Origin of the sequence: Streptomyces sp. NPDC088116 (genome assembly GCF_044741745.1) — a bacterium.
In the GTDB taxonomy this organism is placed as follows: domain Bacteria; phylum Actinomycetota; class Actinomycetes; order Streptomycetales; family Streptomycetaceae; genus Streptomyces.
Window position 1 is genome coordinate 268,438 of sequence record NZ_JBIUTF010000001.1, and the last position, 57,671, is coordinate 326,108.

Below are 57,671 nucleotides of genomic sequence, written 5' to 3' on the forward strand. Positions count from 1 at the left end.
GGGGGGCGGCGGGGGGGGGGGGGGGGGGGGGGGGGGGGGGGGGGGGGGGGGGGGGGGGGGGGGGGCCCCCCCCCCCGGCCGGCGGGGCCCCCACACCGGTGACCTTTACGCCTTGCTGTTGTAGTACGTGACGTCCCAGTGGCTGCCCTCACGGGCGTAGACGTTCCCCGCCGGGGACTTGTACATCTTGGCTCCGTCGCCCTTGCGCTTGCCGGCGTACGTGAACTTGCCGGCCTTACCGGTGATGTACTTGTTGAGGCAGGTGGTCACACTCATGTCGACCTTGTAGCCGTTCCGGTGGCTGTACGTCCCCGCCGCGTGTCCCCTTTCGGTACCGCCGGTGATGACGACCTTGCAGCGGCTCACCTTCTTGAACGCGATCGCGCCGGAGACCGTCGCCTTGTTGATGTTCGTGAACGACGTACAGGTCTTCTTGTTCCAGTCGGAACAGCCTCCGCTGGAGGAGGACGTGATGCCCGCCTTCCTGAACTGAGCCGCCGCTTGATCGTGCTTGGCCCACTTCGCCGGTGCCGCGTCCGCCGTGCCCGCGGTGAGCAGTACGGAGCCGATCGCCACGATCACGCCGAGGGTGGACAGCCGTCCGGTCTTCTTCAATGCGCGCTCCTGAGTCTCGTCGACCACGGTCCGGGAGACAGGAAGGAACGCACACACGCAGGCCCCGCAGCGACACGGCCGCACGACCGTACGGACGCACGGTCTCCGCGATCTCGGCGTTCGGCTTCCCCCCGACCCGCTGAAAATTGTGGCAACGCCCCGGGCCGACCGCCCATCCCCCGGAAGAGCGACAGAAATCCGGCCCTTCGCGGCGCGCTGTTGACGGACGTACGGACGTACGGACGTACGGGTCCCGGCCTGGGCCACCCCGCCCGAACGACAGGGCCTAGCTGAGTCCCGCGTTCCTCGCGCGGTCCACCGCGGGACCGATGACCTTGGCGACCGCCTCGACATCCGCCCTGGTGGTGGTGTGGCCGAGGGAGAAGCGCAGGGTGCCCCTGGCCAGGTCGGGGTCGCTGCCGGTGGCCAGGAGGACGTGGCTGGGCTGGGCTACCCCCGCCGTACAGGCCGATCCCGTCGAGCACTCGATGCCCTGGGCGTCCAGCAGCAGGAGCAGGGAGTCGCCCTCGCAGCCCGGGAAGCTGAAGTGCGCGTTGGCGGGGAGGCGGTTGTCCGGGTCGCCGCCGAGGACCGCGTCGGGGACCGCCGCGCGTACGGCATCGATCAGTTCGTCCCGCAGGGCGCCGATCTCGCGGGCGAACTCCTCGCGCCGTCGCGCGGCGAGCCGGCCCGCGACGGCGAAGGCTGCGATGGCGGGGACGTCGAGGGTGCCGGAGCGCACATGGCGCTCCTGGCCGCCGCCGTGCAGTACGGGTACGGGGGTGTACTCCCGGCCGAGCAGCAGTGCGCCGATACCGTACGGGCCTCCGATCTTATGGCTGGAAACGGTCATCGCGGCGAGCTGCGAGGTGCCGAAGTCCAGCTCCGTCTGGCCGAAGGCCTGGACGGCGTCGGAGTGCAGCGGGATGCCGAATTCCGCTGCTACGTCGGCCAGTTCACGGACCGGCAGGATCGTGCCGATCTCGTTGTTGGCCCACATGACGGTGGCGAGGGCGACATCGTCCGGGTTGCGCTCGACGGCCTCGCGCAGCGTCCCGGGAAGGACCCGGCCGTAGGCGTCGACCGGCAGATACTCGACGGTCGCGCCCTCGTGTTCGCCGAGCCACTCCACGGCGTCGAGGACGGCGTGGTGCTCCACGGGGCTGGCCAGCACCCTGGTCCTGGCCGGGTCGGCGTCGCGGCGGGACCAGTACAGGCCCTTCACGGCGAGGTTGTCGGCTTCCGTGCCGCCCGAGGTGAAGACCACCTCACTGGGCCGGGCGCCGAGGGCCTCGGCGAGCGTTTCGCGGGCCTCCTCGACGGTACGGCGGGCCCGGCGCCCGGCGGCATGGAGCGAGGAGGCATTGCCGGCGAGGGCGAACTGGGCGGTCATCGCCTCGATCGCCTCCGGCAGCATCGGAGTGGTCGCGGCGTGGTCGAGGTAAGCCATGGTGCGGTCGATTCTACGAGCCGGACGCGGGCTCCGGTTAGCCGGTGCACAGCCGGTTCGCGATCGCGGGGCATTCGGTACGGATTCGGGCCGGATTCGGGCCGTACCGGGTCGGACACCCCGCATCCTTTCCTGGCGGCGACAGGAGCGTATAGCCTTATGGTCATGACAGACTGGCTTCTCGATCGTACATTCACCAGCTCCTCCGGCGAGGTGCGGTGGGCCACGCTCGGTTCACCCGGCCTGCCACCGGTCGTGCTGCTGCACGGGACGCCCTTCTCCTCGTATGTCTGGCGCGCCGTCGCACGGGCCCTCGCGCAGGACCACCAGGTCTTCGTCTGGGACATGCCCGGCTATGGCGCCTCGCAGAAGAGCGCGGGGCAGGATGTGTCTCTGGCCGCGCAGGCGCGGGTCTTCACGGAGTTGCTCGCCCACTGGGACCTGGGCGCTGACCAGGACGGGGGCGGGGGCCGGGATCCGAAGGGGCCCGCCGTCGTCGCCCATGACTTCGGCGGCTGTGTCGCGCTCCGCGCCCACCTCCTGCACGGCGCCCGCTACGAACGTCTCGCGCTCGTCGACCCGGTGGCGCTGGCGCCCTGGGGTTCGCCGGCCTACCGGCTGCTCGGCGGCCACCGCGAGGTCTTCGAGCGACTGCCGCCCGCTCTGCACCGGGCGCTGGTACGGGAGTACGTCTCCTCCGCGAGCCACCAGGGCCTGCGGCCGGACGTCCTGGACCGGCTGGTCGAGCCGTGGTGCGGAGAGGACGGACAGCCCGCCTTCTTCCGGCAGATCGAGCAGAACGACCAGCGGTTCACGGACGAGATCCAGGACCGTTACGCAGAGTTGGACCTGCCGGTGCTGATCTGCTGGGGCGCCGAGGACAGTTGGATCCCGCCGGACAAGGGCCGGGAACTCGCCGGGCTGGTTCCGGGCGCCGAACTGCGGCTGTTGGCGAGTGCCGGCCATCTCGTCCAGGAGGACGCCCCGGCGGAACTCACCGTGGCCGTCAGCCGTTTCCTGGGCGTCGACCGCCCGCGGGCGACGCCCCCGAATCCGCTCCCGCCCGCTCCGCTCCCACCCGCGACTCCGTCCCCGGCTGCCCCGCCCCGTACATCTCCATGACGGCGGCCGCCGCCCGGGTCATCTCCTGCCGGGCCTCCGGTGGCGACAGCACCTCCACGTTCTCGCCGAAGGCGAGAAGTGAACGCACGGCGCCCAGAAGGGGATAGGCGAGCCGCACCCGTGCCCATTCCCCGTCCGCCTCGGTCACGGGTTCCTCGGTGAGCTGCACGCCCTGGATCCGCAGGAACATGTCCAGGCGCGAGATCCGCACCCGGGCCCGGACGAACACATCCGTGGGCCGCACCTCCACCTCCCGGCGCAGCAGCGCCCAGACGTCCGCCAGTTCCACCCCCTCCCGGCGCCGCACGGGCGACTTGGACGCGACTGCCCTCTGGACTCGGTCCGCGCGAAAGAGACGCGGCGCGCCCCGGTGGTCGGCGACGAGGTACCAGACGCCCGCCTTGACGACGAGACCGTACGGATCGACGGTGTAGGCGCGCTGCTCGGTCGTGCCACTGTGCCGGTAGCGCAATCGCAGCCGCCGGTCGGCGAAGACCGCCGTGCTCAACTGGTCCAGGTCGACGGGCGGCCTCGGCGCGCGCATCCAGCGCTCCGGGTCGACCAGGATCCGCCGACTGGTCAACTCGGCGGCGGGGCGGTGCGGTTCCGGCAGCGCGGCCATCACCTTGCGCAGGGCGGAGCCGAGGGCCTGGTCGAGCCCGAGCGCTGAGTGGGCGCCCTGGGCTGCGAGGACGAACAGGGCACGGGACTCGTCGGCGGTCAGGCCCGTGACATCGGTACGGTAGCCGGGCAGCAGCGCGATCCCGCCGTGCCGGCCGCGCTCCGCGTAGACGGGGACACCGGAGGCGGAGAGCGACTCGACATCGCGGTAGACGGTCCGTACGGACACTTCGAGACGCTCGGCGAGCTCCGTGGCCGGGACGAGGCCACGGGTCTGGAGCAGCAGCAGGATCGACAGAAGGCGGTCGGACTTCACCCGCCCCAGGATTCCGTACGGGCAGGCCCGGAAGCCCCGGGGGCGCGCTCCCCGCATCGGCGCACCCGCGCCAACGGCTACGGCTGCCCCGCGAGCCGCTCCCCCCGCTCAGCCGCGTGGGGCGCGGGCCAGCTGACGGGACTGGGCCACCAGCCGGTCCGCGCTGTCCCAGATCTCCGCGTCCTCCTCCAGGAAGCCGCCCGCGAGGTTACGGGTGGTGATGGCCACCCGGAGCGGGCCCGGCGCCGGGCGACAGCGGACGTGGGCGGTCAGTTCGACGGTCGGGGTCCAGCCCTGGAGACCGAGATCGAACGATGTCGGCGGCAGCGCGTCCACCGCGAGCAGCAGCGAGAGAGGATCGGCGTCACGGCCGTCCGCGAAATCGAACCAGCCGCGCATCTCGCCCCGGCCTGAGGGCGCGCCGATGGCCCAGCCGACCGTGGCCGGGTCGAGCTTCAGGGCGAGCCGGTCGGTCAGCGCGAAGTCGCCCGGGGGGCGGGGTGCTTCGGCGGTGTTGACGCAGCGCTCCAGGGGCGGGATCTCCGGTGGCTTCGCCGCCGTCCGTACGTCATCGGACAGCGCGTCCAGATCGCCGTACGAGGCGACGACCCGGATCCGCTCGACCTCGCCGCCGTCCATCCCCGCCTGGTACAGGGAGGCCTGGCCGGTGGAGAGCGTACGGCCGGTCCGCACGGTCTCCGTACGCACCACGGCGGGGCCGGGCGCCGACGGCGCGAGATAGTGCGCCGAGACCGCGAACGGGTCGGGGTGCGGCAGCGCGTCACCGAGCGCGCGGGCGATCACCGCCAGCAGATAGCCCCCGTTGACCACATTCATGACCGTCCAGCCGGGGGCCAGCAGCGCGTCGTAGGCGCCCTCTTCACGACCACGGCGGATGACGGCGGTGCCCCGGTCGAACTCGCTGTTCCCGATGGACACTTGCGCGTTTCCGGTGGACACATGCGTGCTGGTTGCCTCTGCTGCCATGCGGCCCAACCGTACAACAAGGCTCTACTGAGCGGTAGCTTAGTAACATGTCCGTAACGTCCCTTCCTCTCTCCGAGGCCCCGCCCTCAAACGGACGGACTCAAACAGACAGACTCAAACGGACGTCCTCAAGCGGACGGACTCTCCTCGGCCGCGTCCGAGCGCCGGTTCCAGGCGCGCGGTGCCCGCCAGTGGAAGCGCATCGCGAACAGCCGTAGGACAAAGGCGGCCAGTACGGCAATTCCGCTGGTCAGCCCGTTGAGCGCGTCGAAGCGGATACAGAGCGCCACCATCGTGGCGCCGACGATCGCCGGGACGGCGTACAGATCCCGGTCCCAACGCAGCAGCGAGGGAACCTCGTTGGCGAGCACATCACGCAGCACACCGCCGCCGACCGCCGTGGTCAGACCGAGCACCGCCGAGGAGGTGAGGCCGAGGCCGTACTCGTACGCCTTGGTGGTGCCGGTCACGCAGAACAGCCCGAGCCCCGCCGCGTCGAAGACGTTGACCGCGCCCTGGATACGTTCCACCTGCGGATGCAGGAAGAACACCAGAGCGGTCGCCACCAGCGGCATGGAGAAGTAGCCGAGGTCGGTGAAGGCGGCCGGCGGGACGGCTCCGATGATCAGGTCACGGATCAGCCCTCCGCCCAGCGCGGTGCTCTCGGCCACCACCGCCATGCCGAAGACGTCGAAGTTCTTGCGTACGGCGAGCAGGGCGCCGGAGATCGCGAAGACGAAGATTCCGGCGAGGTCGAGCGCGTGCTGGACGGAGGGCGTGAAAAAGTCGTGGAACACCCCGACATTGTGCCGCCCGCCCGGAACGGGTCCCGGGCGGGCGGTGAACCGACGGGAACGGGCCCCGTCTACTCCTTGGTGACGGCTCCCTGGTCCTTCGAGCCGGAAGCCTCCGCCGACAGCGTCTTCGCCGTCTTCGCCGTCTTCGCCGGCGCCTCCGCCAGCTCGACCGTCTCCCGGTCCGCCACCGACACCGTGTCCTGCGGACGCTGGTCCGGGGCGTTCTCCGGGTGGTGGCACGCCGCCTGGTGGCCCGGCGCCAGCTCGATCAGCGGCGGCTCGGTCGTCTTGCAGACCTCCGTCGCCTTCCAGCACCGGGTGTGGAACCGGCAGCCGCTCGGCGGCGAGATCGGCGACGGCACATCGCCCTTGAGCAGGATCCGGTCGCTCTTCCCGCCGCGCCTGCTCGGGTCCGGCACCGGCACGGCCGACAGCAGCGCCTTGGTGTACGGGTGCATCGGCGACTCGTACAGCGACTTGCGGTCCGCCAGCTCGACCATCTTGCCCAGATACATCACCGCGATCCGGTCCGAGACATGGCGGATGACCGAGAGGTCGTGCGCGATGATCACGTACGTCAGACCCAGTTCGTCCTGGAGGTCGTCCAGCAGGTTCACCACCTGCGCCTGGATCGACACGTCCAGCGCCGAGACCGGCTCGTCGGCGACGACCAGCTTCGGGTTGAGCGCCAGCGCGCGGGCGATACCGATGCGCTGCCGCTGGCCACCGGAGAACTCGTGCGGGTAGCGGTTGTAGTGCTCGGGGCTCAGACCCACCAGCTCCAGCAGCCGCTGGACCTCCTTCTTCAGGCCGCCCTCGGGCTTGATGCCCTGGAGCTTGAAGGGGGTGCTGATGATCCCGCCGACGGTGTGGCGCGGGTTCAGCGAACCGAACGGGTCCTGGAAGATCATCTGTACGTCGCGGCGCATGGGCCGCATGGCGCCGGCGGACAGATGCGTGATGTCCCGGCCCTCGAACTCGACCTTTCCACCGGTCGGTTCGAGCAGCCGTGTGATCAGCCGGCCCATGGTCGACTTGCCGCAGCCGGATTCGCCGACGACACCCAGGGTCTCGCCGGGGCGCACGTCGAAGGTGAGTCCGTCGACCGCCTGGACCGCGCCGACCTTGCGTTTCAGTACGCCTTTGGTGATCGGGAAGTGTTTGACCAGGCCGGTGACCTTGAGGAGCGGTTCGGGTGCCCCCTGCTCCGACCCCTGCTGGGGAATCTTCGTGTTCGGCTCAGTCACAGCTTCGGCGCAATCTCTTCGGTCCAGATCTTTTCCCGCTCCGCGGGCGACATGTGGCAGGCGGAGAAGTGCCCGTCGGTGATCTGCCGCAGTTCCGGACGCTCAGTGCGGGTGATGTTGTCCTTGGGCACGTCCGCGTACGGGCAGCGCGGGTGGAAGGCGCAGCCGGAGGGGACGTTGATGAGGCTGGGCGGTGTTCCCCTGACCGGCACGAGCCGGTCGGTCTGGTCCCGGTCGATGCGGGGCATCGAGCCCAGCAGGCCCCAGGTGTACGGGTGCTGGGGCTGGTAGAAGACCTTCTCGGAGGTTCCGCGCTCGATGCAACGCCCCGCGTACATCACCAGCAGTTCGTCGGCGATCTCGGCGACGACGCCCAGGTCGTGGGTGATGATGACGACCGCCGAGTGGAACTCCTTCTGGAGGTCCCGGATGAGGTCGAGGATCTGCGCCTGGACGGTCACGTCCAGCGCCGTCGTCGGCTCGTCCGCGATCAGCAGCTCGGGGTTGTTGACCAGGGCCATCGCGATCATCGCGCGCTGGCGCATACCGCCGGAGAACTGGTGCGGATAGTCGTTGTAGCGCCGGGCCGGCTCGGGGATCCCGACCCGGTCGAGCATGTCGACGGCCCGCTTCTTGGCGGTCTTCTTGTCGACGGAGTTGTGGACGCGGTAGGCCTCCACGATCTGCGAGCCGATGCTGTAGTACGGGTGCAGCGCGGAGAGCGGGTCCTGGAAGATCATCGCCATCTTCTGGCCGCGCAGCCTGCGCACTCGCTCCGGTCCGGCGCCGATCAGCTCCTCGCCGTCCAGCCAGATCTCGCCCGAGATACGGGCCCGCTCGGAGCTGTGCAGCCCCATGATGCCCAGCGAGGTCACGGACTTCCCGGAGCCGGACTCACCGACGATGCCCAGGGTCTGGCCGGCCTTGAGGTCGAAGCTGACCCCGTCGACGGACTTGACCAGGCCGTCGTCGGTGTCGAAGTGGATGCGGAGGTCCCGTACGGACAGGAACTTCTCGGCGGAGGCGGAGGCCGTGGTGGCCGTCGTGGCCGCCGCCTCGGCGGCCACGCCCTCGCTCGCGTCCGTCTTGCGCACGTCGCTCATGAGAGCCTCACCCGGGGGTCGATCGCGGCGTACACGAGGTCCACCAGCAGATTGCAGAGAACGATGAAGAAGGCGGCGACCAGTGTCACACCCATCACGATGGGCAGGTCACTTCGGGTCACGCCCTGGATGGCGTACGCGCCCATTCCCTGGAAGGAGAAGACGCGCTCCGTGATGACGGCGCCTCCCAGGAGAAGCGCGAAGTCCATCCCGAAGATGGTGATGAGCGGGGTGAGCGCGGCGCGCAGGCCGTGCTTGACGACCACCTTGCGCTCCTTGAGGCCCTTCGCCCGCGCGGTTCTGATGTAGTCCTCGCCCATGGTCTCCAGCATGCCCGCACGGGTGAGGCGCGCGTAGAGAGCCGAGTAGAGGAAGGCCAGCGTGCACCAGGGCAGGACCAGGTTCCAGGCCCATTCGGCGGGGTTCTCCTCGAACGGTACGAACTGGAGGTTCTCCCAGATCGGCCAGTTGAAGCTGAACAGCGCGAGGGACGCCAGACCGGTGAAGAACATCGGCAGCGAGACACCGGCCAGGGCGATGCCCATGGTCAGCCGGTCGAAGATCGATCCCCGCTTGAGCGCGGAGAGCACACCGATGGCGACACCGGTGACGACCCAGATGACGGCCGCGCCGATGGCGAGCGAGAAGGTCACCGGAATGCGCTGGACGATCTCGGGCCAGACCTCGACGTGCGTCTTGAACGAGTAGCCGAAGCACGGGGCGTTGCACACCGAGGGGTTGGGGCCGAAGTTGTATTCGGCGCCGACCACGATGGCCTTGATGAAGTTCCAGTACTGGAGATAGAGGGGCTGATCGAGCCCCAGGTTCTTCTTGACGGCGGCGATGACGTCAGGGTCCGGGCTCTTGCCGACGTACTGGGCGGCAATCGAGTCGGTCGTCTGCCCGCCGAGGCGGGGCACCAGGAAGAAGATCGCGAACGTGACTGCGCTGACCACCAGCAGCAGCAACACCGCGGCGAAGACGCGTCGGATGATGTACGCAGCCACAGCCGTGCGGTGCCGGGCCGTGCGGACGGGATGCGCCCGGCCGGCCTGACACCTTCACCTGCCTTTCGAGGGGGGTGCTTGTTGATGTACAGGTGTGAGGGTCCTTACTGGCCCCGGCCGCGTCCGCGCGGTGAACGCGGCGGACGCGACCAGGTCGGACCAGGTGGTGCTTCGTACGACGTGCTCGTACTGCTCACGCGTACGACCTGCTTACTCGTACGACGTGCTCGTACTACCTGCTCGTACTACCTGCTACTTGCTCGAACCCATGAGCACGTAGTCGTACATGCCCAGGTAGGACTCGGCGACCGTGACGTTCGTCGCGGACTCGGGCCGGTAGAGCAGGTTCTTCTTGTAGAAGAGCGGGACGACCGAGGCGTTCTCCAGGACGAGCTTGTCGACCTCGCCCCACTTCGCCTGGCGGGCCGCGTCGTCGACGATACCGATGCCGTCGGTCAGCGCCTTGTTGATCTTCGGGTCGTCCAGCTCCATCAGGTTCTGACCACCGGACGGCTTGATCGCCGAACCGTTGACGATCTGGTCGAGGAAGCCGAAGCCGGTGGGCCAGTCAGCACCCCACGCCATCATCATCATTCCGGCCTTGTTCTTGTGAACCCAGTCCGGAACGCCCACGAAGTCGGTGAAGTACTTGTCCGCCGGGAAGGTCTTGATCTCGGCGGTGATGCCGACCTTCTTCAGGCTCTCCTGGAGCTGCGTGGCGGCCTGGACCTCGTCGGGACGGTCGGCGCGCGCGGTCAGCGTGGTCTTGAAGCCGTTCGGCTTACCGCACTTGGTGAGGAGTTCCTTGGCCTTGGCCGCGTCGCCCTTGTTGCCCGCCGACGGGTACAGGTCGAACTTCTTGTAACCGCTCACCGACGGCGGGAGCAGCGTGGTGGCCGGGTCGCCCTTGACGGAGCCGCCGATGGAGTTGACCATGCCGACCTTGTCGACCGCGTACTGCACGGCCTTGCGGCAGTCGGGCTTGTTGAACGGCTCGACGTTGACGTTCATCGCCAGGTACTGGGTGGCGCCCGCGTACGGGTTGTCCGTCTTGGCCTTCTCCGCCGGCTTGGGGAGGACCTTCGGCTGCGTCTTGGACTGAAGACCGGTACCGGCGATGTCCGCGGTGATCGCGTCGGTCAGCAGGTGCTCGTCAATGGTCTGGGCGTTGACGTTGAGCTTCAGCTCGATCTTGTCGGGCAGCGCCTTGCGGATCGGGTCCGTCTTCGAGTCCCACTGGGGGTTGCGGGAGAGCGTCGCGCCGCTGCTCTCGCTGTACGAGTCGAACTTGTACGGCCCCGAGGAGACCATCTTCTTGACGTACTCGGCGCCCTTGTCTGCCTTCTGCGGCACCGGAGCGGTCTGCGAGAAGGCAGCCAGGTAGTCCATGTCCGCGAACGGCTTGTTGAGCTTGAAGACGATCGTGTATTTGTCCGGCGTCTCGATGGACTTGAGTCCCTCGGCGGACTTGTCCTTGTACGGACCCTTGTACTTGTCGCCGCCGTCGAGGTACGCCTTGAAGTACGTCGGACCGTTGGACAGGGCCTCGGGCGCGAAGTTGCTGCGCTCGACGGCGTACTTGACGTCCTGGGCGGTGATCTCGGTGCCGTCCTCGTACTTCACGCCCTTGCGGAGCGTGTAGGTCCAGGTCTTGGCGTCCGGGCTGGCCTTGCCGAGCGAGGTCGCCAGGTCGGGGACGACCTGGAGGCCTTCCTTGCCGGCGGCCGGCTTGAAGGTGACCAGGGAACGCGCGTAGAGGCGGGCGAAGTTCTGTACCCAGCCGTAGTACGTGTTGCCCGGGTCCAGGGAGTCGGGGCCACTGGCGTGCTCGTACGTGACCGTCCCCCCCTTCTTGTCGCTCTTGTTGACGATGCTGCTCAGACCGGCGTCGGCCTTCGCGTCGCCGCCTCCGTTGCCGTCACTGTTGCCGCCGCCACCGCAGGCGGTAGCACCCAGTGCCACCGCGAGCGTCACAGCAATCGCTGATGCCGTCTTTCTGCTGTTCATGCTGAGGAAAAGCCCCCTCGATCGACCGGTGCGGTGAGAGCCCGCGATTACTTGCCACGAGGGTCGAGTGCGTCGCGCAGCCCGTCCCCCAGCAGATTGAAGGCCAGCACGGTGATGAAGATCGCCATGCCGGGAATGATCATGAACATCGGGTCGACCTGGTAGAGATCGACCGCGGTGGACAACATGCCGCCCCACGAGGACTGCGGCGGGGCGATACCGACGCCGAGGAAGCTCAGGGACGCCTCGAAGAGGATGTTCGTGGGGATGAGCAGCGTCGAGTAGACGAGGATCGGTGCGATCAGGTTGGGCAGCAGTTCCCGGAAGAGGATGAACGGCCCACGCGCGCCCAGTGACCTGGCCGCCTCCACGAACTCGCGCTCGCGCAGGCTGAGTGTCTGCGCACGCACGATCCGGCCGATGTACGGCCAGTTGAAGAAGCCGATGACGAAGACCAGGACGGCGATACGCAGCGGCAGCCCTTCGAGGCCGAACGCGTTGCCCTGGAGCGAGGCCGAGATGGAGATCGCGAAGAGCAGCAGCGGGAACGCCAGGAAGGTGTCCATCAGGCGGCTGATGGCGCTGTCGACCCAGCCGCCGTAGAAGCCGGCCACGACACCCATCACGACGCCGATGACGACGGACAGGATGGTGGATCCGGCGGCGACCACGAGGGAGACCCAGGAGCCCTCGATGATGCGGGCCAGGATGTCGCGCCCCGTCTGCGGCTCGACACCGAGCGGGTGGTCCCAACTGATGCCGCCGAAGCTGCCCTTCGGGGCGAGCAGGGTGGGATCGACCAGGTCCTGGTTGAAGGCGTTGGGGTCCAGCCCGAAGACGGACTGGATCGGTTTGGACAGTACGGCGACAAGAACCAGCAGGATCACGACGACGCCGCCCGCCATGGCGACCTTGTCCCGTTTGAAGCGCGTCCACGCGATCCGGCCGAGCGAACGGCCCTCGATCTGCTTGCCCCCGGCGCCCTTCAGCACCGCTTCCGGCGGTGCTTGCGCCGCCGAACCGGTGGTCTCGATAGGTGCCGTCATTGCGCTGGAGACCCCTCTCGGCCGACGGTGGCCGGCCCATGACCGCCGCTGTAGCGGCTCGTTCAGATCACATGTCGCAAGTGGCCGTGCCGCGACGGGAGCTGCTTCTGTCAGCGCGCCGCACACAGGCCTAGACAACTTGCTGCACGGAGTCTTCTGCTACTTCACGATCACCCGCCAGCCCTCTCGGGGAATGGTTGCCCAACCGTGATGCGATCAAAGGATTACCGTTATGCGAACGCGGGGATCACGTCAGCGGACCAACTCGTCCACTATTCCTCCACATCCGACATCACGCCCAACTGGCGTCATACGGTCGAGAACAGGGGCACATCCGGGCGCACGAAGGGCCACGATGTGACGCCTGGTCAGCGCTTCGGAACCGTGGGTGTCCTATGCATGCCGCAGGGCCCGGCTTCGCCCGGACACGCCACGCGCGCCACGCGACGGCCAAAAAAGCGCGAGGTCCGGTCGGACCGGAAGGCCGGTGAAACGTGTGCCGGGGGCGGAACGTATGCGCCGGAGGGGGACGGTCAGTACGCGCGCGAGGCCGGCGGCGGGTAGCCGTAACCGCCCGCCGGCGCGGGAGCCACATGCGCCTCACGGTCGTAGAACGGCCGGGAGTTGACCTGAAGCCACATCGCCACCGGGTCGTACTCGTCGGACATCGCGACGGTGGACACCGGAAGCCCGTCGGGGACGGCCGTGACCGACTGACGCATCATCGTGCGCACGGAGTCGACGGAGGGCCCGCTCGTGTCGTACAGGTCGAGGCCGATCGCCAGGTACGGGGCGCCGAGCGCCGGCTGCACCCACGCGCGGCGCAGCGAGCGGACGGCGGGGGTGCGGTGCGCGTTCTGCGTGAGCATCGCGTAGAACTGCGGCAGCGCGATGGCCGGTTCGGACAGCCGCAGCGGTCCGGCCGGCATCCGGTCGAGGCCGGTGGCGATCCGGCGCAGATCGAGCCAGGGGATGCCGACACCGCCGCCGGGGGCATGCGGATTGAGCCAGATTCCCCAGCGGTCGGGGTAGAGGGCGTGCGCGACGTCGTGGCCGGTGACCACTTCATGCGCGCGGGTCCAGCCGCTGACGGACAGCTCCTGGGCGGAGGTGACGCAGGGGGCGTAGCCCAGGCCGTCGATCTCCATGTTGCCGTACTGGGCGTCGGGCGAACCGGCCTGGCCGTGCCAGAGCAGCATCCAGACGCTGCCGTCGGCGATGGCGTGCAGGAGTGCCTCGTACGCGTCATAGCGCCCTGGGGTCACCTGGCGCAGCATGTTCTCGACCTGCCCGGCCGCCGCGGTGCCTGACGCGCTCACTCTGGGTCCCGCCCCTCGTTCGATCCACCATTCGCCCGGCTCCCCCGATGTCCCCCGCCGGCCCACGGTGGAGGGGCCTCGGGACACACGATGCGGCGGCCCCGGGAACCTACGGAAAACCCACGGCCGACGGCAGCCACCATGCCTCTGGCCGGAAACGCCGCACGACCGCGGCGCCCCTGCCATCAAACCAGCTTAGGCGGCCGCTCCGACACAGACTTGACGACCGGTGCGCCCTCCGCGTAGGCGAGCGGGACCGGTCCTTTCCGGACGTACCCCAGGAGACGTACCCCGGGCGCGCGTCCGTACCCGTACCGATATCGACGAGCCGCCGACGACCGGCCCGACGAGCCCGTCGGCCACCGGTTTCCACGCGGAACCGCTTCCACGCGGAACTGTTTCTACGCGGAACCGTTTCTCCACGCGACTTCTACGCGTGCCCTCTCCACGTGACCTCTCCACATGACTTCTACGCGTGACTTCTACGCGTGACTTCTACGCGTGACTTCTACGCGTGACTTCTACGCGTGACTTCTACGCGTGACGGCGCTCGTAGAACGGCCGCACCTTCGCCAACAGCCAGTCTCCGACCGGGTCCTGCGCCACGTCCAGCAGGACGAGATTGACCGGCCAGCCGACCTGCACCCGGTGCAGCGCGCGGCCGAGCGCGTCCATCGGGGCGTTACGGTCCGCCCCCTCCCAGGAGGAGAGCTGGACCCCGACGAAGAGAACCGGTGACTCGCCCTCGACACTGGCGAGCGCGCGCCGGGCGGAGAGCACCACGCCGGACTCCTCGAACTCCCCGGCGGCGGCGGCGAGGAAATCGACCGGTTCCTCCTGCCAGTCCGGCTCGAAGAGCCGGACGCGTCCCCCACTCGCCGGACCGTCGAGCGGCGTACGGCCCACCCGGCACAGCTCGGCGACGGCGGCGGGCGGCAGCGGTATCCCGACCATGCCGCCCGGATTGACCGCGATGCCGAGCTGCGGCGGCAGCCCCCGGGCGAACTCACGGGCCGGGGCGACGGTGAAGGGCATATGGGCGCCGACGCACTGGAGGTACTGCTGCTCGGAGCTGTACACCGGGATGTACGCGGAGCCCTCGATCTCCATCGTCGGCAGATCGAGGTTGGGGCTGCCGGGGCCGCCCCCGTTGGGCAACGGAACCCAGACTTCGCTGCGTCCCAGTACTTCGACGAGCCGTCCGCCCGCCCCGTCGACGCCGAGCGAGGCGGCAAGCACCTCTTCGAGCTCGTTGCCCGGCCATGCTGTGTTCACTGTCTTTCCCTCCACCCTCGACCCTGCGGCAGCACCCTAACTCCGCAGGCCGGACGCTGCGCCGGGCAGGTTACGAGAACGATGCGGCGGGCGGGTTCGGAAAGGGGGCAGGCGTGCGGGTTCGGGAAGGGGACACGTGCGGGTCCCGAAGAGGGTGGGGTCCTCCATGGACCTCCCTCACTCCCCCCGCGCCGCCGGAAAGGCGATCCGGTCCAGCGCCCCCGCCGCGTCCCTGTCCAGGAGCACCGCCGAGGCGCAGCCGTCCGGAAGACGGCCCGATTCGACGCCGGTGAGGAGGCGGCCGACCGCGCGGAGGTGGCGGGCGAAGGCGTAGCCGGAGACTCCCCGGCCGCGCTCGCGCTGGCCCTCGCGGGCCACCTCGGGCGGGACGTCCAGCAGGACGATATGGAGCAGCCGGCCGCGGGCACGGGCCTCGCGGGCCAGCCAGCGCCGTACCCAGGCCTGCGTACCGCAGTCGTGGACGACGACGCTCGCGCCGGATCTCAGCGCCCGCCACAGCCCCGCGTAGTGCGCGATCCGGACGAGCGGGCGGTAGACGCCGTACGGCAGCCCAGTGGGCAGCCGCCGCTCCCAGCGGTCCCTGGTGTCCTGCGAGTCGATGCCGCCGCCCTCGGCGGCCCGCCGGATGAGGGTGGACTTGCCGCTGCCCGGCAGCCCGGAGACCACCACCACGTCCCCCGCCGCGAAGACCAGCCGTCCGGGCCCCCGGCCGCCTCGCGCCCGCAGATCCCGGACGACCGGCACGCCACGCGTCGCGGCCGCCCGCGCGGACGGGCCCGGTTTCGCGGGTACGGACGGGTCGGTGTTCGCGGGTGGTCCCTGATTGGTGGGCGGGCCCGGTTTCCCGGATCCGGCCGGCTTCCCGGTCGTGCTCCCGACGGCGCTCGCGGTCGCACTCCCGACGGCGCTCGCCGTCGCACTCCCGGTGGCACTGGCCGTACTGCCCGCGGTGGTCACGTATGCGCTGGACCTCTGCGACGTCATCGCCGTCCCCCTGTCAGCTCAGTCGGCCTGGTCCCATGAACCCTGCCCACAAAGTGTAAAGAAATGGCAATGCCCCACAAGCTTTTCATGGTGTGAGGCGCGTTATGGACCGGGCCGCCCCACTCGGGCACCACCCGTGCGATGATGTGCCCGCCAACTGCATACCGGCCGTTTGAATCCGCGCGGGAGAGTCCCGGTCACCGAGTGTGCCGGGCGCCGAAGGAGCAAGTTCCTCCCTTGAATCTCTCAGGCCCCGTACCGCGTGGATGAGGCAGATCTGAAAAGCGTGCCGCAGCTCTGCGGCTCCACCCAAGGTGCAAGTCATGACCCTCGGTACGAGTGGTCGTGATGAACCTCTCAGGTTCCGATGACAGATGGGGAGGATCGTCCTCGCCGTCATGCCCTGGGAGCCACACCGATGAGTCATGTCCCCCCGAGCAGCACCCCCACCGCCTCCGTCGAGGCCCCTCGCCTCACCGCGCTCGACTCCGTGCACCGCACGCTGGGCGCCACCATGACCGACTTCGCGGGCTGGGACATGCCGCTGCGCTACGGCAGCGAGCGCGACGAACACAACGCCGTCCGTACGAAGGCGGGCCTGTTCGACCTCTCCCACATGGGCGAGATCACCGTCTCCGGCCCGGCGGCCGGCGCGCTCCTCGACTACGCGCTGGTCGGCAATATCGGCGCCGTGGCCGTGGGCCGCGCCCGCTACACCATGATCTGCCAGGAGGACGGCGGGATCCTGGACGACCTGATCGTCTACCGCCTGGGCGACGACGAGTACATGGTCGTCGCCAACGCCTCCAACGCCCGGACCGTGCTGGACGCGCTGACCGCCCGCTCCGCGGGCTTCGACGCCGACGTACGCGACGACCGTGACGCGTACGCGCTGCTGGCCGTCCAGGGCCCCGAGTCCCCCGGCATCCTGAAGTCGCTCACCGATGCCGACCTGGACGGACTCAAGTACTACGCGGGCCTGCCCGGCACCGTCGCCGGGGTCCCCGCGCTGATCGCGCGCACCGGCTACACCGGCGAGGACGGCTTCGAGCTGTTCGTCGAGCCCCGGTACGCCGAACAGCTGTGGCAGGCACTGACCGAGGCCGGCGAGGGCGTCGGTCTGGTGCCCTGCGGCCTGTCCTGCCGCGACACGCTGCGGCTGGAGGCCGGGATGCCGCTGTACGGGAACGAGCTGTCCCCCGCCCTCACCCCGTTCGACGCGGGCCTCGGCCGGGTCGTGAAGTTCGAGAAGACATCGAACGGCGGCGACTTCGTCGGCCGGGCGGCGCTGGCCACCGCCGCCGAACTCGCCGCGGCCTCCCCGCCGCGCAAGCTGGTCGGCCTGATCGCCGAGGGCCGCCGCGTCCCGCGCTCCGGGTACCAGGTGGTCGCGGGCGACGCGGTGGTGGGCGAGGTCACCTCCGGCGCCCCCTCCCCCACCCTGGGCAAGCCGATCGCCATGGCGTACGTGGACGCCGCGCACGCCGAGCCCGGCACCACGGGCGTCGGTGTCGACATCCGCGGCTCCCACGAGCCGTACGAGGTCGTCGCGCTGCCCTTCTACAAGCGCCAGAAGTGACACGGACGCCTTCCGGCACCGGCCTACCGGTATCCCCGTCCCGGCCCGCTTCCCGGATCGGGTCCCGGCCCGCGTCTCGGTCCGCAAGACAGCTGTTCCCCACCACACCCCCGCGTACAGGAGAATTCAGGTCATGAGCAACCCCCAGCAGCTGCGCTACAGCAAGGAGCACGAGTGGCTGACGACCGCCGAGGACGGCGTGTCGACGGTCGGTATCACGGAGTACGCGGCCAACGCCCTCGGTGATGTCGTGTACGCCCAGCTCCCCGAGGTCGGTGAAACGGTGACGGCCGGCGAGACCTGTGGAGAGCTGGAGTCCACCAAGTCCGTCAGCGACCTGTACGCCCCGGTGACCGGTGAGGTCACCGAGACGAACCAGGACGTCGTGGACGACCCCTCGCTGGTGAATTCCGCCCCCTTCGAGGGCGGCTGGCTGTTCAAGGTCCGCGTCGCGGAGGAGCCGAAGGACCTGCTCTCCGCCGACGAGTACACGGAGTTTTCCGGCAACTGACGTGCCCCAGCAACAAGAGACCCCAGGGACTGTGATGTCTTCGAAGTCGCTTCTCAACACCTCGCTCCACGATCTCGACCCGGATGTCGCCGCCGCTGTCGACGCCGAGCTCCACCGCCAGCAGTCCACCCTCGAAATGATCGCCTCGGAGAACTTCGCGCCGGTCGCGGTCATGGAGGCGCAGGGCTCCGTACTGACCAACAAGTACGCCGAGGGCTACCCCGGCCGCCGCTACTACGGCGGCTGTGAGCACGTCGACGTGATCGAGCAGATCGCCATCGACCGCGTGAAGGCGCTGTTCGGCGCCGAGGCCGCGAACGTACAGCCGCACTCGGGCGCCCAGGCGAACGCGGCCGCGATGTTCGCGCTGCTCTCCCCCGGCGACACGATCATGGGTCTGAACCTCGCCCACGGCGGGCACCTGACCCACGGCATGAAGATCAACTTCTCCGGCAAGCTCTACAACGTCGTCGCGTACCACGTCGACGACGAGACCGGCACGGTCGACATGGCCGAGGTCGAGCGGCTGGCCAAGGAGTCCCGTCCGAAGCTGATCGTGGCCGGCTGGTCGGCGTACCCCCGCCAGCTGGACTTCGCCGCCTTCCGCCGGATCGCGGACGAGGTCGGCGCGTATCTGATGGTCGACATGGCGCACTTCGCCGGTCTGGTGGCGGCGGGCCTGCACCCCAACCCGGTGCCGCACGCGCATGTCGTCACGACGACCACGCACAAGACCCTCGGCGGCCCGCGCGGCGGTGTGATCCTCTCCACCAAGGAACTGGCGAAGAAGATCAACTCCGCGGTCTTCCCCGGCCAGCAGGGCGGCCCGCTGGAGCATGTCATCGCGGGCAAGGCGGTCTCCTTCAAGGTGGCGGCCACGGACGATTTCAAGGAGCGCCAGCAGCGCACCCTGGACGGCGCCCGGATCCTCGCCGAGCGTCTGGTGCAGCCGGACGTGACCGAGGTGGGCGTCTCCGTCCTGTCCGGCGGTACGGACGTCCACCTGGTCCTGGTCGACCTGCGGAACTCCGAGCTGGACGGCCAGCAGGCCGAGGACCGGCTGCACGAGGTCGGCATCACGGTCAACCGGAACGCCGTCCCGAACGACCCGCGCCCCCCGATGGTCACCTCGGGTCTGCGGATCGGCACCCCGGCGCTGGCCACCCGCGGCTTCACCGCCGAGGACTTCACCGAGGTCGCGGACATCATCGCGGCGGCGCTGAAGCCGGAGTTCGACCGCGAGGCGCTGGCGGGCCGGGTCACGGCGCTGGCGGACAAGCACCCGCTGTACCCGGGCCTGTAGCAGTCATCCGTACGGCCTGCCATCCACGGCCTGAGCCACGGGGCACCGCGCACACTGGACCGTGCGGCGCGGTGCCCCGCTCCATGTACGCCGTCCCGACCGCACCACCCCCGCGGACAACGGCGTCACCTCAGCCACCCAGCAAGGAGTCATCACCGTGGCCATCTCGGTCTTCGACCTGTTCTCGATCGGAATCGGCCCGTCCAGTTCCCACACGGTCGGCCCGATGCGCGCGGCCGGCATGTTCGCGCGCCGTCTCAAGAACGAGGGCCTGATCGCCCACACCACGTCCGTACGGGCCGAGTTGTACGGCTCGCTGGGCGCGACGGGCCACGGCCACGGCACCCCCAAGGCGGTCCTCCTGGGCCTGGAGGGCAACTCCCCGCGCACCGTGGACGTCGAGAGCGCCGACGACCAGGCGGAACGTATCCGCACGAGCGGCCGGCTCCAGCTCCTGGGCATGCACGAGATCGCCTTCGACGTCGATACGGACCTGGTCCTGCACCGCCGCAAGACCCTGCCGTACCACGCCAACGGCATGACGGTCTTCGCGTACGACAGCAACGGCGACCTGCTCCTGGAGAAGACGTACTACTCGGTGGGCGGCGGTTTCGTCGTGGACGAGGACGCGGTCGGCGAGGACCGCATCAAGCTCGACGACACCGTCCTGAAGCACCCCTTCCGCACCGGTGACGAACTGCTGCGGCTGTCCGGTGAGACCGGCCTGTCGATCTCCGCGCTGATGCTGGAGAACGAGAAGGCCTGGCGTACGGAGGACGAGATCCGGGCCGGCCTGCTGGAGATCTGGCGCGTCATGCAGGCCTGCGTCTCCCGGGGCATGGCCCGCGAAGGCCTCCTCCCCGGCGGCCTCAAGGTCCGCCGCCGCGCCGCCCAGTCGGCCCGCCAACTCCGCGCCGAGGGCGACCCGGGCACCCACGCCATGGAGTGGATCACGCTCTACGCGATGGCCGTGAACGAGGAGAACGCGGCGGGCGGCCGCGTGGTCACCGCCCCCACCAACGGCGCGGCGGGCATCATCCCGGCGGTCCTGCACTACTACATGAACTTCGCGGCGGGCGGCGCCACCGAGACGGAAAAGGAGGACGGCGTAGTCCGCTTCCTCCTGGCCGCCGGCGCCATCGGCATGCTCTTCAAGGAGAACGCCTCCATCTCCGGCGCCGAGGTCGGCTGCCAGGGCGAGGTCGGCTCGGCCTGCTCCATGGCGGCGGGCGCCCTCGCGGAGGTCCTGGGCGGCAGCACGGAACAGGTCGAGAACGCCGCCGAGATCGGCATGGAACACAACCTGGGCCTGACCTGCGACCCGGTCGGCGGCCTCGTACAGATCCCGTGCATCGAACGCAACGGCATGGCGGCGGTGAAGGCGGTCACGGCGGCCAAGATGGCACTGCGCGGCGACGGCAACCACAAGGTCTCGCTGGACAAGGTCATCAAGACGATGCGGGACACGGGCGCGGACATGTCGGTCAAATACAAGGAGACGGCGCGCGGCGGGCTCGCGGTGAACATCATCGAGTGCTGACCGACCCCAACCACCACACAAGAACGACCGGCCATGGGCATCGGGTGTGCGGGAGGATGGTGTGCATGGATCAACTCGGTGCCGCACTGCGGGCGTGGCGGGACCGGCTGGATCCCGCCACGGTGGGCTTCGCACACGGCTCACCCCGTCGGGTCCCCGGTCTGCGACGCGCGGAGCTGGCGACGCTGGCCGGCATCTCGGTCGAGTACGTGGTCCGGCTGGAGCAGGGACGGGTGGCGACGCCCTCGGCGCAGGTCTGCTCGGCCCTGGCTCGCGCCCTGCACCTGTCCGACGACGAACATTCTCACCTTTTGCGCATGGCCGGTCACGCAGCGGATCCGGGCCGGGTTCCGCGCATGATCCCAGGGAGCCTGTACCGGATCGTGGACCAGCTCGCCGGCAACCCGTTGGCGATCTACGACGCCACCTGGCAGTTGCTGCACTGGAATCCGCTGTTCGCGGCCACGTTCGGCGATCCCACGGTCCACGGTGCGGGAGATCGCAACGTCCTGGTCTGGCAGTTCCTGGGTGAGCTGCCCCGGGTCCGGCAGACGGCGGCCGAACGGGCGGCGTTCGAGGAGTCCCTCGTCGCCGACCTGCGCGCGACGACGAGCCGGTACCCCTCCGATCCCGACCTCGCGGCGTTGGTATCGAGGCTGAATCTCAGCCCACGGTTCCGCGAGTTGTGGAGCCGCCGAGCGGTGGGCGGTCACCAGAGCGCGCACAAACTCGTCCGGCACCCGGATGTCGGAGACATCGCCATGAACTCCGACATCCTCAACACCCAGGACACGAACCTGCGCCTCGTGGTGTACACACCGCAGCCAGGCACCGACGCCCGCGGCAAACTCGAATTCCTCGCGGCCATCGGGGTCCAGAGGATGTCTCCTCAGGGATGAGGGCCCGCGTCAGGGATGAAGGCCCGCGTCCGCCTCGTCCGGTGGACCAGGCTGCTGGGTGGTACGCGCGGTACCAGGAAGTTTCGTAGCTCCCGCCGGCCCTCCCGGGGCCCCAGCATGGAATGCGCGAGCAGCGCACGACCGTGCTGTTCGGACCTGGAGGAGCCAGCATGACCACCACATTCATCACCGGGGCCAACAAGTCCCTCGGCTTCGAAACCGCTCGTCGCCTCGTCGAGGCGGGGCACACCGTCCTCCTCGGTGCCCGCCACCGTGAGCGCGGTCGGGCCGCGGCCGAGTCGCTCGGCGCCCGGTTCGTTCGGATCGACGTGACCGACGACGCCTCGGTCCAGGCCGCGGCCGCGGATGTCGCCGCGCACGAGGGAACGATCGACGTCCTGGTCAACAACGCCGGCGTCCTCGGCAAGGTAGGCCCGGTCGAGGAGTACACCGCGGCCGACGTGAGTGCCGTGCTCGACGTGAACGTCGTCGGGATCGTGCGCGTCACGCACGCCTTCCTCCCGCTGCTGCGCAAGTCGCCGAACCCCGTCATCGTCAACGTGTCCAGCGGGATGGGCTCCTTCGGCCTGACCCAGGACCCGGCGCGGATCGAGTCGCGGTATGCCCTGCCCCTCTACTGCGCCTCGAAGGCCGCGGTCACGATGCTCACGACGCAGTACGCCAAGGAACTGAAGAACGTGAAGGTCAACGCCGCGGACCCCGGGCAGACCGCGACCGACTTCACCGGTGGCCTCGGACACAGCGTCACCGACGGCGCAGAGTCCATCGTGACCCTCGCGACGATCGGCCCGGATGGGCCGACGGGACAGTTCATCGACCGGTCCGGGACCCTCCCGTGGTGAACCTGCCCCGAGTTCAGGGTCGGTCGACCCACCGCCCCACGCGCACCTCATGCGCGTAACCGAGCCGATATGCCTATGAGCCGTTGAAAGGATCCAGAAATGAACGTCGCGGACCCGGCCCTTTCCAACCGCACCCGAACTCGAGTGTGTCGGCACTAGGATCGGCAATCCTGGCGACGCTCGGGCCGCAGGCAGCCGGTTGCGCGCCCAGGCCCGAGGAGGGGGAACGGGGAGAATGCAGGTCGACATCATCGTTGACGGCGAAGGCAGCGACGAATTCTTGACGTCCCTGTATCGCTGGCTGGCGCAGGACCCGGATGTGCGATATCAGGCGAGGGTTTCCCTCTCTCCTCGACAGACCGGGCCCGGGGAGATGGGTGGCGCGCTCGAGGTGATCAATGCGGTCGTCACGAACGGAATCGCCCTCGGCGGCCTGGCGGTGGCCTGCGCCACCTGGCGTGCCGCCCGCCCCGCGGCCCCGGCAGTACGCATCCAACGAGGTGAAGTGACGATCACTGTCGAGGACGGTTCACCGGACACGGTGAACCGCATCGTGGAGGCCTTGGAGCGGCATGAGCCGGAGGCCGGCGAAGGCAGAACGGAATAACAGCGGCCATGGGAACCCTGCCCGACCCCGATGCCTCACAGGCACTGCTCATCGGCGTCCATACCTACGAGAATTTGGAGGACTTGCCCGCCGTCGAGCACAACTTGGCCGGACTCACGCGGGCGTTCACCGATCAGTCCTTGTGGGGGCTGCCCCCTTCGCACTGCGTAACGCTGCCTCAGCCACACAGCGCCCAGGCGGTTCTCGACACTCTCAGCGGCGTCGCCGCGCGCGCCTGCGACACCTTGATCGTCTACTACTCCGGCCATGGACTCACCGACCCTCACAGCGATGAGCTGTATCTGGCCCTGCCCGGCTCGGACCAGGAACGCATGTACACCACGCTGCCCTACGAGTGGTTGCGTCGGGCCGTGCTTCATCCGCGGGTCAGGGCCCGGCGCAAGGTGGTGATCCTGGACTGCTGCTACAGCGGGCGGGCTCTGCTGGGTGGAATGAGTGGCACTGACCAGGTCGCCGACCAGGCTCTTATCGAAGGCACTTGCTTGTTGGCGGCCTCGGCGGAGACGCGTAGGGCGCTGTCCCCGCCGGGTGAGGAATTCACCGCGTTCACCGGCGAGTTGATCACCGTCCTGACCGATGGCATCGCCGACGGCCCGCCCCTGCTGGACATGGACACTCTCTACCGGCACCTGTACGCCACTCTGGCGGCCAAGGCCCGACCCCTGCCCCAGCAGCGCAATCGCAACACTGGCGGGCTGATCGCACTGGCCCGCAACCGGACCCATTTCTCCGACAGCCAGGATTCGCGGGCCGCGCAGCCCCCGCTGCCCGCTCCCCCGTCGGATTCCTCGCCCGCCTTCCCGTCGCGGCCCGCGTCCCCTCCACGGCCCGCCTCCCGAGCGCGCGCCGCTTCCCCGGTGAACGGTCCGTCGCAAGAGAGCCCCGCCGCAGTCGGCGAGCAGCACAGCCCGAACCCTCCGCTCCGGCAGGAGGCGGCGCCCGAAGCCGTTGTCATCGTCCCTGGCGAACGCCGCGGGAAAATCAGCGCCGCAAGGGTCATGGTCGGCACTGCGGCAGTTCTGGGCCTCCTGGCTGTGGGGATCCCGATTGCCCTCTCCTGGCGAGAAGACTCGGCCGGCCAAAAGGACGGCGCCTCCCGCACCGGGTTCGACGCCGCAACCAGCAGTGTGGTCAACGCGTCGGACACCAAGGGCGGCACTCTGAAGTTCATCGGCTCCCAAGACGCCGACTCGTGGGACCCGCAACGCGGTTACCGGACCTTCATGTGGAACTTCGCCCGCTACTACACACGCCAACTGGTGACCTACGCACCCGAACCGGGCCCCAAGGGCGCCGAACTCGTGCCGGACCTGGCCACGTCGACGGCGAAAATCTCCAACGGTGGGAAGACGTACACGTACACGCTGCGCGACGGGGTCACGTGGGAGGACGGGTCGCCGATCACCTCCGCGGACATCAAGTACGGCATCGAGCGGATCTGGGCCCAGGACGTCATCTCCGGCGGCCCCCTCTACCTGCAACAGGCTCTCGACCCCGAAATGACCTACCGGGGCCCGTACAAGGACACCTCTCTGAAAGCCATCGAGACACCCGACGACAAGACCATCGTTTTCAAGCTGCCCAAGCCCAACGCCGACTTCGAGCAGATGCTCGCGATGCCCTCCGGCTCCCCGGTCAAGGCCGCGAAGGACACCAGGTCGAAATATGGGCTGGATCCGTTCTCCAGCGGCCCGTACATATTCCAGTCATACCGTCCTAACCAGTCCCTGGTGCTGGTACGCAATCCCCACTGGGACAAGTCGTCCGACCCGATCCGTGCGGCCCTGCCGGACAAGATCACGGTCACCATCACCACCAACCCCGCCGAGCTTGAACTCCGCCTGCTCAAGGGCGACTACGACCTCGACCTCAATGCCACAGGCCTGAGCAAGCCCGGCATCACCAAGACGCTGGCCGACGCGGATCTGAAAAAGAACCTGGACAATCCGGAGACCGGCGTCGTCCGCTACGCGGCCTTTCCGCAGTCGGTCAAGCCGCTGGACAACATCCACTGCCGTAAGGCGATCGCGTACGCGACGGACAAGAAGTCGCTACAGACAGCGCGCGGCGGCCCCCAGACCGGCGGTGCCATCGCCCCGAACATGCTGCCGCCGAGCATCAGAGGGGCGGAACCCACCTTCGACCCGTACGGCGTACTCAAGAACGGCGGTGAGCCGAACCTGACCCGGGCCAAGGAGGAACTGAAGGCATGCGGCCGGCCGAACGGCTTCTCCACCACCATCGCGGTACGCAACACCCCTGTCGACCTGAGCAGCGCGGAATCACTGCGGTATTCGTTGAACAAGGCCGGCATCAAGGCACGGATCGAAACAATCGACACGACGCAGTTCGGCAGCGTCACCGGTGATCCGCAGGTCGTGAAGGACAAGGGCTACGGCATCATCATCACAGGTTGGGTGGCCGACTTCCCGACCGGGCTGGGCTTCTTGCAACCACTGGTCGACGGCCGCTACATCACACCGAGTTCCAACTTCAACTTCGGTGAGATCAACGACCCGACAATCAACAGACTCTTCGACAAGGCCGCAGCCGAGGCCGCGCCGGAGAAAGCCGACGAGATCTACCGGCAGATCAACCACCGGGCATCGGAGAAGGCTTACTATCTGCCGTTTGTCTATGAAAAATCCGTCACCTGGCGCAACTCCCGGCTGACCAACGTCTATACGACTGACGCGTACGGCGATTGCTACAACTATGCGTCACTGGGCATCAACGACAATTGACGCCCGTGAGTACACCGCCGGCGTTTCCTGGCCGGTTGCGGCGGCGTGCCCCAGCCAGGGCGGGCGGGGGCGACCGGGGCGTGGTGCCCGCTCGCCGCGTGTGGTCAGTGACGAGCGGGGGTTCGTGGTTCCACGAGTACGAGCCCGGGACTGTCGGCGGGGTGCTCGGCCAGGGGAACGAGGCGGCGCGCGGTACGGCACGGTGGGCAGGCGCGGAGCGTCCGCCCGGGACCGCTCGCCGAGTGGACGACGCCGACGACGATGAGCGTGTCGTGGGCGTGACCGCAATAGCCGCACAGGGGCTCCGGGGCGCCCTCCCTGGTCACCCGCGGGCCTGCCGCTCCGCTTTACGCAACTGCGCGCCGACGGCGCAGACCGAGGTCTCCGTGGCGCACGCGGTGCACTCTTCCGTGTGCTCCAGCACAGCGACGTACGCCGCCGAGTGGGCCGCGCCCGGGTCGTGTTCGCACCGCTCGCGTCCGACGCGCAGCAACTCGTTCACAGCGGCCGGCAGGCATAAGCGGTCGATTCGCTCCACTGGCACGGCCCAGTAGGGATCGACCGGGGCGGGTTCCGTACGGTCCACTCTCGGGATGCCGAGCCATCCACCCCGACCACGGGCCACGGCGACCGGAGACCGCCACACCTCGCACGTCCCGGGAGGCACCAGGGCGTAGTACCAGTGCCCGGGGTGGCACACCACCGGACCGTCGAGGACCTCGGCCAGCGCGCCACTCACGACGGCCGGGACAGTGCTCCAGACGGCGGCGTGGACCAACTCCATGGGCATACGGACGGCGTCGTACAAGATGCCCGTCCGCAGAATCGCCGGGCGGCCGTCCGCCCAGTCCTGTTCGGCGATGTCGGGGTGTCGGGTGGTGGAGACCAGCCATCGGGCGATGGCCTTCTCCGGCCGCACTCCGCCTCGGGTACCGCTGGCGGGGCTCACCGGGTGGGCTCCAGGTCTGCATCGAAGGCGGGCGCGAACCGTACGGGAATCGTGAGGAGACGGGCGATGCGTGTCACCCAGTCCTCCTCCCGGCCCCGCTCGCCGACCTCGTAGTCATACGAGGTGACGGGCCGGCCGTAATGCGAGAGGATTTCTTCGGCGCCGTGCGGAAGGTTGGTCACGTGCAGGTGGTGCCCGGCATCCGTCTCAGTGACGGTGAGCCCGGAGTCCCGCAGGTGACCGGCGAGTTTTCGCAAGCCGTTGGTATTCACACATTGACGGTCTCAGGGCGGGAGTTTCTGTGGGATATGACAACCTATGACACGAAGTCGATCATGCGATCTGTGGCGATAACGGGCACTCGCGACACGGGACACCGGAGTTCCGCTGAGTACGCGCGAATCTTCGCCGACTACATCGGCCCCTTTGCCGCGGCCCCCTCACATTTCTTCATCGGTGGGGCAAAAGGAATCGACAGCCTGTCTCTGCTGTGGCTCGCCGCAAACACCACCGCGCGGATCACCGTCGTCGCTCCCGGCACCGTCGACCAGCAGCCGGACGAGGCCCGCCAGGCGATCGCGCACGCACGCGCCCGAATCAGCCAAGTTGTCGAGCTGGCCGCCGCCGAATTACGGACCCCCTCCTACTTCGCCCGCAACCGGTGGATGGTCGACCATTCCGATATGACGATCGGATTTCCTAGGGAAGGTGCTCCGCCGACGGGAACTTGGCAGACTCTGAACTACACAGCCGATCAAGGGAAACCTCGGCTGATCGTGCCCGTGTAACCCCATTCCGCGTCACCATGGCGGACATGGACGGCAGAGCAGCGGGGGCCATCGCGCTGAAGCGACCACGACGACGACGCGGGCTCTCCCTGGCAGACACGGCACGAGCACTCACCCAGTACGCGGAAGACCTGCGTCATCCACGCCTCCCCGCAGTGGCGAGCGTGCAACGGTCCGTGGCGCGCTGGGAGTCGGCGGCACCTACGATGCCGGACGAGCGATACCAGTTACTCATGGCTCACCTGTACGCGCATACCCCTTCCGGCGACCTGGCACTTGGGGCCGGCACCGACTTTGCCGAATACCTGGACGCGCTCGGACAACTCGGTGAAAGCGAGAGGCGCATCGCCGAACTGCGCACCACGCTCCTACGGGCCGCTACCGACGCGGGCGGCGGCATGCTCGCGCTCATGTCTCCCGGAGCACAGACCATTCTCGCCGACGCACTCGTCGACCCTTCCCGAGCCGACGACGCGACGGCCGCCACCCTGTCGTCGGTCGTAGCTGACGTCAACGCCCAGGTGGGCTCGCTGCCGTTCGTACGACTGCAACTCATGCTCGCCCCCGCAGTCGAAACGTGCCGGCGCCTCCTGGCGGGCCCACTCCCCGGGCCGATCGTTCCCGCGCTGCGGAAGGCCGCTGTTGCCGCGTCAGCGCTGGCCGCCCGCATCGCCTTCGAGACGCGGGACGATGCCGCATCTCGGGCCCTGTACGTGGAGGCGAACCGCGAGGCCGCGCTCCTGGGGCAGCCCTGGCGCCAGGCCAACGTGTACATGAGCCACGCCCTCGTCACCCTGTACTCCACTCATGGAATCGACAACGCCAGGCCGCTGGTCAATCAGGCTGTACGAGCCGCGCGGACCGGCGAAAGCGCACGCGTGCGGGCACGCGCCCACGCTCTTCAGGCCGAGATCGCAGCACGAGCAGGGGAAGAGCGGGCGTCTCAGGCCGCCCTCGCACTGAGCTGGTACGACATCGAAAGCAACCAGTCCGACGATCCGGCAGCCGAGTCGTTCTCCTCCGGCCATCTCCGCGGCTTCGAGGGGGTACGCGAACTGTATGTGGGCAATCCATCCACAGCACACGACCGGTTCGCGCGATCGGCCGCCGCTCTCACCGCACCGCGCGAGCAGGTACAGCGCGCAATCGTCACCACGGACCAGGCTCTCGCCAGGATCCGGATGGACGATGCTCAGGCTGCGGCCGAACTGCTTCATGAATGCATCACCGCCGCCACCTCCACCGGCGGCAGGGTCCCCTCGATCCGGCTCCGCCGGGCCCGGCAGGAGCTGCGCCCTTGGCGGCGTGAGGACTTCGTGGCCGACCTCGATGACCACCTCATGGACGTCCTCGGCACATGATGCTCGCCAGATATCCACTTCGGATGAGGCAGATTTTCCGGCCGGTCTTGCGGCGACTGGCCGAGGTGGCGAACCTGCTGAACGGCGTAGACACTGCCCGCGCCCGAGGCGCCGCCGAGGAGTTGACGGAGTACGCGCGGTCGAAGGGACAGAGCTGATGCACGAGGTGACATTCGAGCGGTACGAGGGCCAGGAGGCCTGCGCTCAGCTCGACGTGTTCCTTCCCGCTTACGAGGAGGTGTACGTCGAGCCCCCGTACTGCGAAGGCCCCTGCGACGTCGCCGAGTTCGTCAACCGCTACCGGCTCCAGGCGAAGCGCCCCGGCATGCGCCTGGTCCTCGCCCGCGACGGCGACGGGGTGATCGGCTTCACGTTCGGCTACTTCCTGCCGGCTGACACCCGCTGGTGGAGCAACCTCCAGGAGCCGCTGCCCGCCGACTTCACGCGGGAGGACGGCACTCGCACGTATGTGATCATCGAACTCGCGGTGCGGAAGGAGTGGCGACGCCGGGGCGTCGCCGCCAGTCTGCACGCAGCCCTGGTCGAAGGCCCGGACGCCGAACGGGTCACGCTCACGATGCGGCCGGAGCCGACGGCTGCCCCGGCCCAGGCCGCCTATGCGGCGTGGGGGTACCGAAAAGTCGGCGTATCCCGCCCATGGGCGGAGGAGCCCGTCTACGACGTCATGGTCCTCCAACTCCCCACCGCCGGGCAGCCGTAGCACCACACTGGGGCGTCAGCGCAACGTTGTCAGTGCACCCGGACATTCGCCGCGCTCCGCCGCAACGCTGGGCTCCGCCGCATCCGCTTCCACGACCTCCGGCACTCCGCCAGCGTGCGGCGCCCGGCGGGCCAGCTCTTCAAGGGCCGCGCGCATGGCCTCCGTCACCAACTCCAGGCGGGTCAGGTCACGGACCGCGGCCAAGACGTGAGTGGAGTCCGTGCGCTGCCGGCCACGCTCCCGGACCAGGCCGACTGCCCGGATCTTCTCCAGCGCGAGGTCGAGCAGCCTGTCCGCCCGGCGTTCCTCGGCCAGACGCTCGCGGAAGTCGGTGAGAACGCTGTGGTGGAAACCGGAGTCCTCCAACTCCATGTCCAGGGCGTACTTGAAGTCGATGCGGTTGCGCACGGACTCGGCGGCCTGCCGGTCGGACAGCCCCAGCAGGAACTGCAAGGCCGACACCGTGGCCAACTGAGCAGGCGACAAGCCCGGCTTGCCGTCCCGGGATACCACTCCTCGAAGTCCTCATCGCTCCACAAACCGTTGAGGTGGTCGCGGATGGCCATGGCGGTGGTGCCGCGCGGGTTGCACGCCCGAGCCACGCGCACCGTCAGCTCGGGAACGACACAGCCGGTACGGGAGCGAACGCACATCTCGGGCCTCCGAAGTCGCGGGCCCCAACCGTGCCACCCGCACCGGCCATCAGATCCGTCATTCTCGGGACGCTCACCACGAACGGGTGAACCCTCATCGACACACCCCACGCCAGCATCACCGGGCACGAACGTTCCGTTCATCCAACGGCCACCAGGGCCGCAGGAGACTTCCAGACCGCCGACCAGCCCGCTGAGCTGCCATCTGACCAGTTGAAACGCATCGTTCACATGACTCGCCCAGCATGATCAGCCACGCCGAGTTTCAAGATCCCCGACAGCGTCAGGTACTTACGTCGAGAGGGCTTTTGAGTGGTTGGCGACGACAAGCGGCATCGTGCCGGGTACTCAGCGGGCAGGAGTCAACGCCGGGAGGTGTGAGGCGGGGGCAGCTGCCGGCTCCGGGTGACGGGCGAGGCCCGTGGGGCCTGTGGGGAGGCAGGTCTGGAGAGCGGTGAGCAGGCGCTGTACGTCTTCGTGCGGGCGCACCACCAGGCGCAGGAACTGGCTGCTGCTGCCCAGTTTGTTGCCGCATTCGCGGATGAAGATGCCGTGCTCGGTGAGCAGGCGGTCGCGCAAGGTGGCGCCGTCGACCCCGTCCGGCAGCTTGACCAGGAGGAAGTTCCCCTGGGAGAGGAAGACGATGAGGTCGGGCAGCGCGGCCAGTGCCTGGGCCATGTTGGCGCGGTCCCGCGCGAGCAGGGCCAGGCTCTGGTGGTACTCCACTCCGTACTCCTTGAGCATGAACACCACGCTCTCGGCGAAGGAGTTGAGGTTCCACTTCGGCAGCGCCTTGCGCACGGTCGCGGCGAGTGCGGGGTTGGCCACGAGGTAGCCGAATCTGATGCCGTGCAGTCCGAAGTTCTTGCCGAGGCTCTTCAGCACGATCACATTCGACCGGATAGACGCCTCGTCGGCGACGGACGGGGCCCGTTCGGCATCGACGAAGTCGATGAACGACTCGTCGACCACCACCAGGTCGAGGTCGGAGAGTTCGTCGAGCAGCCACAGCACCTGGTGTCGGCGGAGGTAGCCGCCGTCGGGGTTGTTGGGGTTGCAGATGACCGCCACCCGGGAACCGCGCCGGCGGATGAAGCGGACGTACTCCTGGAGATCGAGGGTGAAGTCCTGGTCCTCGTGCAGCGGGAACATGTCCACGCGCTTGCCGGTCTCCAGGGGCTGGTCCGTCCAGCGCCCGAAGGTGGGGATCGGGATGGCCAGGCTCTCGCGTACGAGCAGATGATCGATCCAGGTGATCAGCTCGGTGGAGCCGTTGCCCATCGCCACGGTCTGCGGGTTGAGGCCGAGCACCGCGCACAGTTCGGCGGTGACGGTGTCGGCGTCGCTCGGGTAGTACTTCAGGATCGATTCCAGGGAGCCGCGCATCCGGGCGAACATGTCCGGGGTGGGGAAGTACGGGTTGCACGGTATGCAGAAGTCGACCCGCTGCTGCGCCGGTTGGGCCCTGGCGTACGGATCGGCCTGAGCCGACGGCTCGGGGTGTTCCGCCGGGGTGCCCGGCGACAGGCGGCTCAGCATGGCCCAGGACGGACTGTGCGCGGCACTGCGCAGAAGGCCCATTTCAGGGGGCTGGGACATGACAGAGGTCTCCTTACGGTCGGTGCGTCCGGGAGGTGCGTGAGGGGACGGGGGCACGGAAGTACGCGGCGCCTGAAGGGAGTTCGGGGCTCGCCGGTGGCGGCGGCTCTCGGCGATCAGCGTGCGCGCCGCCTGCGCGCCACCAGTACGACGATGCCCGAGGCCATCACCGCACCGCCCGCCGCCGCCATCGGCATGTAGTCGGCGGGCTCGGACTGCGATCCGGCCGGTACCGGTACGGACTGCGGAGCGGACGTCGCGGGCGAGGACTCAGCGGCGGAAGGTACTGGGGCAGCGGCCCCCGGGGCGGAGGTTTCCGGGGCGGACGGTTCCGGGGCCGGGGCCTCGGGAGCGGGCGCCGAGGCCCGATCCGCGTCGTCGGGCGGGGAGGCCGACGGGGGTTCGGAGTTCTGCGGGGTCCGGTCCTGGTCGGCGGTGTCGCTCCCGGTGAAGTCGATGTCGGAGCACGAGTAGTACGTGTCCGGGGTGCTGGAGTTCCGCCACACCGTATAGAGCACGTGCCGCCCGGTCCGTCCGTCCGGGAGCGCGCCCGTGATGCGGTACGCGCCGTTCTCCAACCGCGGGTCCTTGGCCGTGATGAACGGCTGCGGGTCCAGATCGTCCCACGTCAGCGCCTTGCCCGGGTCGTACCCCTCGCGGGTGAGGTAGAGGCTGAACGTCCCCTCGTGCGGGATCGTGGACGCGTAGGTCAGTGTGAACGCGGCCCCGGCACGGAGTGTGGTGGCGGGCCAGTCCGTACGGGCGAGATCCAGACCTTTGTACGCGTCGAGGCCACCGCTGCACAGCTGTCCGTCCGGGACGACCTGGCGGTCCCGGCCGTTGACGTCGGCGATACGGAGGTTGTCCCACGCGCCGATCGGCCGGCCGCCGTTGGCGCCGACGGCCGCGCGGCAGGCCGCGGACCGGGCGCGCTGTTCCCCCTCCGGACCGCAGGCGGCGACCCGGCTGACGGGGTCCGTCGGTGCGCCGTGCGCGTACGCCGGTCCGGCCGTCAGTGTGATCGACGCCGTCAGCCCGGCGAGCAGGAGTGGCACGACGGCTGCGAAGGGCGCGGCGGCGGAAATACGGTGGCGGATCATCCGTGACAGACCTCCTCGGCGGGCCCCGGTGACCTCGCGGCCCGGCAGCATGCCGTGTATTACGGCCGTGACTCACGGGGCGTTCAGAGGAAGTACCGCGACCTTCGGCGCGGCGCGCTCGGAAGGCCGGCTAAGCGCGGGTGCACCCCTGCGCGCCGGTACGAATACGCGGGGCAGCCCTGCGCGGCGTGACTACCGCGTACTGATCCAGTGCGGGTCCGGGACCACGGTCAGGACCGCCGAGAGCAGAACGACCACCGCCAGTGCCGCCAGTTCTCGGCGCACGGGCGTGACCATGTCTCCCCCGCGGCGCAGTCTGCGCCTGGCTGTCAGGGCCAGGCCGCTCACCAGCGCGATCAATATGAGTTTCGCGATCAGTACGCGTCCGTACGCCGTCGTGAGAACGACATCGGCGGGGAGTCGGCGCAGGGCGGAGACCGTCCCCGTGGCGGCCAGCGCGACGAAGAGCCAGCCGGCTATCCGGGCGTAGCGGGTCAGTACGTCCCTGGCGGCGGCAGGGTCGTCCCGCCGCAGCCACATCGTGCGCACTATGTAGAGCAGGCTGCCGGTCCACAGTGAGGCCGCCGTCAGATGGACAACGGTGAGGGCGGCGCCCAGCAGCGGTGTGTACTGCTCCGGGTGGGCGCGGAGCGCCTCCGCGCCCACGACCACGGCCAGCGGGGCCACCGCCGATATCGGCCGGCTCGTCGCCGCGCACCAGGCGGCGACCAGGAACCCGTTGGCCATGACGAGCAGGAGCCGACCGTCCACGGTGCCGTACACCGCGGTGATCTTGAGACCGCTGACGAAGGCGAGCAGTCCGATCTGTCCGGCCGAGGCGGTCGCCCCGGCCAGTGCGGCGGCGACCGCCCAGCTGCGGGGCACGGGGTCCGTACGGGCGAGCCGGTGGCCGGACAGTTCGCCCAGGTGGAGCGCGAGGGCCGCGAAGACGACCACCCGCAGTGCGGTGGTGACGCCCGCGCCGGGGATCCCCAGCTCTCCGGTGCCACGCGCCGCGATACCCACGCCCAGCAACGCGACCAGCAGGGCGACCAGGACTCCCCCGGCGACCAGCCCCGCCGTCAGGGCGGGGCTGCGAACGGTGGAACCGCTGGTGCCGTCTTCGGACGGACCCGGAAGTATCACCTTCTGATCATCCCTACCGGGCGCCGGACGCGGCAACGCGACTGTGGCGAACGCGGTAGGGCCGACGCGGCGGGAGGGAACCCGGATGCGTACCGGGTGCCCCGTGCGCCGGACGCCGCAGGAATGGAGCCGCGTCAGGAGGAGCGGCGTCAGTTCCCGGTGCGGGAGGCCAGGAACTCGTCGAAGGTGAGAAGCCCGTCACCGTTCACGTCGTGCGAGTTGATCACGGCCTGCGCCACGGTCTCGGTCACATGGAAGTCACCGAGCTGCGCCATCGCGCTCTTGTACTCGGCCGCCGTGATGCGCCCGTCGCCGTCCGCGTCGAACCGGTCGAACGCCTTGCGCGCCTCGTCTATGTCCGCCACTGTTTCCGTCCCTCCGTGGAGCCGTAATGACAGGGGTCAGATTATCCGTTCGCGTTCACTCGTTCGGCGGCAACCCGGGACCACGACGGATCGTGGGCGTACGGAGGGGAGACAGGGCGGGGACAAGGGGGTGAGCGGCGGGGCGGCCGGACCGGGTGATCCGGGTCCGGCTGTCGTTGGGGAACGCCCGCGGCGCACGGGCGTTCCGGAGAATGGGCGGCGGCCGGAAAGCGGCGGCGGCCCGGAGGGTGAACGGCGTCCCGGGGAGCGGGCTCTACGGGGAACTGGCTCTACGGGGAACTGGCTCTACGGGGAACTGGCTTTACGGGGAACTGGCTTTACGGAGAGCGGGCTTACGGAAAGCGGGCTCTGCGGAGAGTGGGCTTACGGAGAGTGGGCCGCCGACCGGTGGGATGTCAGCCGCGCCACGGCTCGTAGTGCGGGTTGTCCACGCACTGGGACATGATCTCGGTCTTCTTGTGCTCGTCGACCGGGCAGGCACCGACGATGCGCTCCCGCGAGACACCACCGGGGAAGGCGACCTCCTCCGCCCCCGCGGGGATCCGCGGGTCGGCGATCGTCTTCTTGACGTCGATGCCGCCGGGGGCGTCGACGTAGTAGTTGAAGCCGTTCTTGGACCACCGCTTGTACAGGTCGTGGTCGTACGACATGGAGACGAACGGCGAGGGCTGGTCGACCAGGACGTACTTCTTCACGTCGTACTGGCCGCCCAGCGGCGCTTTGGGCAGGAAGCCCTGCTCGAAGATGAGCTCCGGCCGTCGGCTGTCGGCACGGTAGAGCTGCTTGCAGTCGGTGCGCCAGGAGGGCACCGGAGTGATCCGGTCCACCTCGACGCTGTGGTCCGCCGCGGCGAACATCGGGTCGGCCACCGCGGGACAGTGTTCGAAGGGCTTGGCGGCGGCGGGCTCGACCGGGGTGGGCCTGACCGGGACGGGCCGGAGGGAGGCGGCCGCGGCCGAAGGCGGCGCGGGCGCGGCCTCGGTGGCGGCGGCCGGGATCAATGCGGCGGCGACGCACAGGGCTACAGCTGCGGCCCGTCGCCGCGAGCGAGGAGTGATCATGGGGAGCACCTTCCACGCTGCACGACGACGGGCCGGGGATCCTCACCCGAACAGGGGCGTGTCAGACCGCCGCCCTGCCCTACATGGCCTCAAGAGCCGTCAGGAATGGCGAGTTGACGCCAAATAGCGGGCCGCAGGCCGGCGTCGGTACGTCGGCCGGCCGGTTCCCCAGCCGTCCGGTTCTCCGGTCGTCAGCGGAAGACTCCCGTGTGACCGAGCGAGTAGCGGCCGGGCTGCGGGTAGACCGCGAGTCCGTGCGGTCCGCCGCCGACCGGGATCCGGGCGAGTTCCTTGCCCGTGGCGGTGTCGATCGCGTACACCTCGGAGTCGTAACGCCCCGACAGCCACAGGACCTTGCCGTCCGACGAGACACCGCCCATGTCCGGGCTGCCGCCGCCCGGGAGCCGCCACTTCTTGGCGAGGTGCTTGCGGGCGAAGTCGAAGACGGAGACGGTCCCCTCGCCACGGTTGGAGATGTACATCACCTTGGAGTCGCGGCTGACGTAGAGCCCGTGCGTGCCCTTGCCGGTGGCCAGCAGCTTCGGCGTGGTGAACTTCTCGCCGTCCAGCACCCACATGCCGTCGGCCATCATGTCGGCGATGTAGAACGTCTTGCCGTCGGGCGAGATCTTCACGTCCTGCGGCATGGCGCCCTCGAAGGGCAGTTTCCGCTGCGCGAGGACCTTCATCTTCGCCGTGTCGACCTTGAGGAGTTCGCCGGAGAACTCGCAGGAGACGATGAAGTACCGCCCGTCCGCAGAGAAATCGGCGTGATTCACGCCCGCGCAGGTGACCGGAACGGTCTTCATCACCTTCATCGTGTGCGGGTCGCGGAACACCAACTCCCGGTCGAGCGAGGCCATCACGATCGCGTACTTGCCGTTGGGCGTGAAGTAGAGGTTGTACGGGTCGTGTACGTCGACCGGTTCGCCGACCTTGCCCGTGGCGGGGTCGATGGGGGTGAGGGTGTGGCCGCGGTTGTTGTTGACCCAGAGGGTCTTGAGGTCCCAGGAGGGCACGACGTGCTGCGGCTGCCGGCCGACCGGGATGGTGTCGATGACCTTGTACGTCGCGGGGTCGATGACCGAGACCGTGTCCGAGTGGGTGTTGGGGACGTACACCCGGGACGGGAAGCCCTTCACGACGGGCGAGAGCAGGCCGGGCCGGTCGGCGGCGTAGATGTCCTTGGGGTTCCGCACCGGCGGCATGCCCGGCAGCCCGGCGGGCCGGGCGGGGGCGGAGGCGACGGCGCGCACGGCGGCCTTGGTGACGCGCGGCTCGGGCTGTTGGGCGTCGGGGCCTCCACAGCCCGCGAGCAGGGCGAGGAGGGCCGTCGCGAGGAGCGCGACGGTCCGCGTGGTGAGCGGGACAGGCCTGAACCGAACAGGCCTGAACGGAACGGTGGTTCGCCGGGCCGTGGTTCGCGCGATGGCGGTTCGCGAGGTGGCGGTCCGCGCGGCGGGCGGGGCGGTGGTCCGCGCGGGGCGGGAAGGCATCCGGTGCATCAGGTCAGCAGCTCCGTGGTCGTCACCGCGCGCAGGCCGCGGCGTTCCAGTGCGTCGAGGAGGGCGGGCAGCGCGGCGACCGTGTCCGCGTACCCGAAGTGCAGGCTCACCACGGAGCCGTTGCGGATCTGTCCGGTGACGGTGCGGGTGACGGCCGCGGCGCCGGGTGAGGTGTAGTCGAGCGAGTCGACGTCGTACGAGAGGACATGCGGATAACCCGCCCGCCGGGCCAGTCGCTGGACGAGCGGGGTGGCGTGCTGGGTGCGGGACGGGCGGAACCAGCTGCCGATGGAGCCGGTGAGGCGGCGCAGCCGCTGGGCACAGCCGGTGATCTCCGCGTATGCCTCCGCCTCGTCCATCGTGGAGATGTCGGTGTGGTGCAGCGTGTGATTGCCGAGGTCGTGGCCGCCGTCGAGGATCCGGCGGGCGAGGGACGGGTGTTCGTCGAGCCAGCCGCCCACGGCGAGGACGGTGATCCGGGCTCCGGCGCGCTCGGCCTCGCTCAGGACGGCGGTGGCGGTGGCGGGGTCGCCCTGGCCGTGGAAGGTGAGAGCCACCCGGGGATGGTTACGGGGGCCGTGGGCGATCTCGGCGGGCTGCCCGGGGAAGCGGCGGGGCGGAGGCGCGTCACGGGCGGCCCGCCGCGCGTTTCCCGCGGCGGATCCGGTCGGTGGTAAGGAAGTTGACGTGGACGGTGGCGTGGACGGGGCGGTGGACGGGGCGTCCGACCCCGACGGTACGGCGGCGGGCCCGGCGCGGCCGCCGTCCGTACAACCGGTGGCGAGGGCGCCCGTGACGGCCGCGCCGGCTGCTGCGCGCAGTGCACTGCGACGGTCGATCGGGATCACGCCCCCATTTAAGGGGGGAAGTGGGTGAAAGGTGATGATTGACCCGATGAGGGGCGCTTACGGGTCGTTACCTGCGTACGCCGTCGCCGGACGTGGGGAGGCTGCCGAGGGGACCCGTCGCCGGGCCCGGGGAAATCCGTCCGCCCGGCCCAGGAGTCCGAGCACCGGACAGGGGCCCGACGCTCCCGGCCCAAGGAGTCCCGGCCCAGGAGAGTCCGCCCACCCGACTCACGGAGTCTGACGGTCGGCGACCCGCATCTCGAACCAGGTGGTCTTGCCGCGCGGCAGCAGATCCACCCCCCAGCGGTCGGAGAGCCGGTCCACCAGGAACAGCCCGCGCCCGCTGATGTCCATCTCCTGCACCGGCATCAGACACGGCAGCCCCCGCGAGGGGTCCCGCACCTCGATCCTGATCCAGCCGCGCCGTCGCAGCATGCGTAACCCGAAGACCCGCGCCCCGGTGTGCCGTACGGCGTTGCCGACGAGTTCGGAGACGAGCAGCACCGCGTACTCCGCCGTCTGCGGCGAGAGCGCCCACTGGCGCAGCACCACACAGTGAGTGATCCGGCGGGCGGCGGAGGCGGACTCCGGGCGGGAGGGCAGCCTCACTTCGCCGTCCGTCGGATTGCCGTACAACTCCAGCGCTCTGAGCGCTTGTTCGTCTTCGCCGGACGGTATCCACCGCGCAGCGGTCGCGTTCCCGCGCTGCCGCGGTTGCTCCACACCCTCCAGGCCCGCCATGCCCCCATCATGGCCGCCAGGAGCCTTTCCCGGGGCCGTTCCCAGGTAATCGACCTCACCGGAATGAATCATTCCAGGGGGCGCAGTGGCATATGCCCCGGGCAGGGGATGCGCCCGAACGACCGTCCTGACCTGCACATACGTCGAGTGATTCAATGATCACCAAGAGCGATCAAGGTGATTATCTTAACGCTCTTTTAAGGCTGTATTAAGCCATGCACCGGGTTGACGCGGCGACTCTCCGTGTCCGGCGGAAACCCCCACGAGCCCCCGGCGCGAGGCATGCGCGCGACCCCGGGAACCGCCTCGCGAGGTCGCCCGGACGTCCCCGGGAACGGCCCCGTGAGGCCGGTGCGGCAGCCGGCGAACGTGATCAGAGGAATGTGGCCTTGCCCGGCCCGTCCTCCACGAAGGACCGCATGCCCCGCTCGCGATCCTCGGTGGCGAACAGACCCGCGAACCAGGTGCGTTCGACGGTGAGGCCGGTCTCAAGGTCCGTTTCCAGCCCCGCGTCGACCGATTCCTTGGCTGCCCGCAGCGCGAGCGCGGGCCCCTGGGCGAGCTTCTCGGCCCAGGCGCGGGCCTGCTCGTACACCTCCGCCGCCGGGACCACCCGGTCGACCAGGCCGATCGACAGGGCCTCGTCCGCCCTCACCTGACGGCCGGTGAAGATGAGGTCCTTCGCCCTGGACGGGCCGATCAGCCGGGCGAGGCGCTGAGTGCCGCCGGCGCCGGGGATCAGGCCCAGCAGGATCTCGGGCTGCCCGAGCCTGGCATCGGCCGCGGCGATCCTGAAGTCGGCGCAGAGCGCCAACTCGCAGCCCCCGCCCAGCGCGTAGCCGGTGACGGCCGCGACGACGGGCTTGGGGATACGGGCCACCGCCGTGAACGACTCCTGGAGCGCCCTGGACCGTACGACCATCGCCGCGTGGTCCATCTCCCGCATCTCCTTGATGTCGGCTCCGGCCGCGAAGACCTTCTCGCCGCCGTACAGGATCACGGCACGTACGTCGTCACGCCGGCCCGCCTCCTCGGCCAGCTCCCGCAGCCGGTCCTGGATGGAGGCGTTCAGCGCGTTCATCGGAGGGCGGTCGAGACGGATGGTGCCGACACCGCCGGAGACTTCGAGGGTCACATGGGTCATACGAGGCAGGTTAGACCGACCGGCGATCGGGGGGGGGAGAAGGAGCGGGGGTGGGTGCGTGCAGATGCGAGGCGGAGGACCGAGTCGACGCGGAGCGTTGGTGAGGGACGGCAACGCCGCGGATGCGCGTGCCCACCCCGCGACGCCGCCCCCCTCGATCGCCGGTCGGCCCTGACGCTCGCTTACGACAAAGGACCCGGCGCACGGGGTCACCGTGCACCGGGTCCGTCGTGGACCGCGTCGCCTCCGTACGGAGGCTCTCGCGTACGAAGCTCTCGCCTGGGGGATCCCCCGTACCGGACTTCCTGCGGACGTAGGTTCCGCGTACGGAGATCCCCGCCTGCGAGGCTCACGCCACGTACGTACGTACAGGCAGGCCTACTTGGTCCACTCCGACCAGGGCATGTTCCAGCCGTTCAAGCCGTTGTCCGGGGCGATCTGCTTGTCGTTCGAGTTCTTCACGATCACGACGTCGCCGATGAGCGAGGAGTTGTAGAACCACGCCGACGGGGTGCCGTTGTCACCGCCGCCTCGTATGTCCCGCAGCCCCACACAGCCGTGGCTGACATTCGCCGATCCAAAAGTGCCGGAAGAGGCCCAGTAGTTGCCGTGGACGAAGGTGCCCGAGGTCGACAGACGCATCGCGTGCGGCACGTCCTTGATGTCGTACTCACCGCCGAAGCCGACCGTCGCGCCGTTCATCCGCGTCACCGCGTACTTCTCGCTGATGACCATCTGACCGTTGTACGTGGTGGTCGACGGGGCGCCCGCCGTGATCGGGATGTTCTTGATCTGCTTGCCGTCCCGTACGACCTTCATCGTCTTGGCGCTCGCGTCGACGGTGGAGACCTGGCTGCGGCCGACGGTGAACTTCACCGTCTTGGCCTGCTTGCCGTACACCCCCGGGCGGCCCTCGACGCCGTCCAGGTCGAGCTTCACGGTCACCTTCGTACCCGCGGCCCAGTACTTCTCGGGCCGGAAGTCCAGCCGGTCGTTGCCGAACCAGTGGCCCTCGATCGGTACGGAGGGAACGGCCGTCACCCTGATGGCCTTCTCCACGGCCTCGGGCTCGGTGATGCCCCGGGTGAAGTTGATCGAGACAGGCATGCCGACACCGACCGTCGAACCGTCCTCCGGCGTGTAATGGCCGATGAACGTGTTCTTCGGGACGAGCGTCGTGAAGCTCGTGTCCTTGGCGGACGCCCGGCCGTCGGCGTCCTTGGCGACCACGTGCACCTTGTACTTGGTGCCGGCGGCCAGATGCTGGAGCGGCTCCCAGCTCGCGCCACCGGCGGCCGTCCTGCCCTCGACCGGGTTGCCCTTGTCGTCCTGGACGGTGACCTTGGCCAGCTTGCCCTTGTCGGCGGTGACTTTGAGGGCGCCCGTGGTGGCGACCCCCTTCGCGCCGTCCTTCGGCGCGACGGTCAGCACGGCGGCGGACGCCGCGTTCTTCACCCCGTTCGCGCCGTTGTCCCCCTTGCCGCTGTCGTCCGCTGCGTTCCCTCCCCCGCCGCAGGCGGTCACCAGCAGGAGCAGCGCCCCCGTCATCAGGGCCGTCAGGCCCGTTCCCCTGCGTCCCCCCGGCCGTACCGGTCGCCGTCCCTGCGGCCCCCGGTCCGACGCGGCCGTCATCTCCGATATCCCCGATATCGGCAGCCCGTTCACCATTGGTCGTCTCCCCTCGCGCGGCCTGGCCCCGCCACGGCCCGCACTCCCGCACGCGCGTGGTAGTGCACGCGCATGGCGCAAGATAATCACACCGCGCGCTCGGTGGAGAGCTCGCGAATGTCACCGTTCCGTCCCAACAGGCCCTGGGCAAGTCCCGGGACGGTGCAGGTCATACGGGCTGTACGGGCCGTGAGGCCGTGCGGGGGAAGAGCGCCGGGTACGAGGGCGAGGGAGCGAGGCGCGGGGACTCAGCGGAGTGCCGAACCGGCTTTCCAGGTTTCCCAGTTCAGATTCCAGCCACCCAGACCATTGTCGGCGGCCACCACGCGGTCACGGGAATTGACCACCTCCACGACATCGCCGATCAGTGTCCGGTCGAAGAACCAGCCGGCCGGAGTGTCCGCTCCGCCGCCCTTGATGTCGCGCAGACCGACACAGCCGTGGCTGACGTTCTTCGAGCCGAAGGTGTCCCGCGGCGCCCAGTAGTTGCCGTGCAGGAAGGTGCCCGAGGTGGTCAGCCGTACCGCGTGCGGCACGTCCTTGATGTCGTACTCACCGCCGAAGCCGACCGTCCTGCCGTCCATGCGTGTGACGTCGTACAACTCGGTGACCACCATCTTCCCGTTGTACGTGGTGGTCTTGGGGCCGCCCGCGGTGATCGGCACGGTGGAGACCAGCTCTCCGTCGCGCCATACCTTCATGGTGTGCTCCTCGGCGTCGACCAGCGAGACCTGGGAGCGGCCGATCGTGAAGCCGACGGTCTTCTGCTGGATGCCGAACACCCCCGGCGCCGCCTGGACGTCCCGGAGGTTCAGCTCGATCCCGACCCTGGTGTCCGGCTTCCAGTACTCCTGCGGCCGGAAGTCGAGACGGCCGTCGCCGAACCAGTGGCCCACGATCTCCACCGGCGGCTGCGAGGTGATCCTGATGGCGCGTTCGACGGCCGCGCGGTCGCGGATCTTCCGGTTGAAGTCGAAGGAGATGATCATGCCGGTGCCGACGGTGGAGCGGTTCTCCGGGGAGAAATAGCCGATGAACCGGTGCGTGGGGACCGTCGTCGTAAAGGTGGTGTGGCGGGCCGAGCGGCGGCCGCGGGCGTCCACGGCGACGGCGTCCACGCTGTACTTGGCGGCCAGCGCGACCGTCGCGCCCCTCTCCGGGGTCCACGAGCGGCCGTCCTCGGAGATCTCCCCGGGCAGTTCCGTCGGTGTCGCGTCCTCGACCTGTGTCACCTCCACCCGCTCCAGCCGGCCGTCCGGCACCCTCACCTCGATCCGGTCCGTGCGGCCGATGCCCTTCGCGCCGTCCTCGGGAGTGATCCGGATCGTGTCCCCCGGCGCCCGCGCCTTGCCTTCCATGAAGGTTTCCTCGCCGGTGCATCCCGTCAGGCCGACCACGCCGGCCATCAGTCCTGCCCATGTCAGGAAGGCGGCCGTGCCGGTCCCTGCGCGCTTCAGTACGTGTCTCACGCCCCGCCCAACGACCACCCCCCTCCGGGGGAAACGTGAGGGCGGGCCCTCTTGCGGGCAGAACAGGTGGGAGGACCACGCGAGGAGAGCGACGGCCGGGACGCCGTACGCACCGATCCGCGAGGCCCACGAGCCGCGGGAGGCCGGTCAGGTGGCGAGCGCAGCCGAGCAGAAGGCAGTGCGGAAGTCGGCGGAGGAGGCTCCGGAGGAGGACGGGAAGAAGGGGGCTCGACAGGGCGCGGAAGCGCAATGGGGCACGGAAGCGGACCGGGGAGCGCGGGCGGACAGGGGCGCGCGAACGGCGCGAGCGGCTCAGGCGGCCACGGACGAGGGGCCGGGCGAGCGGGCGCAGGAGCGGGCATGTGGCGTCGGGGAACAGCGGGCGTACGCGATCGGCGAACAGCGGGCGCGGGCGGTCGCGGGCGAAGGCGCACACACGGTCACGGGCGAAGGCACACACGCGGTCACGGAGACGCGGGTACGCGAGGCCCCGGAAGGAGCGGGCGTACGCCCCGGCCCTCTTCCGGCGTCCGGGCTCAACGGCCGTCGCCAGGAGCCCGGCCCGGCCCCGGACACCCCGGGCCGGGTGGTCTGGCCGGGTGCTCCCACCCCGCTGGGCGCGCGCTACCGGGTCGGCCCCGACGGGATCGCCGGCACCAACTTCGCGCTCTGGGCGGGCGGTGCGGAAGCCGTCGAGCTGTGTCTCTTCGATGACGGGGGCGCCGAGACGCGGCTCCCGCTGGCCGAACTGACCCATGAGATCTGGCACGGCTTCGTGCCCGGCGTCCGCCCCGGACAGCGGTACGGATTCCGGGTCCACGGCCGCTGGGACCCCTGGACGGGTGCCCGTTGGAACCCGGCCAAGTTGCTGCTCGACCCGTACGCCCGCGCCGTGGACGCGGCCGAAGGGGCCGGCGGAAACGATTACGGCCGGCTGCCGCCGGAGGTCTACGGGCATGTGCGCGACTGGCCCGAGCAGCGTGTCGCGGACACCGTGCGCGACGACCGGGACTCGGCTCCGTACGTCCCCAAAGGGGTCGTCGTCCACGACGGCGCGCCCGACGACGAGTGGACCGACGACCGGCGCCCCAAGACCCCGTGGGCCGATTCGGTCATCTACGAACTGCATGTGCGGGGATTCACCAAACTGCATCCCGGGGTGCCCGAGGAGCTGCGCGGTACGTACGCGGGGCTGGCGCACCCGGCGGCGATCGGCCATCTGCGGCGGCTCGGCGTGACGGCGGTCGAGCTGCTGCCCGTACACCAGTTCGCCCACGAGGACCATCTGCTGCGGCGCGGACTGCGCAACTACTGGGGTTACAACTCCATCGGCTACTTCGCCCCGCACGCCGGTTACGCGGCGGGCGGCTCCCGGGGGCAGCAGGTCGAGGAGTTCAAGGGGATGGTGCGGGCGCTGCACGCCGCCGGGATAGAGGTCATCCTCGACGTGGTCTACAACCACACGGCGGAGGCCGGGGAGCTGGGTCCGACCCTGTCCCTGCGCGGTATCGACAACCGCGGCTACTACCGTCTGCCGTCCGACGCGCGCCGGTACACCGACTACACCGGCTGCGGGAACACCCTCCATGTGGTCCAGCCCCAGGTCCTGCGGCTGATCACCGATTCGCTGCGCTACTGGGTCACCGAGATGGGCGTCGACGGCTTCCGCTTCGACCTGGCGGCGGCCCTGGCCCGCTCCATGCATGACGTCGACATGCTCTCGCCGTTCCTCGCCGTGATCGCCCAGGACCCGGTGCTGCGCCGGGTGAAGCTGATCGCCGAGCCGTGGGACGTGGGCAACGGCGGCTATCAGGTGGGGGCGTTCCCCCCGCTGTGGACGGAGTGGAACGACCGTTACCGCGACGCCGTACGGGACTTCTGGCGCGGCGCCCTGCCCGACGTACGGGAGATGGGATACCGGCTGTCCGGGTCGAGCGATCTGTACGCGTGGGGCGGGCGCCGGCCGTACGCCTCCGTCAACTTCGTCACCGCGCACGACGGATTCACGCTGCGCGACCTGGTGTCGTACGAGCGGAAGCACAACGAGGCCAACGGGGAGGGCAACCGGGACGGGACGAACGACAACCGCGCCTGGAACTGCGGCGCGGAGGGCGAGAGCGACGACGCCGAGGTCAATGCCCTGAGGCGGCGGCAACTGCGCAATCTGCTCACCACACTGCTGGTGTCGACCGGGGTGCCGATGCTGGTCGCGGGCGACGAGATGGGACGCACGCAGGGCGGCAACAACAACGCGTACTGCCAGGACAGCGAGGTGAGCTGGCTCGACTGGTCGCTGCTGGAGCAGCCGGGCCCGCGCGCTCTGCACGAGCTGACCGCGCGGCTGCTCGCCCTGCGGCACGCCCATCCCGTACTGCGCCGCCGGGCCTTCTTCTCCGGCCGGCCGCAGGCTGCCGACGGGCTGCGGGATCTGGCGTGGTTCACCGCGCGGGGCGCGGAAATGACGGAACGGGACTGGTACGCGCCGACGTCGACGCTCGGACTGTTCCTCTCCGGGCGGGACATCCCGGGCCGGGACGCACACGGCCGGAAGATCACGGACGACAGCTTCCTGACGGTCCTGCACGCGGCGGACCGGCCGGTGGAGTTCATGCTGCCGGGGCCGCCGTGGGCCCGGACGTACGAGCTGGTGATGGACACCGCGCGGGAGGACCAGGCCCAGGCGCCGGGGACCGTGCACGAGGGGGGTACGACGGTGACGGTCCCGGCGCGGTCGGTGCTGCTGTGGAGGATACGGAGCTGACGGAACCAAGCGGCCGGAACAGAGGGAACAGAACCGGACGGAGCCGACGGAGCCGGTGGCCGGGGGCTGCGTCGTCCGGCGGAAAACACCTGGGCGGTTGTCAGTGGCGAACCGTAGGCTCGGCTCTGATGTCCACCACAAACGCAACCCCCGAGGTCACCGAGGGCCGGTCCGCCGTGCGTTCACTGCTGCGCCTGTGGCCGTACGTACGCCCGGTGCGCACGCGTCTCTTCAGCGCGGCGTGTGTCGCGATCGTCGCGTCCTGTATGAGTCTGCTGTTCCCGCTCGCCCTGAAGTGGATGGTGGACGGGCCGGTCGCGGACCGGGACCCCGGAGGTGTCTGGCTCGGGGCACTGATGCTGCTGGTGCTCGGGATAGTGGAGGCGGCGCTGTTCGGATTCCGGCGCTGGCTGGTGGCCCGGCCGCTGGCCGGGGTGGAGGCGGCGCTGCGGTCCGATCTCTACCGGCATCTGCAACGGCTCCCGGTGGCCTTCCACGACCGGTGGCCGTCGGGTCAGCTGCTCTCGCGCGGCACGACGGATCTGATGCTGCTGCGGTTGTTCCTGGCGTTCCCGCTGACGTTCCTGCTGGTCAACTCGGTCACGATCCTGGTCGGTTTCCTCATCCTGCTGATACAGGACTGGTCGCTGGGGCTTCTGCTCCTGGCACCGGCCGTGCCGCTGGTCATCCTCTGTTCGCTCTTCGAGTCGCGGTACGCACTCGTCGCGCGCCGGGCGCAGGACCAGGTCGGCGATCTGACGACGGTCGTCGAGGAGAGTGTGCTCGGCATCCGGATCGTCAAGGGTTTCGGCCGCCACCGCAGCCAGTCCCTCGCCTTCCGCGCGCTCGCCGAGCGGTTGCGCACGACGGAGCTGGGCAAGGCGCGGCTGCTGGCGGGCATCTGGGCCGTGATCATGACCGTTCCGGAGCTGGCGATCGGCGCGGCGCTGGTGCTGGGCACGATCCAGGTGGCGGACGGCGGACTCTCGGCGGGCACGCTCGTCGCGTTCCTGTCGACGGCGCTGGCGCTGCGGTGGCCGGTGGAGTCGATCGGGTTCCTGCTGGCGATGAGCCAGGAGGCGGCGACGGCGACCGATCGGTACTTCGAGGTGATGGACGTACGCGAGGAGGCCGAGACCGGGACGGGGACCGGGGCCGGGACGGGGACCGAGGCCGAGACCAGGACCGGGGCGAGGGGGCCGGTCGGCGGGCTGCGCTTCGAGGGGGTCTCGTTCCGGTATCCGGACGCCGAGGCGGACTCCGCTCCCGTCCTCGCGCACGTCGATCTGCACATCAGGCCCGGCGAGACCGTGGCCCTGGTCGGCGCCACCGGTTCCGGCAAGACCACGCTGACCGCGCTCGTACCGAGGCTCTACGAAGTGACCGGCGGCCGGATCACGCTGGACGGGGAGGACATCGCCCTGATGCCGCGTGAGCGGCTGCGGGAGCTGGTGTCGGTGGCGTTCGAGGAGCCGACGCTGTTCTCGGCGAGCGTGGCGGAGAACGTCCTGATGGGCGGCGGGGACGCCGGCGAGGACGCGCTGCGGCGGGCGCTGGAGGTGGCGCAGGCCGGTTTCGTACACGACCTGCCGCAGGGTGTACGGACCGAGGTCGGCGAGCAGGGGCTCAGCCTCTCCGGCGGCCAGCGGCAACGGCTCGCGCTGGCCAGGGCGGTGGTCGGGCGGCCACGTTTCCTGGTGCTGGACGATCCGCTGTCGGCGCTGGACGTGCACACGGAGGCGCTGGTGGAGGCGGCGCTGCGGCGGGTGCTCAAGGAGACGACCGCGCTGGTCGTGGCGCACCGGCCGTCGACGGTGATGCTCGCGGACCGGGTGGCGCTGATCTCGCGGGGACGGATCGCCGCCGTGGGCACCCATCAGGAGCTGCTGTACAGCAGCGAGGAGTACGCGTGGCTGATGTCCGGTACGGAAGGTGCGAACGGTACGGGCGGTACGGGGGCCAGGGAACCGTATTCCGGGAAGGGAACGGAGGCCGGTCGCGCGAGCGATCCCGAGGTTGCCTCCGGGGCCGATTCCGGGGCTGCCTCCGGGGCTGTTGAGGAGAGCGTCCGATGACCACATCCACGACCACGGACAGCGGCACGGACGGGCCCGGACCGGGGACGGGGGCAGGGACCGATACCGGGACCGATACCGGGACCGATACCGGTACGGATACCGGGACCGATGTCAGGAACGAAGCGGGCGGCGCCGGGACCGGCCCCACCTCGTCCGGCCGGCTCGCACCACCCGACGACCCCTTCGGCCAGGACGCGCTGCCCGCGCCCCCTGGCGCCACCGGCGCCCTGTTGCGGTCGTTGTTGCGCGCCCGGCGTAGGAGGGTCCTCGTGGCGGGGCTGCTCCTGCTGCTCCAGCAGGCCGCCGCCCAGGCGGGTCCGCTGATCGTCGCGTACGCCATCGACAGTGGCGTGCCCGCCTTCCGGCGCGGCGACAACGGTCCGCTGATCGCCGTCGGCGCCGGGTTCGCGCTCTGCGCGGTGGCCTCGGGCGTGTTCCAGTACGCCTTCATCCGTGCCGCCGCCCGGATCAACCAGGACGTGCTCCTCGATCTGCGCGGCCGTATCTTCCGCCATGCACAGGCCCTGAGCGTGGACTTCCACGAGCGGTACACCTCCGGCCGGCTGATCTCCCGGTCGACCACCGACGTGGAGTCCCTGCGCGAGCTGCTGAGCGAGGGGCTCCAGGAACTCATCGGTGTGGTCCTGGCCTTCGTCTACATCTCGGCGATGCTGCTCTACCTCGACCTGGGGCTCGGCTCGCTCGCCGTGGTCTCCTTCGTGCCGCTGTATCTGCTCGTACGGCTCTACCAGCGCCGGGCGGGCCGCATCTTCGGTGAGCGCTCCACCGCGATCGCCGCCGTCATCGTGAAGTTCGCGGAGACGATGAACGGCATCAGGCCGGTCCAGGCGTTCCGGCGCGAGCGCGCCAACGACGCGGACTTCCACACGCTCAACCACCACCACGAACGGAGCAACGGCAGCGCCATCCTGGAGATGGCCCGGTATGTGTTCGGTTCCCGGCTCGTCGCCAACGCCGCCGTCGCCGGGATCGTGCTCTGGAGCGCCTACCGGGTCGCGAGCGGCACCCTCGCCCTCGGGGTGCTCGCGGCGGCCGTGCTGTATCTGCGGAGGCTGTACGACCCGATCGACCGGCTCGGGATGTTCCTCAACTCGTACCAGTCCGCCGCCGCTTCACTGGAGAAGATCGCGGGTCTGCTGGCCCAGACGCCGACGGTGCCGGAGCCGTCGGAGCCGCGTGCGCTGCCCGCGCCGAGGGGCGAGTTCCCCGGCCGCGAGGCGGCCTTCGACGGGGTGAGCTTCGCGTACCGCACGGGCGGCGAGGTCCTCCCCCGCTTCGACCTGACGGTCCCGGCCGGCCAGACCGTCGCGGTCGTCGGCTCGACGGGCGCGGGCAAGTCCACCCTGGCCAAGCTGCTGGCCCGCTTCTACGACCCGACGGAAGGCCGGGTCCTGCTCGACGGAGTCGATCTGCGCGAGCTGGACACGGCGGAACTGCGGCGCGGGGTGGTGATGGTGACCCAGGAGGCGTTCCTCTTCTCCGGCACGGTCGCCGAGAACATCGCCATCGGCAGCCCGGACGCCTCCCGCGAGGACATCGAGCGCGCCGCCAAGGCGATCGGCGCCCATGACTTCATCAGCGGCCTGCCGGACGGCTACGACACGGACGTACGGAAGCGAGGCGGCCGGATCTCCGCCGGCCAGCGCCAACTGGTCGCCTTCGCACGCGCGTTGCTCGCCGACCCGGCGGTCCTCATCCTCGACGAGGCGACCAGCTCCCTGGACATCCCGGGCGAACGCGCGGTGCAGCGCGCGATGGGCACGGTCCTGCACGGCCGTACGGCGATGGTGATCGCCCATCGGCTGTCGACGGTCGAGATCGCGGACCGGGTGCTGGTGATGGAACACGGCCGCGTCGTCGAGGACGGCACACCGGACGAACTGATCGGTGGCACCGGCCACTTCGCGGGCCTGCACCGGGCCTGGCGCGACAGCCTGGCCTGACGCGCCGGGCTGGCCTGACGCGCCGGGCTGGTCGGTGCCGTGGCGGAGTTTTCGTCCGTCCACGGCCGGACGCTCTCCGTGAAACCGCCCTGACCACTCCACGGCCCGCCACGCTCCGGCCGCCCGGCGAACCCACGGGTCAGACAGCGAACTCCTGCTGGAGTACCGGGCTCACAAGCTCGTGGTCCTTCCGAGGGCTTGCAGCGTCCCCGCGGGTAGCCGGTCGTTGCCCCAGCTGCGCTCGATGTAGCCGATGATCCGCGCGACGTCTTCGGCGGGCACCCGCTCCGGTTCGCCGTGCTCGAGCGGATCGGAGTGGAAGATGTAGAGCCGCGAGGCGAACTGGTCGAACGGCAGTGACGCCTCGCCGAACCGCTCGCCGTTGCCCGCGGTGGAGACGACGACGCCGTCGCCCCAGTCCTGGCCGCTGTCGTTGTTCGGGTTGAAGAAATACACCCGCATGACGTCCTGCGGGTCCGGGGCGACCCGCAGGATCGTGATCGCGTGCCAGCCGACGTAGCGGGCCGCGCTGTCGGTGACGGCGACACCGGCCGGCTGCGGATGGATCAGCGGCTGCTCACCGTTGTAGGAGGGGTGGTAGCCGGCGTGGAACTGCCGCAGGAACTCATCGAGGTCGACCAGATTTCCCGTCGCGACGTCGACGTTGATGTGGAACCCACGGGCCGCCCACCAGCCGTGGAACTCGGGGTTGATCCACCGGTGCGGGTCCCCTGGCCGCTCGGCGCAGCGCCGCCCCATCTCGGCGTAGATCCGGTCCAAGTGGGGTACCACGAGCAGCGACACGGGTTCCAGGTCCATCGGCAGCGTGCTCGCGACTCCGCTCGCGCTGTCCTTCGACGAGATGGGCTGACCCTCGAAGTGCATGAGGATCTCGTCGTCGCGGGCCGCCCAGACCACCATTTGCAACAGGTAGTCCGGGTCGTTGTAGGACCACATCGACAGCGCGCGGGCCGACTGGCAGGTGGGGTTGTCGCCTTGACCGACGCCGAGCGGCTGGCCCAGCATCGAGAGCACCCCCGCGACCAGCCGCGCCTGCGGCCCCGGCACCTCGCCGAAAACCGTCGTCAACCGCTCCCGCGCGACCGGGGAGAGCTCGAGCGCCAGCTGGCGCCAGAGCGCGGGCACCACCGGCCGCTCGTAAAGGATGCCGCGGTCGAGCAGCAGTGCCAGCCCGTAGATGCATTGCGCGGTCTGCGGATGCACGGCCACCTCGATCAGCCGGTGCACCAGTTGGCTGTAGCGCAGCAGGCAGTTCCGGCCGGTGTCGGACAGCCCGAGCGCCTCACCGACGAGGTAGTCGCTCTCGCGCAGGAGGAACCGGAGCAGTTCCGCGTGGTACGGCGACACCAGGCCGGTGTCGTGCATCGCTCGCGCGAACCCCGTCGCCTCGTACTGGAGGCCGCCGGCGTCCATCGCCTCGAGCCGGGAGCGGAAGACGTCGATGCCCGGGTCGTCCCGGCACGCCTCGGTGGTCCCGAACAGGCTGGTGATGAGCCGGTCGATGCCCAGCCCTGACGACACGCCAAGAGCGACGTCCGGGTCCTCGCGGTAGACCGCGATCCGGGTGATCAGGGACTGCACCGCCTCGACCTGGATCGGACGCTGGCGCAGGATCCGCCATATCTCGTCGACCAGGTTGTCGAGGATGCTCTCGTAACCGATCTCGTCGGCGAGGCGGCGGAACAGGTCCCGGATGAGCTGTGCGGTCCGGCCCTGCTGGGTTCGCTCCGCCTCGCTGGGCGCGGTGAACAGCAGCTCCAGGTTCATTGCCAGTACCTGGGACAGGAACTGGCGGGCGTCCTCGGCGGGCAACGTCGGGTGCGCGAAGTCGCCGCGGGCGACGGCGAGCATCCGCAGTTCGCTGGTCGCCTCCATGACAACGGTGTCCGCGTCTCCGCTGTGCAGGCTCGGGCTGACCAGCGCCGGAATAAGGATCTCCGGTGACGCCCAGTCCGTCTCCTGGAAAAGCCCGGCTTCCTCAAGGGCCTGCGCCCTGGCCTGGACCGCCGCGGCGCCGCCCGGCTGCATGAGCACCCGCCGCAATGCTTCCAGGACCCGCCGCAGTTTCGTGTGCTTGCCGAAGTCGCGGGTTTCGGCCATGGCCTGGATGGCGTCGTCGAGTGAGGTCACGCGCTTGTCCAGCGTCGTGGCCTCATCGCTGACGTCGACGGTCGGTTTCAAAGGGTTTCCTCGGGTAGGTCTCCTGCGTCCACGGGGTCGTCAGACGTAGAAGTCGAGCTCTTCCTGCTTCTTCAACAGGTCGCGCATCCGGTAGGGGTCCTCACCGAAGAAGTACAGCAGGCCCCAGTGGGTGCCGAACGCGGTCCTCTTGGTGACGGTTTCCTCGAGCGGCTTCGAGAGGTCGTGCGACTCGTAGTAGTCGTCGTCCGCGGTCTCCTCCGGGATCTCCAGGTCGCTGACGACGCGGCGGCGCGGGTAGACACCGAAGCAGCCGGCGACCCCGGACGCGTCGACGACCTCGCGCGGGAAGAAGGCGTCGATCTCCTCCTCGGTGGTCTTCGGGTCGAAGGCCAGCACCAGCCCATGGTAGGCATTGAACCCGTACGCCCGCTCCAGCAGCTCGAACACCTTGAAGCCCGGTGGCCGGTAGGCGACCTCGCCGAAGTACATCTCGCCGTCACTGGTGACGAAATACTCTGGGTGCACGAATCCGAACTCGATGTCGAACGCCTTGATGAGCTTCTCGATCTGCGCCGTGATCTGCGGGCGGTACCGCTCCAGTTCCGGGGTCGCCGGCATGAACACCGAATATCCCAGCGTGACGTATTCGGAGATATTGAGGAACTTGATCTTCCCGTTGTGTATCCACGCCTCGACCGCGAACTCCCAGCCATCGAGGTGGGATTCCATGAGAACCGGGAACTCCTCTTCCGGAATCATGTCGACCTCGTCCGGGGTGCGGATGACGCGGTGCCCGAGGCATCCTGCCTTGTCGAATGCCTTGAGATGGATCGGGTCGTTCGGGTCACCGTCCAGCTTGAGCAGGGTCTGATTAACGCGCTTGAGGAAGCGGATCACGTCGTCCCGGTCGTGGGCTTCCTCGAATATTCCGACCCGGATGCCGCCGAGTTGCGCGCGGCGCTTCATCAGCGCCTTGTCCCGCAGCAGCATGGCCTGACCGTACAAACGCGGGTTGCCCAGCAGAACGGAGTTGATCGCCCCTGCCCATTCCACCGTTTCCTCGAACAGCGGGATCGCGACGTCGACACCCTCGTTCTGCAGAGTCTCGGCGATCTCCAAGGAGCGGTCGTTGAGCCGTTCGAAATTCCACGGCAGGTAGGGGATGTCGTGGTCGACGCAGTACTTCTCGGCCCACTCCGGTGCCACGACGACGTATCGCCGGTCGAACCGGTCGAGGGCTTCCACCGCGTTGAGACTCCAGCCAAGAAGCGCTACATAACCTTTGTCGGGGTTCCTGGTGGCCGGTTCGACCTGTGTCATAGACCGTCTCTCCTTCGGCGCGTGCGCTGGTCGACGGCGTGGCTTGCACCACCGTGCCCGGCGATCTGCCGCGCAAGCACCTCCTTCCCGCATGCAAGCACCTCATTCCCGCTATTCCCTCGCGCAAGGACGAAGACGGCACGTTCGCGCGGATACGCCTCCCGCTCGGGGTGCCGGCGGGAGGCGGCCGAGCCCGCCGACCAGAGCCCCCGAACAGGGCCTGCACCTGCACGGCCCGTGACCTCCACCGGCCACCCGGAGGATGAGATTACTCACGCCGGACAACACTGACCGTGCTCACACAACCCGGAATTCGGCATCGCCCCAGGAACTACCGCTCGCAAAGTCGTGGAGCCAACAGGGGCGGCTGTCCGCGTCTTACCACCGTCACTCGGGCAGGTTCAGCTGCCAGGAGACACCGAAGCGGTCGTTCACCCAGCCGAACTTGGCGCTGAAGCCGTACGAGCCCAGCGGCATGAGTTCCGCTCCCTGTTCGGCGAGGGCGCCGTAGAGACGATCGAGCTCGGCCTCGGTGTCGCATTCGACGAAAAGCGATACCGCCGGAGTGAACCCGAATTCGTGCTTGACGTGGCTGTCGATGCACATGAACCGCTGTCCGGCGAGCGAGAACGTGGCGCGCAGGACCGTACCCTCCTCGCCGGGACCGTCGGCGCCGTAGCGGTAGATGTCGACGACCTCGGCGTCCTCGAACAGCGACGTGTAGAAGGTCAGCGCCTCCTCCGCCCTGCCCTCGAACATGAGGAAAGTGGTGATCTTCTGTGGCATCGAAGCCATGGTGCTGCCCTCCGGGTGCTGGCGCTGGTCCTCGGTGACGAGGCTAAGGGCCGTCCCGTAATCCCTGGTGGATCAGCGTGCGGCGCCAGATGCGGTGCATCGCGAGGCGGAGAGGCGTCCGCACACTGGATGCATGTGGACGTTCCGACAACGCGGCGAGGCGCCGTAGCTGTCGTCGTGCGCCCGCCGGGATTGCGGGACAGCCCTTAGCCCCTGCCTCCGACATGGGACCCGCCTGGACTCCGTGCAGGTCAGGCGGACGGGGTGGCGAAGTAGTGGCCTTCTTCGAGGTCGTCGATCAGTCCGGGCCGGGTCGGCTGCCAGCCCAGCAGCTCGCGGGTGTACGCGCTGGAGACGGGGCTGTCCATGGCGAGGAACGCGGCCAGCCAGGTGAAGTGCCCGGCCGCTTCGTCGGGGGCGAGCGAGGCCACGGGCAGGCCGAGGTGCCGCCCGATCACCTCGGCGACGGTACGGATCGGTACGCCCTCGTCAGCGGTCGCGTGCAGCGTGGAGCCGGCCGGAGCGCTCTCCAGAGCCAGCCGGAAGAGGTGCGCGGCATCGGACCGGTGCACGGCGGGCCAGCGGTTGGCGCCGTCGCCGATGTAGCCGGAGACGCCCTTCTCGCGGGCGATGGCGACCACGGTGGCGAGGAAGCCGTGGTCCCCGTCGCCGTGCACGGTCGGAGGAAGCCGTACGACCGCCGAGCGGACGCCGCGCTCCGCGAGGGCGGCCGTCACCTGCGCGTTGGCCAGCCGCTTGGCCGGGCCGCCGGTCGCGTGGGCGCCGACCTGGCCGGATGCCTGGCCGTCCCGCTCGGTGGCGAGCTGCCCCGGCGCCAGCCCGAGCGTCCCGGAGGCGATGAGGAACGGGCGGCCGGAGCCGGCGAGCGTCTCGCCGAAGGCGTCGATGGCACGGCGGTCCGCGTCGGCGGCCTCCTCGAAGCCGCCGCTGAACGCGATGTCGTGCTTGAAGGCGAGGTGGATCACGCCGTCGGACTCGGCGGCCGCGCCGCGCAGGGTGTCGAGGTCGTCGAGCGAGCCGCGGCGCACCTCGGCGCCGGCCTCGATGAGGGCGGCGGCCGAGGCGTCCGAGCGGGCGAGCCCGACGACCTGGTGGCCGGCGCCGATGAGCTCCGGAACGAGGGCCGAGCCGATCCAGCCGGACGCGCCGGTGATGAACACACGCATGAGGAGAACCTCCTGGGCAGGCCGACCGCCCTCGCCTCGGGTGGTGCCGAGCACGGGGGATACCGAGGCGCGGGACGTGCGGCGAACGAGACCATGTCAGCAACTGTCATCAACCGTAACACCTGATGTCAGCGACTGCCATCACGTAGGATCGGGGCATGGGCCGATGGGAACCGAACGCGCGCGGGCGCCTTGAGCAGGCGGCGCTGGACCTCTACAGCGAGCGCGGTTTCGAGCAGACCACCGCCGCGCAGATCGCCGAACGCGCGGGGCTCACCGAGCGGACGTTCTTCCGGCACTACGCCGACAAGCGCGAGGTGCTGTTCGGGGGTGCGCACACGCTGGAGCAGATATTCGTGGACACCCTCGCCGGCACCCCGGACACGGCCGCGCCGATCGAGGCGATGGCCTCGACGCTGGAGACCGTCGCCGCCATCTTCCTGGAGCGCCACGAGCACTCCCGGCAGCGCCAGGCCGTGATCATGGCGAACGCGGAGCTGCGCGAGCGCGAGCTGATCAAGCTCGCGTCGCTGTCCGCGGCGCTCGCCGCCACACTGCGCCGACGCGGCGTCAAGGACCCGGCCGCCACCCTCACCGCCGAGGCGGGCATCGCCGTCTTCAAGGTCGGCTTCGAGCGCTGGGTCGGCGACAGCGGGGATCGCGCCCTGGCGGATTTCCTGCGGGAGTCGCTCGACGAACTGAGGGTCGTGGCCGCGGGCGGGTGACGAGGTCCGGCCCGTGCCGCCGCGCTCCGGCCGGGAACCGACCGTAAGGAGAGCCCCATGACAGGCGAGCGGCACGAGGCACCGGACAGCACCGCGGTACGGGTGGCCCTCTGGCGGGCGATGCACGTACGGGTCGATCCGCCGCCCCACGTCCTCAAGGACGAGGTCGGCCTGCGCCTGGTGAACCCAGACGACGGATGGCGGGGGCGCCCGGACATGGACCCGCGCGCCACCGGCGCGTTCCGGGCGGCCATCGTGGCCCGTGCCCGTTTCATCGAGGACCTGGTCGTCGAGCAGGCGGGCCGTGGCGTCGCCCAGTACGTCGTCCTGGGGGCCGGACTGGACACCTTCGCCCAGCGCAGGCCGGAGATCGCCGCCCGGCTACGGGTGTTCGAGGTGGACCGGCCGGGCCCCCAGGCCTGGAAGCGCCGACGTCTGACCGAGCTCGGCTACGGGGTCCCCGACCGGCTGCGCCTGGTGCCGGTCGACTTCGAGGCGAGCGGGGACTGGTGGAAGCAGCTGTCCGCCGCCGGCTTCGATCCCGGCCGGCCGGCGGTCGTCGTCTCCACCGGCGTCAGCGTGTACCTCACCAAGGACGCCACCGCGGCCACCCTGCGCCTGCTCTCCGGACTCGCGCCCGGCTCGACCCTCGCCATGACGTTCATGCTGCCGACCGGACTTCTCGACGCCGCCGACCGGCCCGCCCTTGAGGCGACCAAGCCGAAGGCGCGGGCGGACGGAACGCCGTTCATCAGCTTCTACACCCCGCGCGAGATGCTGGCACTGGCCCGCGACGCCGGCTTCGAAGACGTCCGGCACGTGCCGGGAACCGCCCTCGCCGAACGCTACTTCGCCGATCGGACCGACGGCCTGCGCCCGTCGAGCGGGGAGGACCTGCTGGTGGCCACCACCTGACGCTCCCGGGCCGAGCGGCGCGCAGACTTCCGCACAGTGCGCTCCGGCGCACCGGGCTCACACCGTACGAGACGCTCCACAGCCACCTCACAGTTCTCGCCTATGTCCAAGGGCTGTCCATGGCCGCGGAGTTGGCGACTCCGGCCCGGCGGGACACCGGCCCCTTGGGCGGGGAGTGGATGGAGCGGATCGAGCCACAGTTCGACGCGACCACGGCGAGCGGCGTCCATTCCCTGCTCAACGCCCTGTTCACACGGGACACATGCGCATTCGCTCTCGACCGGCTCTTTGAATTGGGGCTGCGGCGAACATGCGACGGCTTCGCCGTAATGATCGCCGAAACGTCCGTTTAACGAACCCGCAATTTTGGGCACCGGACGGTTTCCGGCCAACTTGTTGACGCGCTCCTGACAGAAAAGCATCGCACCTGACACTCTTCCCCCGTTCTCCGCACCACTTGCTCCGCGTGCACTGTCCGGACGGCCTTCCGTGCTGTCCGATCCCCCTCGCAGAAGGAGTTCGCGTGAGACCCACGCCCAGCCGGCGCGCCACCGCCGCCGGCGCTCTGATCGCCGCAGCAGCCCTGCTGACCGTAGGTGTGCAGGCCGGCACCGCCACCGCACAGCCCGACAGCGCACCC

At 69.5% G+C, this 57,671-nt stretch carries 49 protein-coding genes, 1 pseudogene and 1 riboswitch (1 of these 51 running past the window's edge); of the genes and pseudogenes, 19 read left to right on the forward strand and 31 right to left on the reverse strand.

Features of this window, described 5'->3' with window-relative positions; genetic code table 11:
* Nucleotides 1-105 precede the first annotated feature (105 nt).
* Together ACIOJD_RS01180 and ACIOJD_RS01185 are read right to left on the reverse strand one after the other, a co-directional pair.
* Nucleotides 106-615, reverse strand: coding sequence for a hypothetical protein (locus tag ACIOJD_RS01180; RefSeq protein ID WP_401907596.1), 510 nt, complete (start codon nucleotides 613-615; stop codon nucleotides 106-108).
* Between the two features lie 286 nt (nucleotides 616-901).
* Nucleotides 902-2,065 carry a cysteine desulfurase family protein gene (locus ACIOJD_RS01185; protein ID WP_401907597.1) on the reverse strand — a complete coding sequence of 388 codons (1,164 nt, stop codon included), beginning with the start codon at nucleotides 2,063-2,065 and terminating at the stop codon, nucleotides 902-904.
* 165 nt (nucleotides 2,066-2,230) lie between these two features.
* Here ACIOJD_RS01185 and ACIOJD_RS01190 point away from each other — a divergent pair, with 165 nt between their 5' ends.
* Complete coding sequence (locus ACIOJD_RS01190; RefSeq protein WP_401907598.1) at nucleotides 2,231-3,187, forward strand: alpha/beta fold hydrolase; 957 nt, start codon at nucleotides 2,231-2,233, stop codon at nucleotides 3,185-3,187.
* Here the strand turns inward: ACIOJD_RS01190 and ACIOJD_RS01195 are convergent.
* From ACIOJD_RS01195 to ACIOJD_RS01245, 11 genes are all read right to left on the reverse strand, one after another.
* On the reverse strand, nucleotides 3,072-4,124 hold the full coding sequence (locus ACIOJD_RS01195) for a helix-turn-helix transcriptional regulator (protein ID WP_401907599.1): 1,053 nt from the start codon (nucleotides 4,122-4,124) through the stop codon (nucleotides 3,072-3,074). The genes ACIOJD_RS01190 and ACIOJD_RS01195 overlap by 116 nt on opposite strands.
* 108 nt (nucleotides 4,125-4,232) lie before the next feature.
* Entirely contained in the window at nucleotides 4,233-5,111 is an 879-nt protein-coding gene (locus ACIOJD_RS01200) for a thioesterase family protein (protein WP_401907600.1), read from the reverse strand.
* Between the two features lie 128 nt (nucleotides 5,112-5,239).
* Nucleotides 5,240-5,908, reverse strand: coding sequence for a trimeric intracellular cation channel family protein (locus tag ACIOJD_RS01205; RefSeq protein WP_401907601.1), 669 nt, complete (start codon nucleotides 5,906-5,908; stop codon nucleotides 5,240-5,242).
* A 68-nt stretch (nucleotides 5,909-5,976) separates the two neighbouring features.
* Nucleotides 5,977-7,155 (reverse strand): ABC transporter ATP-binding protein, encoded by a 1,179-nt coding sequence (locus tag ACIOJD_RS01210; protein WP_401907602.1) that lies wholly within the window; start codon nucleotides 7,153-7,155, stop codon nucleotides 5,977-5,979.
* Entirely contained in the window at nucleotides 7,152-8,258 is a 1,107-nt protein-coding gene (locus tag ACIOJD_RS01215) for an ABC transporter ATP-binding protein (RefSeq protein ID WP_401907603.1), read from the reverse strand. Before ACIOJD_RS01215 ends, ACIOJD_RS01210 begins: the two co-directional genes overlap by 4 nt.
* Nucleotides 8,255-9,265, reverse strand: a complete 1,011-nt coding sequence (locus tag ACIOJD_RS01220; RefSeq protein WP_401888456.1) for an ABC transporter permease — start codon at nucleotides 9,263-9,265, stop codon at nucleotides 8,255-8,257. Before ACIOJD_RS01220 ends, ACIOJD_RS01215 begins: the two co-directional genes overlap by 4 nt.
* Before the next feature lie 252 nt (nucleotides 9,266-9,517).
* Nucleotides 9,518-11,272 (reverse strand): ABC transporter substrate-binding protein, encoded by a 1,755-nt coding sequence (locus ACIOJD_RS01225; protein WP_401907604.1) that lies wholly within the window; start codon nucleotides 11,270-11,272, stop codon nucleotides 9,518-9,520.
* 47 nt (nucleotides 11,273-11,319) lie between these two features.
* Nucleotides 11,320-12,318: an ABC transporter permease gene (locus tag ACIOJD_RS01230; protein WP_401907605.1), complete on the reverse strand. Its 999-nt coding sequence runs from the start codon at nucleotides 12,316-12,318 to the stop codon at nucleotides 11,320-11,322.
* A gap of 533 nt (nucleotides 12,319-12,851) precedes the next feature.
* Nucleotides 12,852-13,637: an enhanced serine sensitivity protein SseB C-terminal domain-containing protein gene (locus ACIOJD_RS01235; protein WP_401907606.1), complete on the reverse strand. Its 786-nt coding sequence runs from the start codon at nucleotides 13,635-13,637 to the stop codon at nucleotides 12,852-12,854.
* Between the two features lie 534 nt (nucleotides 13,638-14,171).
* Nucleotides 14,172-14,912, reverse strand: coding sequence for an enhanced serine sensitivity protein SseB (locus ACIOJD_RS01240; RefSeq protein ID WP_401907607.1), 741 nt, complete (start codon nucleotides 14,910-14,912; stop codon nucleotides 14,172-14,174).
* 177 nt (nucleotides 14,913-15,089) lie between these two features.
* The gene (locus tag ACIOJD_RS01245) at nucleotides 15,090-15,917 is read right to left on the reverse strand and encodes an AAA family ATPase (protein WP_401907608.1); all 828 of its coding nucleotides are present in this window, start codon (nucleotides 15,915-15,917) and stop codon (nucleotides 15,090-15,092) included.
* A gap of 173 nt (nucleotides 15,918-16,090) precedes the next feature.
* Nucleotides 16,091-16,188: riboswitch (glycine riboswitch) on the forward strand.
* 147 nt (nucleotides 16,189-16,335) lie between these two features.
* On the opposite strand from ACIOJD_RS01245, the gene gcvT reads away from it, so the two are divergent.
* The 8 genes from gcvT (at nucleotide 16,336) to ACIOJD_RS01285 (ending at nucleotide 25,984) form a co-directional block, all read left to right on the forward strand.
* Nucleotides 16,336-17,496: a glycine cleavage system aminomethyltransferase GcvT gene (gcvT, locus tag ACIOJD_RS01250; protein WP_401907609.1), complete on the forward strand. Its 1,161-nt coding sequence runs from the start codon at nucleotides 16,336-16,338 to the stop codon at nucleotides 17,494-17,496.
* 133 nt (nucleotides 17,497-17,629) lie between these two features.
* Nucleotides 17,630-18,007 (forward strand): glycine cleavage system protein GcvH, encoded by a 378-nt coding sequence (gene gcvH / locus ACIOJD_RS01255; RefSeq protein ID WP_401907610.1) that lies wholly within the window; start codon nucleotides 17,630-17,632, stop codon nucleotides 18,005-18,007.
* A gap of 34 nt (nucleotides 18,008-18,041) precedes the next feature.
* Nucleotides 18,042-19,310, forward strand: coding sequence for a serine hydroxymethyltransferase (gene glyA / locus ACIOJD_RS01260; protein WP_401907611.1), 1,269 nt, complete (start codon nucleotides 18,042-18,044; stop codon nucleotides 19,308-19,310).
* A gap of 157 nt (nucleotides 19,311-19,467) precedes the next feature.
* Complete coding sequence (locus ACIOJD_RS01265; RefSeq protein WP_401907612.1) at nucleotides 19,468-20,850, forward strand: L-serine ammonia-lyase; 1,383 nt, start codon at nucleotides 19,468-19,470, stop codon at nucleotides 20,848-20,850.
* Nucleotides 20,851-20,915: 65 nt separating this feature from the next.
* Nucleotides 20,916-21,749: a helix-turn-helix domain-containing protein gene (locus ACIOJD_RS01270; RefSeq protein WP_401907613.1), complete on the forward strand. Its 834-nt coding sequence runs from the start codon at nucleotides 20,916-20,918 to the stop codon at nucleotides 21,747-21,749.
* Between the two features lie 170 nt (nucleotides 21,750-21,919).
* Nucleotides 21,920-22,612, forward strand: coding sequence for an SDR family NAD(P)-dependent oxidoreductase (locus ACIOJD_RS01275; protein ID WP_401907614.1), 693 nt, complete (start codon nucleotides 21,920-21,922; stop codon nucleotides 22,610-22,612).
* Between the two features lie 235 nt (nucleotides 22,613-22,847).
* Nucleotides 22,848-23,219 (forward strand): hypothetical protein, encoded by a 372-nt coding sequence (locus ACIOJD_RS01280; RefSeq protein ID WP_401907615.1) that lies wholly within the window; start codon nucleotides 22,848-22,850, stop codon nucleotides 23,217-23,219.
* An 8-nt stretch (nucleotides 23,220-23,227) separates the two neighbouring features.
* A complete protein-coding gene (locus tag ACIOJD_RS01285; RefSeq protein WP_401907616.1) occupies nucleotides 23,228-25,984 on the forward strand; it encodes an ABC transporter substrate-binding protein in 2,757 nt (918 codons plus the stop codon).
* A gap of 322 nt (nucleotides 25,985-26,306) precedes the next feature.
* Here the strand turns inward: ACIOJD_RS01285 and ACIOJD_RS01290 are convergent, their stop codons facing one another.
* Nucleotides 26,307-26,933 carry a hypothetical protein gene (locus ACIOJD_RS01290; RefSeq protein WP_401907617.1) on the reverse strand — a complete coding sequence of 209 codons (627 nt, stop codon included), beginning with the start codon at nucleotides 26,931-26,933 and terminating at the stop codon, nucleotides 26,307-26,309.
* Nucleotides 26,930-27,115 carry a hypothetical protein gene (locus tag ACIOJD_RS01295; protein WP_401907618.1) on the reverse strand — a complete coding sequence of 62 codons (186 nt, stop codon included), beginning with the start codon at nucleotides 27,113-27,115 and terminating at the stop codon, nucleotides 26,930-26,932. Before ACIOJD_RS01295 ends, ACIOJD_RS01290 begins: the two co-directional genes overlap by 4 nt.
* Between ACIOJD_RS01295 and ACIOJD_RS01300 the strand changes: the two genes are divergently transcribed.
* From ACIOJD_RS01300 to ACIOJD_RS01315, 4 genes are read left to right on the forward strand one after another with little or no spacing between them, the layout of a single operon-like run.
* Nucleotides 27,116-27,721: a hypothetical protein gene (locus ACIOJD_RS01300; protein ID WP_401907619.1), complete on the forward strand. Its 606-nt coding sequence runs from the start codon at nucleotides 27,116-27,118 to the stop codon at nucleotides 27,719-27,721.
* Between the two features lie 26 nt (nucleotides 27,722-27,747).
* A complete protein-coding gene (locus ACIOJD_RS01305) occupies nucleotides 27,748-29,082 on the forward strand; it encodes a hypothetical protein (protein ID WP_401907620.1) in 1,335 nt (444 codons plus the stop codon).
* A gap of 23 nt (nucleotides 29,083-29,105) precedes the next feature.
* Nucleotides 29,106-29,240: a hypothetical protein gene (locus tag ACIOJD_RS01310; RefSeq protein WP_401907621.1), complete on the forward strand. Its 135-nt coding sequence runs from the start codon at nucleotides 29,106-29,108 to the stop codon at nucleotides 29,238-29,240.
* Entirely contained in the window at nucleotides 29,240-29,803 is a 564-nt protein-coding gene (locus ACIOJD_RS01315) for a GNAT family N-acetyltransferase (protein ID WP_401907622.1), read from the forward strand. The genes ACIOJD_RS01310 and ACIOJD_RS01315 overlap by 1 nt, the downstream gene beginning before the upstream one ends.
* Before the next feature lie 15 nt (nucleotides 29,804-29,818).
* On the opposite strand, the gene ACIOJD_RS01320 is transcribed toward ACIOJD_RS01315, so the two are convergent.
* The 12 genes and pseudogenes from ACIOJD_RS01320 to ACIOJD_RS01375 all read right to left on the reverse strand — a co-directional run bounded on the left by ACIOJD_RS01320 (nucleotide 29,819) and on the right by ACIOJD_RS01375 (nucleotide 43,123).
* On the reverse strand, nucleotides 29,819-30,265 hold the full coding sequence (locus tag ACIOJD_RS01320) for a transposase (RefSeq protein ID WP_401908851.1): 447 nt from the start codon (nucleotides 30,263-30,265) through the stop codon (nucleotides 29,819-29,821).
* 587 nt (nucleotides 30,266-30,852) lie between these two features.
* Nucleotides 30,853-32,037 (reverse strand): annotated as a pseudogene (locus tag ACIOJD_RS01325) (pyridoxal phosphate-dependent aminotransferase); the annotation flags it as partial.
* A gap of 134 nt (nucleotides 32,038-32,171) precedes the next feature.
* Nucleotides 32,172-33,155, reverse strand: a complete 984-nt coding sequence (locus ACIOJD_RS01330; protein WP_401907623.1) for a lytic polysaccharide monooxygenase — start codon at nucleotides 33,153-33,155, stop codon at nucleotides 32,172-32,174.
* Between the two features lie 192 nt (nucleotides 33,156-33,347).
* Nucleotides 33,348-34,301 carry a CopD family protein gene (locus tag ACIOJD_RS01335; protein WP_401907624.1) on the reverse strand — a complete coding sequence of 318 codons (954 nt, stop codon included), beginning with the start codon at nucleotides 34,299-34,301 and terminating at the stop codon, nucleotides 33,348-33,350.
* Between the two features lie 149 nt (nucleotides 34,302-34,450).
* Complete coding sequence (locus tag ACIOJD_RS01340) at nucleotides 34,451-34,666, reverse strand: EF-hand domain-containing protein (protein WP_401907625.1); 216 nt, start codon at nucleotides 34,664-34,666, stop codon at nucleotides 34,451-34,453.
* Nucleotides 34,667-35,082: 416 nt separating this feature from the next.
* Nucleotides 35,083-35,748, reverse strand: coding sequence for an ADP-ribosyltransferase (locus ACIOJD_RS01345; RefSeq protein ID WP_401907626.1), 666 nt, complete (start codon nucleotides 35,746-35,748; stop codon nucleotides 35,083-35,085).
* A 191-nt stretch (nucleotides 35,749-35,939) separates the two neighbouring features.
* Nucleotides 35,940-37,253, reverse strand: a complete 1,314-nt coding sequence (locus tag ACIOJD_RS01350) for a hypothetical protein (RefSeq protein ID WP_401907627.1) — start codon at nucleotides 37,251-37,253, stop codon at nucleotides 35,940-35,942.
* Complete coding sequence (locus ACIOJD_RS01355) at nucleotides 37,253-38,101, reverse strand: polysaccharide deacetylase family protein (protein WP_401907628.1); 849 nt, start codon at nucleotides 38,099-38,101, stop codon at nucleotides 37,253-37,255. Before ACIOJD_RS01355 ends, ACIOJD_RS01350 begins: the two co-directional genes overlap by 1 nt.
* Before the next feature lie 228 nt (nucleotides 38,102-38,329).
* Complete coding sequence (locus ACIOJD_RS01360) at nucleotides 38,330-38,842, reverse strand: ATP-binding protein (RefSeq protein WP_401907629.1); 513 nt, start codon at nucleotides 38,840-38,842, stop codon at nucleotides 38,330-38,332.
* A gap of 373 nt (nucleotides 38,843-39,215) precedes the next feature.
* Entirely contained in the window at nucleotides 39,216-39,986 is a 771-nt protein-coding gene (locus ACIOJD_RS01365) for an enoyl-CoA hydratase/isomerase family protein (RefSeq protein ID WP_401907630.1), read from the reverse strand.
* Between the two features lie 378 nt (nucleotides 39,987-40,364).
* Nucleotides 40,365-41,651, reverse strand: a complete 1,287-nt coding sequence (locus ACIOJD_RS01370; protein ID WP_401908853.1) for an Ig-like domain-containing protein — start codon at nucleotides 41,649-41,651, stop codon at nucleotides 40,365-40,367.
* A gap of 251 nt (nucleotides 41,652-41,902) precedes the next feature.
* Entirely contained in the window at nucleotides 41,903-43,123 is a 1,221-nt protein-coding gene (locus tag ACIOJD_RS01375) for an Ig-like domain-containing protein (RefSeq protein WP_401907631.1), read from the reverse strand.
* 586 nt (nucleotides 43,124-43,709) lie between these two features.
* Between ACIOJD_RS01375 and glgX the strand changes: the two genes are divergently transcribed.
* The 3 genes from glgX to ACIOJD_RS01390 all read left to right on the forward strand — a co-directional run bounded on the left by glgX (nucleotide 43,710) and on the right by ACIOJD_RS01390 (nucleotide 49,926).
* On the forward strand, nucleotides 43,710-45,884 hold the full coding sequence (gene glgX, locus ACIOJD_RS01380; RefSeq protein ID WP_401908855.1) for a glycogen debranching protein GlgX: 2,175 nt from the start codon (nucleotides 43,710-43,712) through the stop codon (nucleotides 45,882-45,884).
* A 128-nt stretch (nucleotides 45,885-46,012) separates the two neighbouring features.
* On the forward strand, nucleotides 46,013-47,959 hold the full coding sequence (locus ACIOJD_RS01385) for an ABC transporter ATP-binding protein (protein WP_401907632.1): 1,947 nt from the start codon (nucleotides 46,013-46,015) through the stop codon (nucleotides 47,957-47,959).
* Nucleotides 47,956-49,926 (forward strand): ABC transporter ATP-binding protein, encoded by a 1,971-nt coding sequence (locus ACIOJD_RS01390; RefSeq protein WP_401907633.1) that lies wholly within the window; start codon nucleotides 47,956-47,958, stop codon nucleotides 49,924-49,926. The genes ACIOJD_RS01385 and ACIOJD_RS01390 overlap by 4 nt, the downstream gene beginning before the upstream one ends.
* Before the next feature lie 171 nt (nucleotides 49,927-50,097).
* On the opposite strand, the gene ACIOJD_RS01395 is transcribed toward ACIOJD_RS01390, so the two are convergent.
* The 4 genes from ACIOJD_RS01395 to ACIOJD_RS01410 all read right to left on the reverse strand — a co-directional run bounded on the left by ACIOJD_RS01395 (nucleotide 50,098) and on the right by ACIOJD_RS01410 (nucleotide 55,391).
* Nucleotides 50,098-52,128, reverse strand: a complete 2,031-nt coding sequence (locus ACIOJD_RS01395) for a hypothetical protein (RefSeq protein WP_401907634.1) — start codon at nucleotides 52,126-52,128, stop codon at nucleotides 50,098-50,100.
* A 39-nt stretch (nucleotides 52,129-52,167) separates the two neighbouring features.
* Nucleotides 52,168-53,409, reverse strand: coding sequence for an acetyl-CoA carboxylase biotin carboxylase subunit family protein (locus tag ACIOJD_RS01400; RefSeq protein WP_401907635.1), 1,242 nt, complete (start codon nucleotides 53,407-53,409; stop codon nucleotides 52,168-52,170).
* A 387-nt stretch (nucleotides 53,410-53,796) separates the two neighbouring features.
* Complete coding sequence (locus tag ACIOJD_RS01405) at nucleotides 53,797-54,195, reverse strand: VOC family protein (protein ID WP_401907636.1); 399 nt, start codon at nucleotides 54,193-54,195, stop codon at nucleotides 53,797-53,799.
* Between the two features lie 260 nt (nucleotides 54,196-54,455).
* Nucleotides 54,456-55,391: an SDR family oxidoreductase gene (locus tag ACIOJD_RS01410; RefSeq protein ID WP_401907637.1), complete on the reverse strand. Its 936-nt coding sequence runs from the start codon at nucleotides 55,389-55,391 to the stop codon at nucleotides 54,456-54,458.
* A 158-nt stretch (nucleotides 55,392-55,549) separates the two neighbouring features.
* Here ACIOJD_RS01410 and ACIOJD_RS01415 point away from each other — a divergent pair, with 158 nt between their 5' ends.
* The 3 genes from ACIOJD_RS01415 to ACIOJD_RS01425 form a co-directional block, all read left to right on the forward strand.
* On the forward strand, nucleotides 55,550-56,116 hold the full coding sequence (locus tag ACIOJD_RS01415; protein ID WP_401907638.1) for a TetR family transcriptional regulator: 567 nt from the start codon (nucleotides 55,550-55,552) through the stop codon (nucleotides 56,114-56,116).
* Nucleotides 56,117-56,173: 57 nt separating this feature from the next.
* On the forward strand, nucleotides 56,174-57,031 hold the full coding sequence (locus ACIOJD_RS01420; RefSeq protein WP_401907639.1) for a class I SAM-dependent methyltransferase: 858 nt from the start codon (nucleotides 56,174-56,176) through the stop codon (nucleotides 57,029-57,031).
* Nucleotides 57,032-57,554: 523 nt separating this feature from the next.
* Nucleotides 57,555-57,671: the 5' end (the start) of a M4 family metallopeptidase gene (locus ACIOJD_RS01425; RefSeq protein WP_401907640.1), read on the forward strand. It continues 1,911 nt past the right edge of the window; the window shows 117 of its 2,028 coding nt (coding positions 1-117); it begins with the start codon at nucleotides 57,555-57,557; the stop codon falls past the right edge of the window.

What these genes read in the sequence shown, in the direction of transcription:
- ACIOJD_RS01185 (WP_401907597.1), bottom strand. Translation starts at nt 2,065, where the DNA reads ATGGCTTACCTCGACCACGCCGCGACCACTCCGATGCTGCCGGAGGCG.
- ACIOJD_RS01190 (WP_401907598.1), top strand. Translation starts at nt 2,231, where the DNA reads ATGACAGACTGGCTTCTCGATCGTACATTCACCAGCTCCTCCGGCGAG.
- ACIOJD_RS01200 (WP_401907600.1), bottom strand. Translation starts at nt 5,111, where the DNA reads ATGGCAGCAGAGGCAACCAGCACGCATGTGTCCACCGGAAACGCGCAA.
- ACIOJD_RS01215 (WP_401907603.1), bottom strand. Translation starts at nt 8,258, where the DNA reads ATGAGCGACGTGCGCAAGACGGACGCGAGCGAGGGCGTGGCCGCCGAG.
- ACIOJD_RS01225 (WP_401907604.1), bottom strand. Translation starts at nt 11,272, where the DNA reads ATGAACAGCAGAAAGACGGCATCAGCGATTGCTGTGACGCTCGCGGTG.
- ACIOJD_RS01230 (WP_401907605.1), bottom strand. Translation starts at nt 12,318, where the DNA reads ATGACGGCACCTATCGAGACCACCGGTTCGGCGGCGCAAGCACCGCCG.
- ACIOJD_RS01245 (WP_401907608.1), bottom strand. Translation starts at nt 15,917, where the DNA reads ATGACGTCGCAGAGGTCCAGCGCATACGTGACCACCGCGGGCAGTACG.
- gcvT (WP_401907609.1), top strand. Translation starts at nt 16,336, where the DNA reads ATGAGTCATGTCCCCCCGAGCAGCACCCCCACCGCCTCCGTCGAGGCC.
- gcvH (WP_401907610.1), top strand. Translation starts at nt 17,630, where the DNA reads ATGAGCAACCCCCAGCAGCTGCGCTACAGCAAGGAGCACGAGTGGCTG.
- glyA (WP_401907611.1), top strand. Translation starts at nt 18,042, where the DNA reads ATGTCTTCGAAGTCGCTTCTCAACACCTCGCTCCACGATCTCGACCCG.
- ACIOJD_RS01270 (WP_401907613.1), top strand. Translation starts at nt 20,916, where the DNA reads ATGGATCAACTCGGTGCCGCACTGCGGGCGTGGCGGGACCGGCTGGAT.
- ACIOJD_RS01275 (WP_401907614.1), top strand. Translation starts at nt 21,920, where the DNA reads ATGACCACCACATTCATCACCGGGGCCAACAAGTCCCTCGGCTTCGAA.
- ACIOJD_RS01280 (WP_401907615.1), top strand. Translation starts at nt 22,848, where the DNA reads ATGCAGGTCGACATCATCGTTGACGGCGAAGGCAGCGACGAATTCTTG.
- ACIOJD_RS01285 (WP_401907616.1), top strand. Translation starts at nt 23,228, where the DNA reads ATGGGAACCCTGCCCGACCCCGATGCCTCACAGGCACTGCTCATCGGC.
- ACIOJD_RS01305 (WP_401907620.1), top strand. Translation starts at nt 27,748, where the DNA reads ATGGACGGCAGAGCAGCGGGGGCCATCGCGCTGAAGCGACCACGACGA.
- ACIOJD_RS01310 (WP_401907621.1), top strand. Translation starts at nt 29,106, where the DNA reads ATGAGGCAGATTTTCCGGCCGGTCTTGCGGCGACTGGCCGAGGTGGCG.
- ACIOJD_RS01315 (WP_401907622.1), top strand. Translation starts at nt 29,240, where the DNA reads ATGCACGAGGTGACATTCGAGCGGTACGAGGGCCAGGAGGCCTGCGCT.
- ACIOJD_RS01330 (WP_401907623.1), bottom strand. Translation starts at nt 33,155, where the DNA reads ATGATCCGCCACCGTATTTCCGCCGCCGCGCCCTTCGCAGCCGTCGTG.
- ACIOJD_RS01345 (WP_401907626.1), bottom strand. Translation starts at nt 35,748, where the DNA reads ATGATCACTCCTCGCTCGCGGCGACGGGCCGCAGCTGTAGCCCTGTGC.
- ACIOJD_RS01350 (WP_401907627.1), bottom strand. Translation starts at nt 37,253, where the DNA reads ATGCACCGGATGCCTTCCCGCCCCGCGCGGACCACCGCCCCGCCCGCC.
- ACIOJD_RS01360 (WP_401907629.1), bottom strand. Translation starts at nt 38,842, where the DNA reads ATGGCGGGCCTGGAGGGTGTGGAGCAACCGCGGCAGCGCGGGAACGCG.
- ACIOJD_RS01365 (WP_401907630.1), bottom strand. Translation starts at nt 39,986, where the DNA reads ATGACCCATGTGACCCTCGAAGTCTCCGGCGGTGTCGGCACCATCCGT.
- ACIOJD_RS01385 (WP_401907632.1), top strand. Translation starts at nt 46,013, where the DNA reads ATGTCCACCACAAACGCAACCCCCGAGGTCACCGAGGGCCGGTCCGCC.
- ACIOJD_RS01390 (WP_401907633.1), top strand. Translation starts at nt 47,956, where the DNA reads ATGACCACATCCACGACCACGGACAGCGGCACGGACGGGCCCGGACCG.
- ACIOJD_RS01400 (WP_401907635.1), bottom strand. Translation starts at nt 53,409, where the DNA reads ATGACACAGGTCGAACCGGCCACCAGGAACCCCGACAAAGGTTATGTA.
- ACIOJD_RS01405 (WP_401907636.1), bottom strand. Translation starts at nt 54,195, where the DNA reads ATGCCACAGAAGATCACCACTTTCCTCATGTTCGAGGGCAGGGCGGAG.
- ACIOJD_RS01410 (WP_401907637.1), bottom strand. Translation starts at nt 55,391, where the DNA reads ATGCGTGTGTTCATCACCGGCGCGTCCGGCTGGATCGGCTCGGCCCTC.
- ACIOJD_RS01415 (WP_401907638.1), top strand. Translation starts at nt 55,550, where the DNA reads ATGGGCCGATGGGAACCGAACGCGCGCGGGCGCCTTGAGCAGGCGGCG.
- ACIOJD_RS01420 (WP_401907639.1), top strand. Translation starts at nt 56,174, where the DNA reads ATGACAGGCGAGCGGCACGAGGCACCGGACAGCACCGCGGTACGGGTG.